The sequence below is a fragment of the Hymenobacter artigasi genome (assembly GCF_012275535.1).
Lineage (GTDB): Bacteria > Bacteroidota > Bacteroidia > Cytophagales > Hymenobacteraceae > Hymenobacter > Hymenobacter artigasi.
Map to the genome: position 1 here is coordinate 122,692 of NZ_JAAVTK010000012.1, position 57,182 is coordinate 179,873.

General features: G+C 61.3%; 41 protein-coding genes and 3 pseudogenes (1 of these 44 running past the window's edge). 27 read left to right on the forward strand and 17 right to left on the reverse strand.

The annotated features are described in order from the left end of the window. The 5 genes from HBN54_RS17645 to HBN54_RS17665 all read left to right on the forward strand — a co-directional run. Positions 1 to 604: the 3' portion of a site-specific integrase gene (locus tag HBN54_RS17645; protein ID WP_168674549.1), read on the forward strand. Its footprint begins 359 nt before the window's first position; the window shows 604 of its 963 coding nt (coding positions 360–963); its start codon lies off the left edge, out of view; it ends in the stop codon at positions 602 to 604. A 400-nt stretch (positions 605 to 1,004) separates the two neighbouring features. Beyond that, positions 1,005 to 1,463, forward strand: coding sequence for a hypothetical protein (locus HBN54_RS17650; protein WP_168674550.1), 459 nt, complete (start codon positions 1,005 to 1,007; stop codon positions 1,461 to 1,463). Positions 1,464 to 2,076: 613 nt separating this feature from the next. After that, on the forward strand, positions 2,077 to 5,256 hold the full coding sequence (locus HBN54_RS17655) for a SusC/RagA family TonB-linked outer membrane protein (RefSeq protein ID WP_168674551.1): 3,180 nt from the start codon (positions 2,077 to 2,079) through the stop codon (positions 5,254 to 5,256). A gap of 19 nt (positions 5,257 to 5,275) precedes the next feature. Further along, positions 5,276 to 6,769: a SusD/RagB family nutrient-binding outer membrane lipoprotein gene (locus HBN54_RS17660; protein ID WP_168674552.1), complete on the forward strand. Its 1,494-nt coding sequence runs from the start codon at positions 5,276 to 5,278 to the stop codon at positions 6,767 to 6,769. Between the two features lie 25 nt (positions 6,770 to 6,794). Continuing rightward, on the forward strand, positions 6,795 to 7,448 hold the full coding sequence (locus HBN54_RS17665; RefSeq protein ID WP_168674553.1) for an immunoglobulin-like domain-containing protein: 654 nt from the start codon (positions 6,795 to 6,797) through the stop codon (positions 7,446 to 7,448). 691 nt (positions 7,449 to 8,139) lie between these two features. On the opposite strand, the gene HBN54_RS17670 is transcribed toward HBN54_RS17665, so the two are convergent. The 12 genes from HBN54_RS17670 to HBN54_RS17725 all read right to left on the reverse strand — a co-directional run bounded on the left by HBN54_RS17670 (position 8,140) and on the right by HBN54_RS17725 (position 29,803). Then, a complete protein-coding gene (locus HBN54_RS17670; protein ID WP_168674554.1) occupies positions 8,140 to 9,861 on the reverse strand; it encodes a T9SS type A sorting domain-containing protein in 1,722 nt (573 codons plus the stop codon). A gap of 38 nt (positions 9,862 to 9,899) precedes the next feature. After that, positions 9,900 to 13,367 carry a class I SAM-dependent DNA methyltransferase gene (locus HBN54_RS17675; RefSeq protein ID WP_168674555.1) on the reverse strand — a complete coding sequence of 1,156 codons (3,468 nt, stop codon included), beginning with the start codon at positions 13,365 to 13,367 and terminating at the stop codon, positions 9,900 to 9,902. Between the two features lie 363 nt (positions 13,368 to 13,730). Further along, on the reverse strand, positions 13,731 to 14,756 hold the full coding sequence (locus tag HBN54_RS17680) for a right-handed parallel beta-helix repeat-containing protein (RefSeq protein ID WP_168674556.1): 1,026 nt from the start codon (positions 14,754 to 14,756) through the stop codon (positions 13,731 to 13,733). Positions 14,757 to 14,886: 130 nt separating this feature from the next. Continuing rightward, a complete protein-coding gene (locus HBN54_RS17685; protein WP_168674557.1) occupies positions 14,887 to 15,990 on the reverse strand; it encodes a T9SS type A sorting domain-containing protein in 1,104 nt (367 codons plus the stop codon). 160 nt (positions 15,991 to 16,150) lie between these two features. Beyond that, the gene (locus HBN54_RS17690) at positions 16,151 to 17,035 is read right to left on the reverse strand and encodes an alpha/beta hydrolase (RefSeq protein WP_168674558.1); all 885 of its coding nucleotides are present in this window, start codon (positions 17,033 to 17,035) and stop codon (positions 16,151 to 16,153) included. 267 nt (positions 17,036 to 17,302) lie between these two features. Next, positions 17,303 to 18,937, reverse strand: a complete 1,635-nt coding sequence (locus HBN54_RS17695) for a RagB/SusD family nutrient uptake outer membrane protein (protein ID WP_168674559.1) — start codon at positions 18,935 to 18,937, stop codon at positions 17,303 to 17,305. A 233-nt stretch (positions 18,938 to 19,170) separates the two neighbouring features. Continuing rightward, positions 19,171 to 22,374, reverse strand: a complete 3,204-nt coding sequence (locus HBN54_RS17700; protein ID WP_168674560.1) for a SusC/RagA family TonB-linked outer membrane protein — start codon at positions 22,372 to 22,374, stop codon at positions 19,171 to 19,173. A 39-nt stretch (positions 22,375 to 22,413) separates the two neighbouring features. Next, a complete protein-coding gene (locus HBN54_RS17705; protein WP_168674561.1) occupies positions 22,414 to 23,727 on the reverse strand; it encodes an MFS transporter in 1,314 nt (437 codons plus the stop codon). Between the two features lie 67 nt (positions 23,728 to 23,794). Beyond that, positions 23,795 to 24,172 (reverse strand): cupin domain-containing protein, encoded by a 378-nt coding sequence (locus tag HBN54_RS17710; protein WP_168674562.1) that lies wholly within the window; start codon positions 24,170 to 24,172, stop codon positions 23,795 to 23,797. A gap of 120 nt (positions 24,173 to 24,292) precedes the next feature. Continuing rightward, a complete protein-coding gene (locus HBN54_RS17715) occupies positions 24,293 to 26,425 on the reverse strand; it encodes a heparinase II/III domain-containing protein (RefSeq protein WP_168674563.1) in 2,133 nt (710 codons plus the stop codon). A 97-nt stretch (positions 26,426 to 26,522) separates the two neighbouring features. After that, complete coding sequence (locus tag HBN54_RS17720) at positions 26,523 to 27,281, reverse strand: SDR family NAD(P)-dependent oxidoreductase (RefSeq protein ID WP_168674564.1); 759 nt, start codon at positions 27,279 to 27,281, stop codon at positions 26,523 to 26,525. A 200-nt stretch (positions 27,282 to 27,481) separates the two neighbouring features. After that, positions 27,482 to 29,803, reverse strand: a complete 2,322-nt coding sequence (locus HBN54_RS17725) for a polysaccharide lyase 6 family protein (protein WP_168674565.1) — start codon at positions 29,801 to 29,803, stop codon at positions 27,482 to 27,484. Positions 29,804 to 30,276: 473 nt separating this feature from the next. On the opposite strand from HBN54_RS17725, the gene HBN54_RS17730 reads away from it, so the two are divergent. From HBN54_RS17730 to HBN54_RS17835, 22 genes and pseudogenes are all read left to right on the forward strand, one after another. Next, on the forward strand, positions 30,277 to 31,317 hold the full coding sequence (locus HBN54_RS17730; RefSeq protein ID WP_168674566.1) for a LacI family DNA-binding transcriptional regulator: 1,041 nt from the start codon (positions 30,277 to 30,279) through the stop codon (positions 31,315 to 31,317). A 689-nt stretch (positions 31,318 to 32,006) separates the two neighbouring features. Continuing rightward, the gene (locus tag HBN54_RS17735; RefSeq protein ID WP_168674567.1) at positions 32,007 to 35,072 is read left to right on the forward strand and encodes a SusC/RagA family TonB-linked outer membrane protein; all 3,066 of its coding nucleotides are present in this window, start codon (positions 32,007 to 32,009) and stop codon (positions 35,070 to 35,072) included. Between the two features lie 228 nt (positions 35,073 to 35,300). Then, positions 35,301 to 36,686: a RagB/SusD family nutrient uptake outer membrane protein gene (locus HBN54_RS17740; RefSeq protein WP_168674568.1), complete on the forward strand. Its 1,386-nt coding sequence runs from the start codon at positions 35,301 to 35,303 to the stop codon at positions 36,684 to 36,686. 113 nt (positions 36,687 to 36,799) lie between these two features. Continuing rightward, positions 36,800 to 37,828 carry a sugar kinase gene (locus HBN54_RS17745; protein ID WP_235955584.1) on the forward strand — a complete coding sequence of 343 codons (1,029 nt, stop codon included), beginning with the start codon at positions 36,800 to 36,802 and terminating at the stop codon, positions 37,826 to 37,828. Positions 37,829 to 37,982: 154 nt separating this feature from the next. Beyond that, entirely contained in the window at positions 37,983 to 38,630 is a 648-nt protein-coding gene (locus HBN54_RS17750) for a beta/alpha barrel domain-containing protein (protein WP_168674570.1), read from the forward strand. Positions 38,631 to 38,683: 53 nt separating this feature from the next. After that, positions 38,684 to 39,499 carry a polysaccharide lyase family 7 protein gene (locus tag HBN54_RS17755; protein ID WP_168674571.1) on the forward strand — a complete coding sequence of 272 codons (816 nt, stop codon included), beginning with the start codon at positions 38,684 to 38,686 and terminating at the stop codon, positions 39,497 to 39,499. 40 nt (positions 39,500 to 39,539) lie between these two features. Next, on the forward strand, positions 39,540 to 40,559 hold the full coding sequence (gene fbp / locus HBN54_RS17760) for a class 1 fructose-bisphosphatase (protein WP_168674572.1): 1,020 nt from the start codon (positions 39,540 to 39,542) through the stop codon (positions 40,557 to 40,559). A gap of 140 nt (positions 40,560 to 40,699) precedes the next feature. Further along, entirely contained in the window at positions 40,700 to 41,299 is a 600-nt protein-coding gene (locus HBN54_RS17765; RefSeq protein WP_168674573.1) for an RNA polymerase sigma factor, read from the forward strand. Between the two features lie 43 nt (positions 41,300 to 41,342). Beyond that, positions 41,343 to 41,645, forward strand: coding sequence for a hypothetical protein (locus HBN54_RS17770; RefSeq protein WP_168674574.1), 303 nt, complete (start codon positions 41,343 to 41,345; stop codon positions 41,643 to 41,645). Between the two features lie 193 nt (positions 41,646 to 41,838). Continuing rightward, positions 41,839 to 42,606 (forward strand): YHYH protein, encoded by a 768-nt coding sequence (locus HBN54_RS17775; protein WP_210428102.1) that lies wholly within the window; start codon positions 41,839 to 41,841, stop codon positions 42,604 to 42,606. Continuing rightward, positions 42,578 to 43,207 (forward strand): toxin-antitoxin system YwqK family antitoxin, encoded by a 630-nt coding sequence (locus HBN54_RS17780; protein WP_168674575.1) that lies wholly within the window; start codon positions 42,578 to 42,580, stop codon positions 43,205 to 43,207. The genes HBN54_RS17775 and HBN54_RS17780 overlap by 29 nt, the downstream gene beginning before the upstream one ends. Then, positions 43,204 to 43,872: an SCO family protein gene (locus HBN54_RS17785; RefSeq protein ID WP_168674576.1), complete on the forward strand. Its 669-nt coding sequence runs from the start codon at positions 43,204 to 43,206 to the stop codon at positions 43,870 to 43,872. The genes HBN54_RS17780 and HBN54_RS17785 overlap by 4 nt, the downstream gene beginning before the upstream one ends. A 50-nt stretch (positions 43,873 to 43,922) precedes the next feature. Beyond that, the gene (locus HBN54_RS17790; protein ID WP_168674577.1) at positions 43,923 to 44,480 is read left to right on the forward strand and encodes a periplasmic heavy metal sensor; all 558 of its coding nucleotides are present in this window, start codon (positions 43,923 to 43,925) and stop codon (positions 44,478 to 44,480) included. A gap of 377 nt (positions 44,481 to 44,857) precedes the next feature. Continuing rightward, the gene (locus HBN54_RS17795) at positions 44,858 to 46,489 is read left to right on the forward strand and encodes an aryl-sulfate sulfotransferase (protein WP_168674578.1); all 1,632 of its coding nucleotides are present in this window, start codon (positions 44,858 to 44,860) and stop codon (positions 46,487 to 46,489) included. Positions 46,490 to 46,864: 375 nt separating this feature from the next. Further along, entirely contained in the window at positions 46,865 to 47,830 is a 966-nt protein-coding gene (locus tag HBN54_RS17800; protein ID WP_168674579.1) for a YHYH protein, read from the forward strand. Positions 47,831 to 47,855: 25 nt separating this feature from the next. Further along, complete coding sequence (locus HBN54_RS17805) at positions 47,856 to 48,476, forward strand: DUF6702 family protein (protein WP_168674580.1); 621 nt, start codon at positions 47,856 to 47,858, stop codon at positions 48,474 to 48,476. A 245-nt stretch (positions 48,477 to 48,721) separates the two neighbouring features. After that, entirely contained in the window at positions 48,722 to 49,564 is an 843-nt protein-coding gene (locus HBN54_RS17810; RefSeq protein ID WP_168674581.1) for a YHYH protein, read from the forward strand. After that, entirely contained in the window at positions 49,564 to 50,136 is a 573-nt protein-coding gene (locus HBN54_RS17815) for a toxin-antitoxin system YwqK family antitoxin (RefSeq protein ID WP_168674582.1), read from the forward strand. Before HBN54_RS17810 ends, HBN54_RS17815 begins: the two co-directional genes overlap by 1 nt. Continuing rightward, positions 50,090 to 50,821 carry an SCO family protein gene (locus tag HBN54_RS17820; protein WP_168674583.1) on the forward strand — a complete coding sequence of 244 codons (732 nt, stop codon included), beginning with the start codon at positions 50,090 to 50,092 and terminating at the stop codon, positions 50,819 to 50,821. Before HBN54_RS17815 ends, HBN54_RS17820 begins: the two co-directional genes overlap by 47 nt. Positions 50,822 to 50,891: 70 nt before the next feature. Further along, positions 50,892 to 51,629, forward strand: a complete 738-nt coding sequence (locus HBN54_RS17825) for a potassium channel family protein (protein WP_168674584.1) — start codon at positions 50,892 to 50,894, stop codon at positions 51,627 to 51,629. 139 nt (positions 51,630 to 51,768) lie between these two features. Beyond that, a pseudogene (locus tag HBN54_RS23640) lies at positions 51,769 to 52,493 on the forward strand (IS5 family transposase); the annotation flags it as partial. Between the two features lie 47 nt (positions 52,494 to 52,540). Further along, a complete protein-coding gene (locus tag HBN54_RS17835; RefSeq protein WP_168674585.1) occupies positions 52,541 to 52,870 on the forward strand; it encodes an MbnP family protein in 330 nt (109 codons plus the stop codon). A 114-nt stretch (positions 52,871 to 52,984) separates the two neighbouring features. Here the strand turns inward: HBN54_RS17835 and HBN54_RS17840 are convergent, their stop codons facing one another. From HBN54_RS17840 to HBN54_RS17855, 5 genes and pseudogenes are all read right to left on the reverse strand, one after another. Then, complete coding sequence (locus tag HBN54_RS17840; RefSeq protein WP_168674586.1) at positions 52,985 to 53,848, reverse strand: sigma-70 family RNA polymerase sigma factor; 864 nt, start codon at positions 53,846 to 53,848, stop codon at positions 52,985 to 52,987. A 314-nt stretch (positions 53,849 to 54,162) separates the two neighbouring features. Continuing rightward, on the reverse strand, positions 54,163 to 55,488 hold the full coding sequence (locus HBN54_RS17845) for a Zn-dependent hydrolase (protein WP_168674587.1): 1,326 nt from the start codon (positions 55,486 to 55,488) through the stop codon (positions 54,163 to 54,165). Between the two features lie 631 nt (positions 55,489 to 56,119). After that, positions 56,120 to 56,341, reverse strand: a complete 222-nt coding sequence (locus tag HBN54_RS23645) for a hypothetical protein (RefSeq protein WP_235955585.1) — start codon at positions 56,339 to 56,341, stop codon at positions 56,120 to 56,122. Between the two features lie 98 nt (positions 56,342 to 56,439). Next, positions 56,440 to 56,532, reverse strand: a pseudogene (locus tag HBN54_RS24050) (hypothetical protein); the annotation flags it as partial. Between the two features lie 230 nt (positions 56,533 to 56,762). Continuing rightward, positions 56,763 to 57,032 (reverse strand): annotated as a pseudogene (locus tag HBN54_RS17855) (beta-xylosidase family glycoside hydrolase); the annotation flags it as partial. Between the last annotated feature and the right edge of the window lie 150 nt (positions 57,033 to 57,182).

Consider the following 57,182-nt stretch of genomic DNA (forward strand, 5'->3'; position numbering starts at 1 on the left):
CAAAGGGGGGCGCCAGAAACAGGCACCAGCTTTTACGCTGGTCAACTTCAAGCGCACGGTGAAAAGCATCGATGGCAAAACGTTGGCCGGATTGCGCGACCGGGTGATTTTGCTGCTGGGCTTCACCGGAGCCTTTCGCCGCTCGGAACTGGCCGCGCTCAACATTGAGGACTTATCCTTTTCCGAAGAAGGATTGATTGTGAACCTGGCCAGGAGCAAAACCAACCAGCTGGGGGCGGCTGAGGAAAAGGCCATTTTCTATTCGCCGGATTTTAAGCTGTGCCCCATTCGCACCCTGCAGGCCTGGGTGCAGCGGCTCGACCGGACCACTGGGCCCGTGTTTGTCTCCTTTCGCAAGGGCGAACGACTCACGGAGCGGCGGCTGACGGATAAGCACCTGAACTTAATTGTGCAGCGCTATCTGGGCCCGAAGTATTCGGCCCACTCCCTACGGGCATCCTTCGTAACCGTGGCGAAGCTAGCGGGGGCTGATGATTCGGAAGTCATGAACCAGACCAAGCACAAGACCAGCGAGATGATTCGCCGCTACACCCGCCTTGATAATGTGCGCCAGCATAATGCCGCCCAAAAACTGGGCCTATAGACTTTGGTTGAGCTCTTTTTGCCAGGTGCAGGCCGTTGCGATTTTAGCCGTTTGCAAACGGTATCGCTCGTACTTTCTATTTATTTTCTCCGGCCTTAAAAACTATTTTTAACGAGCAGTTTGCTCGGTAGCGGTAAATGCAGGCAACACGATATTAACGGATGAGGTGTGGGCTGAATTACCATCGCCGCTGCCCGATTTTGTGGGCATTTTCATTTTGCAACGCCCGATATACAAAGGGTTTTGCACTGTATTTAACGTACTATTTATATATTTTATTCACGTATTTCATGCTGGCTAAATTAGCGCACCGATATAATTTTCAAGCGTTAATTCAGTTACCTTAGCGTCGACATTGCTGTCGAATTAAAATCATTTTTCTCATTCACCCCTCCTTTCTATGAGCAAACTTCCTCTTTCAGTCCTGGCTGTAAGTTTACTAACGCTGGGCGCTGCATTTTCTAGCTGCAAAAAAGACAATACTGATATAAGTATTCTCTCGCCCGTTGCTGGCAACTTCGTAGGAACCGAAAAGTGCCCAACTACTCCTGGGGACCCTTACACCGTATCTATTTACAACCAGGCAAATACTGCAAATGGTAAAGTTTTTATCACCAACCTGTATGGCATTGGTGAGACGTACGAAGCTACGGTAGATGGCAAAAATATTACGATACCAAAGACGCCTTATCAGTACACGTATCTTGGGGTTACTTACCGTGGCACTATAACGGCTACCGGTAATGTTGAGGGCACTATCCTGACCCTTAACTACACCCTCGATGGGGATGACCCCGAGCAGTGCGCCTTCGTAGGCGACCGTGAGTTTCGTGGGCCAACGCATCAGGGACCCAACTAATTTGACTTTCCGGGGGATTGAGGAAGCTACGGAGTCAGCTCCTTTGCACTTATGCAACGTGCCTGGGAGCGGCTGTTTTTAATGGCCCGGCTGTCGCTGAAGTTGGCTGATTTATCCTTTATAAGTCGGGTTTATGCCCGTCGACAGGCAGCGAATGAGCGCCATTGCTATTTCTTAATTCAACCCGTTACTGCCCTTCATGCTACCGAATTCGGCACCACTTGATTGCGGTGACACCACGGGCATTAGCCTGTTGCTGCTGAAATTCTACGGTTCTGCTTCTCGCTATTTAACTAGGTGCTATTTGACCCTTTAAGGGTCTTACCGTAGCCGCTTAATTGGCGTTTCCCTAGCCATTGTGTAGCAAAATACAGTGCTAATTACGTGGTTTTATTTAACGGGATATTGTGAATGAACTATGTAGGCTTCAAGCTGCATATTTATTGCAATAATTAATACACAAACACCTGTTTTCTTGGAAATATTGATTCCGATTTCGGTTTTTTCTGGCAACGTGCCTGGAATTTAACTTAAATCGTGTCAAGCGCATTTCTACTTTTCTTTTACCCTTTCACATCGTGTTACCTCTTTTCCAAACCAACTAACTTCTTCAATGAAAAACAAACTATTTTGGATGGTGCTACTGCTGCTACTCGGCTCCTTTGGAGCAGCCTGGGCTCAGGAACGTACTGTATCGGGCAAGGTGATAGACCGCGCCACGAATGAAGGCTTACCCGGCGTGACGGTGCTGGTATCAGGTACTACCGTTGGCGTTGCGACAAATGCTGATGGCTCTTTCTCCCTGTCTGTTCCCAACGGGGCCACCGAGCTTCGCTTTAGCTCGGTAGGATATGTTGGCCAGCAACAATCAATTACCAACGGCAATGGCCCTTACACCATTGGCCTGGCTACCGACTCCAAGCAGCTGAACGAGGTAGTGGTGACGGCTTTGGGTATCGAAAAAGATAAGAAGACCCTTGGCTACGCAACCCAGACCATTGAGGCGGGCCAGCTCACGCAGGGCCGCGACCGCAGCGTGCTGAACTCGCTGCAAGGCAAGGTGGCCGGTGTGCAAATCAACAACGCTTCGGGCGGCGTAGGCAGCTCGACCCGCGTGGTGATTCGGGGCAACAAGTCCTTCTCGGGCAACAACCAGCCGCTGTACGTGGTGGATGGTATTCCGATTGACAACAGCTCGGTTGGAACTGGCGACAACCTCAACAACGGGGTGGATGCCGGTAACCGGGCCAACGACATTAACCCGGAAGACGTGGAATCGGTGACGATTCTGAAAGGGCCGGCCGCGACGGCTTTGTACGGTTCGCGTGCTGCTACCGGTGCCATCATCATCACCACCAAATCGGGCCGGGGCGCGGCCAAAGCTGGCAAGAAAGCCGAGGTAACCTTCACGTCGTCCTATGTAATCGACGACATTCTCATGCTGCCCAAAATGCAGAATGAGTTCGGCCAGGGCTATCCGCAGGATGGCTTTACCCGCATTGCCGATACGCGGGAGAACACCAGCTGGGGCCCCCGTTTCGATGGGGTGGACCGCGTTTGGGGCAACATCATTGGCAACCAGCAGCGTTCGAAGCCTTACGTGGGCTTGCCGAACAACATTCGTGACTTCTTCGACCTGGGCAAAACCTGGAACAACACCGTGTCGCTCGGTGGCGGCGATGTGAAGACGAACTACATCGTGTCGGCTTCCAATGTGCAGCAGTCGGGCATCACGCCGGGCACCAAGTATGAGCGGAGCTCGGTGAAAGTAGGCGGCGAAACCCACCTCACCAATAAGCTGACCAGCAGCGTAAGCGCTACCTATACCAACACGAACAGCGACCAGGCAGTAACCGGCCAGGGCAACAACTCCATCTATGACCAGCTGATTCAGACGCCCCGCGACATCAGCCTGCTGGAGCTGCGTGATATCAACAACAAGTTCAACGACATCAACGGGTTCTACAGCCCCTACACGGTGAACCCCTGGCAGATTCTCCACGACAACAAGTACCACAACGACGTGAACCGCCTCGTGGGCAATGCGCAGATTGGCTACCAGCTGAACGACCACATCAAGGCGAACTACCGCCTCGGCATGGACACGTACAGCGACCAGCGTACCCAGTTCACGGCCCGCCGCGACCCCACGACGGCCGGCTACCCCACCAGCACCGGCTACTACGCGGAGGACCAGATTAACTACCGCGAGATTAGCTCGGACATCATTGTTACCTACAACGGCAACATCACCAAAGATTTGACCATCAATGCACTGGTTGGTCAGAACTTCAACCAGCGCCGTTACGACCAAACCGGCATCGGCACCAACAACCTGGTGAGCAACTCCATCGGGCCCACGCTGAACAACAACAAGAACAACGGCTACCTGAACACCTCGCTTTCGCACACGCTGCGCCGCCTGGTAGGCGTGTACTCGACAGTTGACTTTGGCTACCGCGACTTCCTGTTCCTGGGCCTGACGGCTCGGAACGACTGGTCTTCGACGCTGCCGAGCAACAACCGCAGCTTCTTCTACCCGGCTATCAACGCTGGTTTTGTGTTCACCGACCTGCTGGGGCTCAAGGAAAACCGCTTCTTCAACTACGGCAAGCTGCGGGCCAACGTGGCCCAAGTGGGTAACGACGCCAGCCCATACCTGACGCGCTCCGTGTTCACCGTGACCAACGTGACGAATGGCTACACCGGTGGCGACTTGCAGTACCCCCTGGGTAATGTGGTGGGCTACAGCCAGGGCAACGTGATTGGCAGCACTACCCTCCAGCCCGAGATTACGAAATCGGTGGAAGTGGGCGCCGAGCTGCGCTTCTTCGGCAATCGCCTCACTACCGACGTTTCGCTGTACGACACCCGCAGCACCAAGCAAATCCTCACCATTCCGCTGCCTCCGGGCTCCGGCTTCACGGGTTTGGTGGGCAACGTGGGCGAAATCCAGAACAAAGGCATCGAGGTGTTGCTCAGCGGCACGGCGGTGAAAGTGGGTGGCTTCACCTGGGATATGTCGCTCAACTATTCGAAGAACGTGAGCAAGGTGCTCGCCACCACTCCTGATGGCAGCGACATTGCCATTGGTGGTTTGGGCGGCGTTACGCTCACGGCTCGCGTGGGCGAACCTTACGGCGTGTTCCGTACCAACGATATTCTGACCAACGACTTGGGTCAGGTAGTGGTATCGGCGGCTACCGGCACCCCCTTGAGCAGCCAGATAAAGACCGTGGGCAGCATCACGCCGCGCTACACGGCCGGTTTGAGCAGCACGTTTGCCTACAATGGCCTGTCGCTGACGGTGGTGGTTGACACCAAGCAGGGTGGCTCGATGTACTCGCGCACCCGTGCCACCCAGCGCTTTGCCGGTACGGCTCCCGAAACGCTGATTAACGACCGCCAGCCCTTCATCGTGGCCAACAGCGTGGTGCAGAATGCCGATGGCACGTACTCGCCGAACACCACGCCGACCGACGCTTATAACTATTTCGGTGCCCTGGAAGGCGCCAGCGGCCCGGCCGGCACCAACATCATCGACGCTTCCTACACCAAGCTGCGCGAAGTAGCCCTCTCGTATAGCCTGCCCAGCAAGTGGCTGACCAAAACGCCCTTCGGCAATCTGTCGGTGGGAATTACCGGCCGCAACCTGCTGTTGTGGACGGCCAAGGAGAACACCTACGTAGACCCGGAAATTTCCAACTTCGGCAACGGCAACACGCAGGGCTTCGACTTCACTGGGTCTCCCAGCCTGCGTAGCTACGGCGCCAATATCCGCGTCAGCTTCTAATCCTTACTTTCCTGACGATATGAATAACACACACAAAAGCTTGCTTTTTCTAGCCCTGCTGGGTACCGGTGGGTTAGCCAGCTGCGAAAAACAGCTCGACATCAATACCGACCCGACCCGGCCCGCTACTGCTAGTCCCGACCTGGTGCTGCCCGCCGGCACCGGCAACGTGGCCTACACAATGGGTGCGCCATTGAATATTATTGGTAACTTCTTTGCCCAGCACTGGACCGAAAGCCTCACGGCCAACCAATACAAGGACTACGACCGGTATCGCATTGGCCAAACGACCAACGACCGCGACTACCAGGCGCTGTTCACCGGCGGCCTCAAGAACTTTCGTTACGTGATTGACCGCGCCAAGGGCGACAGCTCGAACTACGCGGCTGTTGCGGGCCTGCAGTCGGCCTACACTTACCAGGTGCTGACGGATGGCTTCGACAAGATTCCCTTCACGGAATCGTTGCGCGGAGCGGCTAATACACAACCCAAGTTCGATGAGGGCACGGTGGTGTACGATGGGTTGATTACCATGATTGATGATGCAATCGGAAAAATCAACAGCGGTTCCAGTGCGATTAATGTTGGTGGCCAGGACCTGATTTTTGGGGGCGACATGGGGAAATGGCGTCGGTTTGGCAACACGCTGAAACTGAAAATTTACCTGCGCCAGGTATATGCGCGGCCAGCCGTGGCCGAAGCGGGCATTAAGGCTTTGTACGCCAGCGGAGCTCAGTTTCTGAGCGCTACCGAAGATGCGCAGGTAAAAGGATTTTCCTCTGCCAACCAGAACGGCAACCCGTTTTACCTCGCCGACGTGTACAGCGGCTCCGGTATTCGCAACAACGTGATTGCCAGCCAGACCAGCATTGGCTACCTCACCACTACCAACGACCCCCGCATCGACGACTTCTTTAGCCGGCCCGGTAGCTCCATCGACGTAGCCGCAACCACGCCGCACCAGGGCACGCCCCAGGGCGATGCCATCCGGGGGGCGTCGGGCGACATCAGCACGCGGTCGCGGCCCAACCTGCAAAAGATTGCCGGTCCTGCTTCGCCAGTTGTGCTGATGAGCGGTGCCGAAAGCCTGTTTCTGCAAGCCGAGGCGGCCTTGCGCGGCTACACCACCGCCAGCGCCCAGTCGCTGTACGAGGCGGGTATCCGGGCTTCGTTCACCCATTTTGGCCGCACGTTGCCCGCTACGTTCCTGGCCAGCACCGGCATCGCCTACGATGGTGGGGCCGGCACAGGAGCCGGTGGCTTCAGCGAGCGCCGCCTGGAGCAGATTATCACCCAGAAATGGGTGGCGCTCAATGGCACCGAAGGCTTTGAGGCCTGGACGGAGCTGCGCCGCACCAAGTACCCGTCCTTTATTACGGGCACTGCCTACAGCGACTTGCCGGGTAAAACCTATGCCAAGCGCCTGATTTATCCCTTCTCCGAAATCTCACGCAACGCCAATGCCCCCGCCATCGAGCTGGCGCAGGTGCCCGTGTGGTGGGACAAGAAGTAGTATTCACTCTTAACTTATTGAAGACATGCGTAAGCTAGCTCTTTCCCTTTTTAGCCTGGCGGCGGTAGCTTCGTCACTAGCGCTTGGTGGTTGCAAAAAGGATGAAACCGATAACCTTTCCCGGATTAAGAACTACGCCGGCATCACGCTGGCGGGTAACGAATACTACGTTATCAATGTGGGCGAAACCTTCACCGAGCCCGGCGTAACGGCCGACCTCGGTGGTCAGCCCCTTACTCCCATCATCAACAATCCGGTGAATACCACGCGGCCGGGCCTCTACGTCGTTAAGTACAAAGGTGCCAACACGGAGGGCGACACGATTACGGCTACCCGTACGGTTATCGTGACTGACCCGGCCGTGAATACCCTGGACCAAAGCGGCGTATTTACCCGGGCTGGTTTTGACCCTTCGCCCGTTACTAAAGTTGGTAACAAGGGCTTGTACAAAATCGAGAACTTCGGCTTCTCTACCGGGGCGGCAAACCTGTTCCCCGCGTATTTTGTGCAGATTGATGCTACTCACATCGTGGTGCCGGCTCAAACCATTCCGGGGCTTGGCTACACCACGTTCACATCCGTAGCCGGGGTTTTCACTGCCGGGCGGCTAACCCGGATTACCTATGCCATTCATGCACCGGCCATATTTGGCACCTCTGCACGGTCGGCAGTCCGGTAAGTAGTTTCTCTGCTGATAGGCATAAAAAAAGGCTGCAATCGTGCAGCCTTTTTTTATGCCTACTTGTAGAAAGTTGAATAACCAGGACTTGCGAAAATTCCTGTTCACGAAGAAGCTGCTGTTTGGGTCAGCGAAGAATACCGCTGGAACGGTGTAGAGACGCATCTTTGCGTCTTGTCGTTGAACAAAATCGCCCAACGACAAGACGCAAAGATGCGTCTCTACACCGTTCAAAACCAGAAGCATTAACTCAAACCACTTCTAAGCCCCCGCAGGGTTACCGGCGGGCCGGCGCGCCCCGCGCACGTCCACCGAAGGCACGAAGGTGCCGCGCTCATGAAACCCGGGCGTCCGAAGAAAACTGCGGCGTAAATGAAACCGACGGTAATCACCAAAAAGCCCTCCCCTTTTCACAAAGCGGAGGGCTTTTTGGTGATTACTGTTAGTTATACTCGTCTCGAAGTAGGGTGCGGGGCCTGCCCCCGCCCGTCGTTGAACGGTATCGTTGAAACAGTGCGAACGACGGGCGGGGGCAGGCCCCGCACCCTACTTCGCTTTTCGCAAGCTACTTCGTGACGAGTATAACCAACGTTTAGAACGGGCAAAGCATTATTCCCCATTCTTCAACGGCTCGTTTGCAAGGTCGTCATTGGCTTGTGTACCCAATGGGGGCTGTGGGGTGCGGCAGCGGTTATTCCACTGCTACGCGGGCCGTGTAGGACTGGCCGCGCTTATCCGTGGTGCGGAGCGTGTACAGGCCCGGCGCCAGGCCCCGCACCGATACTGCCGCCTCGGCCGACATGGTGGTGGTACGCGCCACGCGGCCCGTCGCATCGATTAGCTGCACCAGGGTGCCTGATGCAAGACCGGGCAGATACACCCCGTCGGAGGCCGGGTTGGGATACAGGCCCTGCGGCAATGGCGAGGCCGTGGCCGCAGCTAAAGCAGTGCCGGAAGCGCCTAGCTGGGCGACAAAGCCGGAGTAGGACGACACGCCCGACGGGGTGATTGAGCCAAAGGTGGCGCCGTAGTTGGCAAAGCCATACACTTGCAGGCTGCCTTGGGGAAGCAAGCCGAGGCCGAGGCCGCGGTCTTGCCCGGGGCCACCGGCCTGCTGCACCCAGCGCAGCTGGCCCTGCGGGGAATATGAAGCCACCAGGATGTCGCTACCCCCCGCCGAGGCGAGCGTGAAGGCGCCTATCCGGGCCTGGTTGCCGAAGCTACCCGCAACGTAGGCGTTGCCGCCGCCATCCACGCACACGCCACTCAGATAATCGGAGCTTGCGCTGACCAGGGATTGCGCCCACTGCTCGGTGCCCTGTGCCGAGAACCGGACGAGGAAAGCATCTTCGTTGCTGGCGGTGGCAGTGGAACCGGTGAGGGTGCTGCCGCCGAATTGCAACGATTGCCGGAAGGTGCCCGTGAGGTACAGGTTGCCGGTGGCATCGGCGGCGGCCCCGGTGAGGTCGTCAAAATCGGGCCCGCCGAACGTGCGCGCCCATTCCAGGTTGCCGGCTGCGTTGTACTTGGCCGCCATCAGGTTGACGCTGGTGGGCGATGGGAACGCCAGGCCCGTGGGAAACGACACCCCCATGAGAAAATCGGTAACCAGGTAGAACCCGCCGCCCGGCGCGTTCACCAGCCGCAACGGGTAAACAACCCCGGCCCCGGTGCTGCGGTCGGAGTAGAACAGGTTTTTGAGGCTTTGAACATCCCCCGTAGCAGCCGAAAAGCGGGCCAGGTAGGTGGTATAAGGGGCCGCGACCCTGGCGGAGGACGCCAGCAGCTGGCCGCCGAAGCTGATGCCGCTGCAGTAAACGTGGCCGCCGCTCACGAGCACATTGCCCGCGCCATCAATGGTTACGCCTGTTGCCGTGGCTTGCGGGGTGCAAATCGGAAAAGCCGGGTCGCGCGATACATCGTCGCTCTGTTTGGCCCAGGCAAGATTCCCCTGGGCATCGTAGCGGGCCACAAACGCCTTGGTGCCAACGTAGTTGCCCGCGCTCAGGGTTTGGCCGTGGCCCATGTCGATGGTTCCCTGAAAATTGCCCACTACGTACACGTTGCCTGCGGCATCCAACGCTACGTCGTCGGTCCCGTCGGAGCCGGTCGAGCCCAGCTGCTGTACCCAGGCCACGGCGCCCAGCGGCGTGTATTTGGCCAGGTACCCGTCGTGAGAGCCGCGGCTGGTCAGCACGGTTTGCCCTACCCCGGTCCGTACACTGAAGGTGCCCACTTCGTACATATTGCCCTGGGCATCCGTTACCCGGCGCGTGTAGGGCGACAGGTAGGACCCGGTGCCCCGGGCACTGTCCCAGGCGGGCGTGGTTTGGGCGGCGGCGCGGGGGCCAAAAGCCAGGCTGCTCAGCACCACGGCGGCTAGCTGGGCAAAACGAACGGTAGGGGTTTTCATAAGTACGGGGAAATGGTGGTGGAAAGACCAGAGAAACACTAGAGTACATACGCGCCCTCGGGCGTTTGGCGGAGCAGGGAAAGGGCCGCAAGGGTTTGAAGCAGCGGTTCTAATTTGTCGGATTTCACGCGCCGGAAGCGGGTGGCTACCTCAGCGGCCGTCAGGGGCTGGGCGGCTTGCTGGAGGGCGTCGCGCAGGGCCTGCATCTGCAGGGCCAGCTCGGTGGGCCAGGGCTGGGGGGCGATTCCCTCCGCTGATGGAGTTGACCGGCCGGCGGCCGAAAAGGTTGCTGTGGTGGGCAAAGAAAGTTTCGCCTGCTCGGTTTCGGGGGCCTGGTAGGCGGGGCGCAGGTAGCGGATGTGGCCGCCCTGCTCCTCGCGGGCGCGCTCGTGGTTGAGGCGCACGAGGCGGGTGAGCAGCTCGGCCTCGGGCAGGGCGGCGGGCCAAGCGTAGGCGTCGGCCACGGCGGCGTCGAGCTGCTGGTGCAGGCTGAGCACCACGGAGGCCAGGCCCTGCTGGTTCACGGTCAGGTCCTTGGCCGACAGGGGCTGGCTGGCGCGCAGCTTCTCCACCACGTTGTAGAGGTCGGTGAGGGTGAGACTGGGGTGCAGGGCCTGCTGGCGCTTGCGGTGGGCGTCGAGCTGTTCGGCCAGCTCGCGGATGCGCGCCTGCTGCGCGGGCGTGGCATCGGGGAAAGGGAATGGGTCGAAGCAGCGGGATTTATTGTAGCGCGGTGTTCCTCCTACGCCAAGGATTCCGCCTGCTGCAAGTGCCCAACTTATATGAATACGACTTGAAAGAATTCCTAAGTAATAGGCGTCATCCAGCCCAAATGCAATGTTAGTACCCTCTGCCAGATAATCCCCCGCAACGAATTGAAAGAATCGATGCTTTGCTGTTTCAGTCGTGACAATGTAGCGACTTAAGCTTCTGACGGACTTTCGCATTGATTGCTGATTCACCCCAAACAGCCACCACCTTTCTCGCTTCTCTTTACTTGGATTATGGTCACGTTCTGGCTTCACATACAGTAGTAGGCGCTGCAAAACATCAGGGTATTTCGCTGTTAATTCTTCAAGCGACAAACCATCGGTATCAATTACGAATAAACCTCTTGGCTTTTGAGTTAAATCCTGCCCACTGATATACCGTCTTACAATTGCAGTGCTTGATGTGCTTTTTAGTAACGCTGCATCTTCTGGACCTAAGATGAAACCAGAGCCGTACAGCTTGACGCCCAAATAAGCCAGTTTATCATTAGCGAGCAACGGTGACACCCCGGTAACGTCTGCTCCTGAAGTTAAGTCGGCATTTATTATTCCGGGAGTTTCCTCAAAGTCAACTTCTATTGCATCTTCCTCTTTTCCGGTTTGTTCACGGGTAACCAAGGCCAAAACACCAGGCCGTTTACCTGGCTCAACGACAGTTGCAGCAATGCGTACAGCTGCACCATCCACTCCATTAACCCAAGGATGGTCAGGAATAGCGAATGTTATCGAAAGCGGATTTTTCTCGTCTTCAAGGTAAGGTTCTATCACCCGCCGATTGAAAATTTGAGTTATCGAGTTGGTAGTTATAAAACCGAACCGTTCGACATCTCCTTTCCTAACTAATTCGGCCGCTTTATACCACCAGTACATGACGAGGTCAGCTGAATCGGGGACTTTCTTTGCATAAGCTTTACGTAATGCCTCCGTGTAGCCATCGCCAAGAATCAACCTCATTCGTTTCATCCCTACAAATGGTGGATTGCCAATAATGAAGTCTGCTTCGGGCCAATCAGCAGGCTTTGCTTTGGGGTAATCCAGCATTATAATTTGTGCTGATTCATCAGGCACTTGTTCTCCAGTCGTCGGATTAACTTTCATTGTAAATCCGTCCCAACGCGTAATCTTCCGTCCTGACTCATCCAGTCTTGGTACTGTCAAACCATAATCAAGCACTGCATCCTGCTGGCGAATGTTCTGGTACTCATCGAGCAGCGGCTCGGCCAGCTGCGTAATGCCGTGGGTGCGCAGGTGCCACTGCAGGTAGCCGATGCGCAGCACCACGTCGGCAATGGCGGCCGCGCGCGGGTTCAGCTCCAGGCCCAGCAGCTGGCGCGGGCTCACGGTGGTGCCCCCGCCCAGGTCGAGCAGGCCCGTCTGGCCGAAGCTGTTGATGGCGGCCAGCACCTCCCCTTCCAGGCGCTTGAGGTGCTCCAGCGTCACGTACAGGAAGTTGCCCGAGCCGCAGGCCGGGTCCAGAATGCGCAGCGAGGTGAGGCGCGTGAGGAAGCGCACCAGTTCCTGGCGGGCCTCTTTGGGCTGGTTTTCGTCGAGGCGGCGGGCGCTGGCGGCCTGGGCGGCCGTCCATTCGCGGCGCAGGGGCTCCAGTACGGTAGGCAGCACCAGGCGCTCCACGTAGCGGCGCGGGGTGTAGTGCGCGCCCAGGCTGTGGCGCTCTTTGGGGTCGAGGGCGCGTTCGAGCAGGGTGCCGAAAATGGCGGGCTCCACCTCGGTCCAATCGGCTTCGGCGGCTTTGAGCAGCAGGGCCATCTGGTCGGGCGTGAGGGGCAGGGCGGTGGCATCGTGGAAGAGCTTGCCGTTGAAGCGCCGCACGCGGGCCTTCAGGTCGGGCGAGAAGCCGCCGGTGTCCATCGTGGCCCAGAGGCCGCGCAGGGCATCGGGCAGAAACTCGCGCAGCTCGGGCGTGGAGTAGGTGCGCAGCATGCCCGTGAAGCTGGCCTTGGGAATGAGCCCCACGTCCTCCGAAAACATCGTGAACAGGCAGCGCATCAGGAACTGGGCCACCGTTTCGGCCGGGTGCCCGGCCCGCTCCAGCTGGGCACTCACGCCGGCCAGGTAGCCGGCCAGCTCCCGCGTGACGCGGGCGGCGCGGCGGCTGGGGTCCAAGGCGCGGGGCTCCAGCCACACCTGGCGCAGCAGCAGGCGGGTGGCTTCATCGGCCAGGGCGGCGAGGGGCAGCCGGAAGCGGCTCTGGTCGGGAAAGGGCACGAAGGAGTCGCCCACCTGGGCGAAGTTCGAGTACACGTCGATGCAGTAGCCCACGTCCACGACCAGCACAAACAGGGGCCGGGGCTCGTCGGGCGGCAGGGCGCGCACGTAGCCCAGGGCCTGCTGGCGGGCCGCCTGCATCATCTGCTCCCACTTCACGGAACCGCGCAGGGCGTGACCCTTGCGGCGTTTTTCGGCGGGCAGGCCCAGCTCGGCGCGGTCGGCTTTTTCGGCGCGCTGCTGGGTGTCGGGGGTGTCGGTGCCCTGCTTGGTTTCGAGGATGAAGCAGCCACGCTTGTAGAGGTCGATGCGGCCGGTGCTCTTTTTGGGGCCGTCCTGGAAGGTAACGGCGCGCTCCAGCACGTACTGGTCCTGGGTGGGGTTGTCGGTGGTGGGGTCGGGTTTCGGCACGCCCAGCAGGTCGCAGAGGTCCTGCAGGAAGAGGCCGTAGTTGGCGCGCTCGGCACCGCCGGAGTTGCGCCAGCGGGCGGCGAAGTCGGGGTAAGTCAAGGTAGAAACGACTGAAGTGGAAAACGGGGCCGGAAGATACGGGCGGGGGTGGTGTTTGGCGGTTTTACCCCATCCCCTAGCCCCTCGCCGCTTCATGCGCGGAATCCTCCGGGGGAAGGGGGACTAATTCTAGTTTAGGGCATTTAGAGCAGTTTTCAGGTTCGTGTACACGTAGCGCGAACTTTGTAGTTCGCGTCCCCGCGCCATTAGAACGGCTCTAATGGCGCGGGGACGCGAACTACAAAGTTCGCGCTACTGCCTGTTTGCCTGGTTTGCTACAAACCTGCCGCCGATAGGGGGCTACTCCGCAATTTGGACTACTTATGCGGGACGCTTAAAAAGCTGGCTGATATTCCCAGTCCGTCAAGGCGTTACCGTGATGTTGGTCGTGCCGGCGGCGGCTCCGGCTACGCGGTTGCTGGCGTACACTTTGTTGCCGAGGGCCGAGCCGCTTTTGGTTTGGATATTGAAGCCGTAGCCGGCTGCCTGCACCGCGCAGGTATTGCTGGCAAAAGTGTTGTTTTCGCCCCAGCCGGCCACGGCTACGTGGGTCTGGAAACCGTCGACCAGCACGGGGCCGCCGTTGGTGCCCGTGTTGCCGCTGATGGTGTAGCCGTTGCCCTTCACGTCGAGCCAGCTGTCGGCGTAGTTGGCGCCGTTCAGGCCCTTGCCGTTCAGGGTATTGCCGCTGATGGTGCCGCCGGTAGTGCCTTCTTTGATGTCGATATTCTCGGCCTTGATGTTGTCGCCGAACACGGTATTCTGCACCGTGTTGTAGTCGCATTTGTCGGGGTCGCCGTTGGTGTAGGTGGGCCAGTTGCTCACGGCTGAGCCGATGTAGCAGCCCTCGCCGTAGCCGGGCTCCACCAGGCCGGTGCTCTGGATGGAGGAGTTTTGCAGCACGTTGTAGGTGCTGAAGCGGCGGAAATGAATGCCTTCTTCCCCGATGGTGTGAATACTCAGGTTATCGAACAGGTTGTGGCTGCTGTAATCCACCATGATGCCCTTTTTGGAATTGGTGACCGTGAAGCCGCGAAACGCCCAGTAGCTGTTGCCGAGCAGGAAAAGCGCCGCGTTGCCGCTGGTGCGGATGTTGGTTTGCAGGATGGCACTGCGGCTGCCCTGCAGCATAACGGGGCTGGCGGCGGTGCCGTTTTTGCCGGCGGGCACGGTAAACTGGCCGGTATAGGTGCCATCGGCCAGGGTGATGACGTCGCCGGGCTGGGCATAGGTCAGGGCCGCCTGGAGCTGGCTGGCAGTGGCCACCGCCACGCTGCGGACGGGGGCCGGCGTGGGCTGCACGGCCGTAGATGCCGTGGGACCCGTGCCGTTTTTGGCACAGGCCCCGCCCAGCAGCGCGGTGGTGATAAGTACGATGGAAATACGCATTGGGAGCATGGGTAAACCGGATGGATAGAAAAGTAGGTTACAAAACTTGCCCCCGCCCGTCGTTGAACAACCCACAGCGGAATCGTTCAACGGCGGGCGGGGGCAAGTTCCGCAGCCTACTGTGGTCGTGCTATTGCTTCACCACCTTGGCCGTGATGCGCTGCTGCGCATCGGCGTACTCTACCATGTAGATACCGGCGGGCAGCGCATTCATTTCCAGATTGGTACGTGCGGCACCGGCTGATACGGCCGTGGTAGCCACCTGCTGGCCGATGAGCGAATACACCGTGACGCGGGCGCCCTGCGGCGCGGCCGGGTGGGCAATTTCGAGGCGGTTCTGCACCGGGTTGGGGTAGGCCGTGAGCGGCGTGGCCGAGCGGGCGGGCGTGGTAGCCAGGCCCCCGGCGCGGCCTTTCAGCTCCACGTCTTTCAGGAAGGCGTAGCGCCCAGGCGTGGAGGTATTGACGGCAAAATACAGGCGCATCGTCAGGACGTTTCCAGCGGCTAACACCAAGCCGGAGGCCCCGTTGAAAGCAAAGCGAAACTTGCCGTTGTTGACCCGCAGGGCAGTGGAATATTGCGGCAGCACCGCCCCGTAGGTGGGGCTCAGCGTCCCGGCGGTGAACGAGCCGTCGAGACCGGCCGGCAATACGCCGCCATTAGAGGCGGGCAGCGTAGTAGAGCCTGAAGTGAAGGCCGCGTAGGCCGGGCCGATGCCACCCGTGAACAGCGCCGAGTCGGCCACGAAGTTGCTGCGCGAGTATTGCAGCGACACCCGCCCGCCCACCGAGCTGGCGGCCACGGCGTTAAACAGCAGCGAATCGATGCGAGTGGACGCCGAAGCGGTTACGGTAAACTGCACGTAATACGTGCGTTGCGGACTGGTGCCGGGGCCGCCCAGCGCAGTAGTCCAGTTGCCTCCGAAGCTGGCCGGCGCGAAGGCCATCCCAAACCCCGACGAATACGGGGGGGCCGTGGTGCCGCTGCTGGGCGCGTTGCCATCCGACACCACCAAGCGGCGCAGCGCGACGGGCGACCCGACGAGGCCAGCGGAGCGGGCAGCCACGCTGTCCTGGCCATTGACGCGCAATGACCACACGGCACGGCCGGCGGTTTGGGCGGTGGCGGGGCCGGCCAGCGCCAGGCCCAGCAGGGCCGCGGCCAGCGCCGTTTTGCCCAGGGTAGCGATACGCGGCACACGGGCCGAAAAGGGCGGTAGTAAGAGGTTTTTCATGGTAATGTGGGAAGGTTGGAAATGAGAAAAAATCAGGAATGAATGAAGGAAAACAAGGTTTTGAGGTGGCAAATGGGTCAGCTACAGCAAGGGCCACCCTACCCGGCGCCAATGGCCTGGGCAAAAAAGGGAATGCCGAAAAGAGAGGCGGCCGGGCGGCCTACAGGCCCTGGGCCTTCAGAAAGCGGATAATGGCTTCGTTCACGCGCTTGTTATCATCTTTTGAAAACTTGCCGTGCTGGCCGCCGGCAATGGTGATAAACTCGGTGGGCACGCCGGCCGCCACGTAGGCTTTGTGCAGGGCCACCGACTGCTCGTAGGGCACGGTGGGGTCGGCGTCGCCGTGCACGATGAAGGTGGGCGGGCTGGTTTTCTTCACCATGTAGAGCGGCGAAACCGAGCGCACAAACGCCGCGTCCGAGGCGTGCGAGCCCAGCCACTGGGTGGCCGATTTGCTATTCCACTGCGGTACGTCCGCGATGCCGTACTTGTCGATGATGGCGCGCAACTTCACCGTTTCCTTGGTGGGGCACTGGGTGTCGAACACATGGTCGTTTTCGAGCAGGCCGCCCACCAGGGCCAGGTGCCCGCCCGACGAGCTACCCATAATCACAATCCGACTGGGGTCGATATTGAGCTTTTTGGCGTTGGTTATCAAATAGATGATGGCGCAGCGCACGTCTTCCACGGCGGCCGGGGCCGGCGCGTAGGTGCTGAGACGGTACTCCACGTTGGCCACGCTCCAACCCTGCTTGAAGAAGCCATTGAAGCCCGACTGCGACTCCTTGGTGCCTTTGTTCCAGCCCCCGCCGTGCAGGTTGATGATGACCGGCACGGGCTTGCGGCTGTCGGTGTTCAGGTATAAATCCACGCGGCCGTCCCAGGGGCCTACTTTGCTGTACACCGTGTTCAGCTGGGTGGTGTAGCCGGCCGGGGTGTCAATCACCTTCACCGTCGAATCGGTGGGGATGGGCGGCACCTGCTGGGCGTGGGCGCGGGGCGCAAGGGCCAGCAGGGCGGCGGCCAGAAGGTATAGGTGTTTCATAAAGGGGGGTAAGGGGTGCTTGGCTTCGTTCTGGCGTTCACCTCACGGGACCCCTTTGGGGCATGACCCCCTCTCCCGTGGAGAGGGGGCACCGGTTCGTGAAGTCGATTCTTGTAGCACATGCTTTAGCTTGTGCGGCGTTGCACGATGTTGCGCGAACGGGCACAAGCTAAAGCAAGTGCTACAAGTCGTCGTTGAGGCATTTCCGGTGCCCCCTCTCCGCGGGAGAGGGGGCATGCCCCAAAGGGGTCCCGTGAGGTGATGCCCCTACCAGCCCGGGTTCTGGGTCATGGCGCTGTTCAGCGACAGCTCGTTGGAGGGGATGGGGAAATATTCGTCGCGGGCGCTCACGTTCTGGTAGGGCACCAGCGAGGAAGTGCGGCCATTGTAGCCCAGGGCGTTGTTGCTGCTGGAAGGGGCCTGCGTGCTGATAATCGGAATCATGGCCTTCATGGTGGTCAGGAAGATGCCCCAGCGCAGCAAGTCGAGCTTGCGGAAACCTTCGAAGGCCAGCTCGCGGGCGCGCTCATCTTTAATGCGGTTGAAGAAATCGGTCTTGCTGAGGCTGGCGGGCACGTCTACGGTGGCCGAGGGGGTGGCGATGGGCAGGCCATAGGCGCGGCGGCGCACCTGGTTGATGGCGGCCACGCCGGCGGCGGTGGGGGCACCATTCACTTCATTATCGGCCTCGGCAAACATCAGCAACACGTCGGCATAGCGGAGCAGGGGCCAGTTGGTGGGGCCCAGGTTTTTGGCGTAGGGACGGTAGGTTTCGTTCTCGCGGCGCCACTTGTTGATGTAGCGGCCCCAGGTGTAGGTGCTGGCGTAGGCGGTGGGGCCTTTGGTGGCGTCGTAGCTGGGGTAGTAATAGGTGGCGATGTTCCAGTCGCGGCGCAGGTCGCCGGTGCCGTAGAGGGCGTACTGCACGCCGGTGGCCACGTAGGTGCCCTGCATGAAGCCCTTGTCGGCAATATCGTTGCGCACGCCCAGCGTGGAGCCGAAGCGGCCGGCCTCGTTGTAGATGCTGCCCACGCCGGTGCCGTTGAACTCGACTTCCCACATGGCCTCGCGCAGCTCGTACACGTCGGCCAGCTCGTTCTTGAAAATCTGCGAATAATCCGGGTTCAGCCCGTGCTGGCCCGAGTTCATCACCTTCAGGGCCCAGGTGCGGGCGTCGGCGTACTTGCTGGCGTCTTTGAGGCGGCCGGCGGCGTACATATTCACGCGGCAGAGGATGCCCTCGGCGGCCGTTTTTGAGATGCGGCCGCTGTTGCCCCAGTCGGCGCCGTTTTTCAGCAGGCCCTCGGCCGTGGTCATGTCCTTGATAACCTGGGTGTAGACCTGCGCGGCGGGCGTGCGGGCAATGTTCACGTCGGTAGCGGCCTGGGTCGAAGTGAGCTTCAGGGGCACGTCGCCCCAGTAGCTCACCAGCACGAAGTGGTAGTAGGCGCGCAAAAACAGCGCCTCGCCCCGAATCTGGTCCTTCACGGCGGCGGTGGCGGTGGAGCGGTCCAGGCTTTCGAGCAGCACGTTGGCCCGGTTGATGGCTTCGTAGAGGTTGCCCCAGCAGTTCACCAGGTTGCCATATGAAGCGTCGTAACCGTACTGGCTCACGGCGGGCGTGGTGTTGCTGCGGGCCAGCATCTCGTCGGTAGCCGATGGGGCTTCGAGCGACAAAAAGCGCGAGTACGTGGATTCCTCGGTGCTGCCGGTGTAGGTTACTTCCTGGCCCAGCTTGGTGTACACCCCCATGAGGGCGGCGGTGAGCTGGGCTTCGGTTTTATAAAAATCCTGCGGTGCCACGAAGTCTTCGGGCTTGGTATCGAGGTAGTCTTTGCAGGAGCTAAGGCCCGCCATGCCCACGGCCAGGCCGAGCGACGCGAGAAGAACTGATTTTTTCATGACGAAGGGAAGCGGGGTGGGATTTTTTCCTTTGAGTATTTGGTGGCCAGCATTTCGTGCTGAGCGTGGTTGGGGCTTGTCGCGTGGGCGTCGCCAGACGGGGTCACCTCACCCCCTGACCCCCTCTCCTTGGGGAGAGGGGGCACCGGAAATGCGTGGTTTGAAGTCGTCTGGCTCCCCTCTCCCCAAGGAGAGGGGCCGGGGGTGAGGTGACCCGTCCGGCCGAAGCCGGTTTACAGCGACAAATTCAACCCCAGTGTGATGGTGCGGGCGCGGGGGTAGGCCGAGAAGTCGAAGCCGGGCGTGAGGGGCGAGCTGTAGATGGATACCTCCGGGTCGTTGCCCGAGTATTTGGTCCAGGTGAGCAGGTTTTGGGCCGAGGCGTACACGCGCAGGGTTTTCAGGTGGGCGTACTTGGTGAGCGTGGCCGGCAGGGTGTAGCCCAGGTTCACGGTTTTGAGGCGCAGGTAGGAGCCGTCCTCGATGAGGCGGGTGGAGTAAACGCGCGGGCCCTGACCGTTGGTGCGGTACAGGTCGTTGGTGGGGTTTTCGGGCGACCAACGGTTCTGGTACGACTCGAACTGGTTGAGGCCGTTTTTCAGGGCCCCGCCCTCAAACAGAATCCTGTTGGCGTTCAATAGGTCGCCGCCGTAGGAGAACTGCAGGAACACGTTCAGGTCGAAGCCTTTGAAGGTGAAGTTGTTGCCGAAGCCGCCGATGAACTTGGGGTTAGGGTTGCCGATAACGGTGCGGTCGTTGTTGTCCACCACGCCGTCGCCGTTCCGGTCGGCGTATTTGATGTCGCCGGGCTTGATGCTGGTGCGGGCGTTGCCGTTGTTGGGCACGCTGGTTTTCAGCACGTAGTTGCCGTTCACCACGTCGAAGTCAGCGAACTGGTAGTTGCCCACCCACTGGAAGCCGTAGAACTGTGCTACCGGGCTGCCCAGCTCGGCCAGGTAGGCCGGTACGTTGCCGTAGCCCGAGGACGACGACCAGCGCACCGTGGACTGAATGTAGGTCTGGTTGCGCGTCAGTTCCAGCACCTTGGTGCGGTTGAAGGCCATGTTGAAGCTGCTTGACCAGACGAACGACTTGTTCGACACGTTCACGGTGTTCAGCGTCAGCTCCAGGCCCTGGTTCTGCACCGCGCCGATGTTCTGAAATACGCTGTTGTAGCCGCTGGTGGCGGGCAGTTGGGCGTTCAGCAGCAGGTCGGTGGTTTTCTTGCGGTAGGCATCTACCGAGAGGGTCACGCGCTGCTCCAGGAAGCCCAAATCGAGGCCCAAATCAGCTTCCTGGGTGGTTTCCCACTTCAGGCTGCCGTTGCCCAGGGTGAGGGGCACCACGCCCCGGATGAAGATGCCGCCCGGCGAGTACGACTCGGCTACCGGCAGGCCCAGCGAGGGCAGGTAGGCGAAGTCATCGACGCGGTTGTTGCCGATGAGGCCGTAGCTGGCCCGCAGCTTGGCGTCCGAAATCGACTTGATTCCTTTCAGAAACGGCTCATTGCTCAAGTGCCAGGCAACGGCAGCCGAGGGGAAGTAGCTCCACTTGTTGCCGGGCGCGAACTTCGACGAGCCATCGGCCCGGGCCGACACCGTGAACAGGTACCGGTCCTTGTAGGTATAGTTCACCCGGCTCAGGGCCGAGGCCAGCGTGTTCGACGACTTAGCGGCCGTTACCGTGTACGGAATACCTTCATCCAGGCCGCTGATGCCCAACTGCTCGTTCGGAATCAGAATAGCCCCGTTGCCCGACTGCGAATACTGTGCGCCCTGCAGCGTGAAGCCCACGAGCGCATTGAGGCGGTGGTCTTTTTTGAAGGTCTTGTTGAACGTGAGCGTGTTTTCGTTCACGTAGTTGTTGCGGTCGGTGTAGGTCACTGAGCCGTTCACGCCGTTCTGGCCCTGGGTGCTGGTGAGGCTGCCGGAACGCGTCTGGGAGTTGTTGAACACGTCGTAGCGCAGCGAGCGGCGGTCAACGCCACCGGTCACGCGCAGCTTCAGCGAGCGCCCGAAGGCGTACTCGGCGTAGGCGTTGGCCGTGAGCTGGTTGGTGGTGTTATTGCGCAGCTCGTTCTGCACCGTAAACAGGGGGTTCCACTGGTAGTTGGTGCTCGACGACACGTCGCCGTCCTCAGCATTGTCGAGCAGCGCGCTCAGGTTGCCGTTGCCGATGATGGGCCGGTAGCCGTAGAGGCTGGTGAGCAGGGCAAAGTCGGAGTTGGACGAGCCGCTGACGGACGTGCCGTAGGCGAAAATGTTGCTGAAGTTGGCGTTCATGCCCACCCGCAGGTTCTGGCGCACGTCCTGGTCGAGGGTGATGCGGGCCTGGTAGCGCTGGAAACCTGAGTTGAGGATGGTGCCGTCCTGGTTCAGCGCCGAGCCCGAGAGGGAGTAGCGCGTGCCCTTGCTGCCACCGCGCACCGCCAGGCTGTGGCTGTACATGGGCGCCAGGCGCAGAATCTTGTCCTGCCAGTCGATGCCGGCTTCGTTGCGGTAGCTCTCCAGGTTGCGGCCGCCGCTGAAGTACAGGTTTTTGGCCTGCACCGAGTCGAACTCAAACTGCAGCTTCACAAACTCGTACGGCTTCATCAGCTTGGCCCGCGAGAGGCTTTGCTGAATGCCATAGTACGTGTCGTAGGTAATGGTAGGCGCCGCGTCGGAGCCGCGCTTGGTGGTGATGAGCACCACGCCGTTGGCCCCCCGCGAGCCGTAGATTGCCGTGGAAGAGGCGTCCTTCAGAATCTGAATCGACTCGATATCGGAAGGGTTGATGGCGTTGTTGTTGTAGTTCTCAATGGGGAAGCCGTCGACCACGTACAGCGGCGAGTTGTCCTGCGTGATGGAGTTGCCCCCGCGAATCACGATGTTGGGCGACGCGCCGGGCTGCCCATCGGGCGAGCTCACCTGCACGCCGGCCACGCGCCCGGCCAGGGCATCGTCGAAGGATTTCACGGGCGCCTTGTTCAGGTCCTCCACGTTCACCGAGCCCACCGAGCCGGTGAGGTCGCCGCGCTTCACTTCGCCGTAGCCCACCACCACCACTTCCTCCAGGCTCTGGGGGTTGGCTTTGAGGGTGGCATTGAGCAGCGTATTGCCTTTGATGGCACGCTCTACGGGCAGGTAGCCCACGTAGGAGAACACCAGGGTGCCCTGCGCATCGGGTACTTTCAGGCTATACATGCCTTCGTTGTTGGTGGTGGTGCCCAGGGTAGTACCCTTGGCCAGCACCGTCACGCCAATCAGGGTTTCGCCGGTAGCGTCCACCACCGTGCCTGTCACGGTAATGGCTTTGGAGGATTTGTTGTCCTGCGCCCGCATTGTGCCGGCACTGCCCAGCAGCAGGAGTAGCAGCAGCATGGTCTGCGACAGCCAGGCCACAAGCCCACCCGCCGGTCGGCTTGTGTGCCGCAACATGGTAATTTTCAGATTCATATCAAAAGGGAATTTTACGGTTTGACGAAGGAAAGGGCGCTACGCGGCGGGCGTATCCAGCCGCCGGATGGTGCCGCTCAGGCTCAGCAGCGCAACGGCCCCCAGGGGTACCAGCAGCGCGGCCATGATGAAGAAGGGCGTGTAGCTGGTGCGGGTGAGCACGGGCACCAGCCAGGTGGTCATGAGCAGGGTGCCGGCCACGGCGGCCGTGCCGCTCAGCCCGGAGAGCGTGCCCACCGATTTGCCCGAGAAAAAGTCGCTCGGCAGCGTCTGGATGTTGCCGATGGCCACCTGGAAGCCCATGAGGGCGAAGAAGATGCAGAGCATGGCCGATTCCGGCGTAGTGGCCTGGGCGCTCAGCAACAAGGCCGGTAGCATGATGGCGCAGCCCAGGATAATGCAGGTTTTGCGGGCCCGGTTCACGGTGCCGGTGCGCATGAGGCGGCCCGAAAGCCAGCCGCCGCCCAGGCTGCCAATGGCCGCCCCCACGTAGGGAAACCAGGCAAACGCGCCAATCTGCTTGATGTCGAATTGAAACCGCTCGTGCAGGTAAATCGGCAGCCAGCTCACAAACAGCCACCAGATGGGGTCGAGCAGGAAGCGCGAGGCCAGCACCGCCCACGACTGCCGGTAGCCCAGCAGCTGGCGCACGGTGAGGGCCACCTCGGGCACGGCGGCATCGGCCGGCGTCTGGCCGTCGAGAATGTGGGTGCGCTCCTCTTCAGTGAGCCAGGGGTGGTTTTTTGGGGCGGCTTTGTTGATAATCAGCCACGGAATAACCCACAGCAACCCCAGCGCGCCAATGATAACGAAGGTGGACTGCCAGCCAATCTCCTGGTAGAGCCAGGCCACCAGCGGAGCCGAAATGACCGCGCCCAGCGCTGCGCCGGCCCCAAACAGGCCCTGCGCAAATGCCCGCTCGCGCCCCGGAAACCACTCGGCATTCGACTTGGCCGCCCCCGGCCAGTTGCCGGCCTCGCCCACGCCCAGTATCACCCGGAACGCGCCAAACGAGAGCAACCCGCGCGAGAGTGCGTGCAGGGCCGCCCCAATGCTCCACACGGTAATGGAGAGCGCAAAGCCCAGCCGCGTCCCAATCTTGTCGAATATGCGCCCCGACACGCTCTGCCCAACGCCATAGGCCACCATGAAAAAGCCCACGACCGTAGCATACTGCTCTTTATCAAGCTGCAAATCCTTCGCAATGCCGGGCCACATCACGGCCAGCGCGTTGCGGTCGATGTAGTTGATGACCGTGGCCAGCGCGATGAGGGTGATAATCCACCAGCGCAGGCCGCGCACTTTGCGGGTGGCGGGCGGCGAGGTTTTGGGCGAGAGCGTAGTCGGTTGCATGGGTGGGATGGGTGGCGCGAGCCAGCGGGCTCGCAGTGGCGCAACAGGAGAATAAAAAAGCCGGCTATCAGCTGGCCGCAGCAGCTGCGGGCAGCAGCCCGGCCGCGGCCATAAAGTCTTCGCGGATGGGGCTGAAGATGTCGAGCAGCATGCCGTTGGTGAGGGCAATGGCCCCGTGCAGGATGTTGGGCTGCACGTAAAATACTTCGCCAGTGCGCAAAATGGTGGTTTCGTCGCCGATGGTAACTTCGAACTCGCCGGCCACCACGTAGCTCGTCTGGCTATGGAAATGCTGGTGCGCCGCGCCCACTGCCCCCGCTTCAAACTCGACTTTCACGAGCATGAGGTGGTCGTCGTAAGACATGATTTTGCGCTTTATACCGGGCGCTACTTTTTCCCAGGCAAGGTCCTGGTCGGTGATGAAGGTGTTGCTGCTGTACCGCATCGCAGTAGTAGTAAGAGGTGGGGGTGGGATTTTTGGTTGTCGTTGATTATCAGGAAATCAGCACGTCATAATCATCTGGCGTCCGCTGGTCGAAGCATGACGTGCTGAATTGGCTAAAAGCTAAAAATGGCGAAACACATAGGGCCCCTGCCAGCGCAGCGGCTGCCCGGCCACGCGCACTTCGTGCGAGGCACCGGGGGCAGCATCCTGGTTGGCAATGGCCAGGCGGTAGGTGCCGCCGCGCGCCAGCTGCACTTCCACCACGGTGGCATCGGCGCCGTCGTAGAGCACCGCCACGCTGCGCACGTTGCTGTGCGAGCCGGCGGCCGTTTCGGCCGTGGGGTTGAACTCGCCGTGGGCTTCGATTACGGAAGCAAACACCTGGTTTTTGGCTTTCTCACGCACCAGGAGCACGGGCTCGGGGCGCAGGTTGAACTTGGGGTCGTTGGCGCCGATGCGGGCCATAACTAAATGCGTGGCCGTGTCGGTGGCCGTGGTCATGGAATAGAATTGCGGGCCGCTGAGCCAGGTGAGCGTGGCCACGCCGGGCGTGCGCACCGGCTTGCCCACGGCCTCGCGCCAGAGGTGCTGGTAGCCGTTTTTCGGCCCCAAAGGCTGCTGGTTGGCGGGCCGGTCGTAGGCGAAGCTGGTTGAAATCAGCTGGCCCTGGTAGTAGAACGGCAGGTCGTACTGGTGTTCGGTGGCCGACTGCGCCCGCAGCACGTCCAGCACCAAAGGCTTCTGGCTCAGGCTGTCGGTGAACAGCGCCACCGTGCGCTGCATGGCCACGCCGGGGTAGGCGTCATCGGCTTTGGCGCTGGCCACCTGCACGCGGGCATTGGCAATGCTGGCAAACCAGGCTTTGCCGGAGTGTTCTTCGGCCTCTTTCTCGCGGCCGCCAAAGTTCGAGGCCTCGTCCACCACCAGGGTGTTGTGGGCCACGGTCTGGCTGGCGAAGGAATGGGTTTCGGGCAGGTAGCGGCCGCCTTCCTTGGCTTCCACGTTCAGGAAGCGCACGGCGCCATAGTCCTGCAGCACCTCCCGGCCTTTGTCGTAGAGCACGATGCCGAGCTTGTCGTAGTGCCCGTGCGAGAGGCCGTGCGCCGTGTACTTAAACAACAGCGAGGTCTGGTCGGTCTGGGGGCCGGTGCGCAGCACGGCCAAGCCGCCTTCCGCGCCGGTAGCTCCGTCGCGGTACACCTGGCTCACCCGCTGAAACTCCGGCAGGTTCTTGCCGGCGGCTTGCAGGGCTTTCGCCACTTCCAGCCCGCCGGCACTCACCAACACCTTCTTTTGCAGCTGCACCACGCCCAGCATGGTCGGGTCGACCCCATAGTGCTCGGCCGCGATGCTGATGGCCCCCACCAGCTCCTGGGTGGTCCAGTCCTTCTCCTTCAGCGCATCGTTCAGGGGGTAGTACCGCCCGTCGTTGTTAGTGAGCTGAAGGGACGAATTGAGGGCTTTTTGCAGAATCTTATCGCGGTATTGAAAGATTTTCAGCGCCGGCTGGTTGTTGTCAATGGCCTGGGCAAACATGAAAAACGGCGACAGCGCATAGCGCGAGTAGTACGGCCCCTCGGTGTAGTAGCCTTCGGGCGAAAACAGGCCGTTGAGCTGGGCCAAGAAGCCGCTTTTATCCGTGCCGGCCGAGCCGTGCAGCGCCAAGTTAATCAGCTTGTCGTCGTGCAGGGCGTAGCCGGTCATGCCCACGGCGGCGGCGGCCCACACGCCGTGGTTGTGCACCAGGTCGAACCAGGGCTTGAGGTCCTGGGTGAAGAAGTTGCACAGCGGCCGGAACGCGCCGTTTTCAATCTTGGTACGCTCGGCCGGTGTCAGGGTCTCATACACCGCATCGTAGCCCTGAATGCTGTACACCACCCAGTTGCAATCGTTCAGGGCCTGGTGAAACAGGCGGCCCGGCGAGGAGCTTTTGGCTTCGGGGTGGTTTTTCAGGGTTGGAATCAGCTTGCTGTATTCCAGCAGCATATCGCGCACGAAGCGGGCGTATTTCACGTCCCGCGTCATCTGGTAGGATATGCCCGCCGCCTGCATCGCGTAGTAGTTGCGGGTGTGCTGCTCGTGGGTGTAGCCGCCGGCGGGGTCCTTGGGCACGGGCACCACAATGGGGCTGGCCAGGGCCTTGTCGGCGGTTTTACGCAGGGCCGCGTAGCTTTTTTCGAGCAGCGGGTAGCGGGTCAGGCCCTGGCGCAGGGCGGGTACATCGGCCGCCGCAATGAGCAGCGCCGGATGCACCGGCGGGGTTGCAGCCCACGCCGGTGCACTCGCCAGCAATCCGCAGACTGCCAGCACCGTACCCCACCTTTTACTTATTCCGAACCCGCGCATTGCCTTAAACGAAATAGGTGCCACCATTAATCTCCATCGACGTGCCCGTGATGAACGACGAGGCATCAGATGCCAGGTAGGTCACCAAATCGGCCACTTCTTTGGCTTCGCCCTCGCGGCGCAGCGGCGTCATGCCGGCTACTTTCTCGCGCACCTCGGGCTTCGTAAACGTGTCGTGGAAGGCCGTGGCAATCATGCCGGGCGACACCGCGTTCACGCGGATGCCCTTTGGACCCAATTCTTTGGCCAGGCCGCGCGTCATGGTCAGCACGCCGCCTTTGCCGGTGGCGTAGGCCAGGGCTCCCGGGCCGCCGCCATCGCGGGCCGCCTGCGAGGCGAAGTTCACGATGGAACCGCCCTTGCCCATGTAGGGCAGCACCGCCTTGGTCAGCAGGAACACCGGCTTCAGGTTCACACCCACCACAAAGTCCCAGAACGCCTCGTCCATTTCTTCCATGGTCTTGCGGCCCACCAGGCCGCCCACCACGTTCACCAGAATGTCGATTTTATCGCCGAACGCCTCGGTGCACACCTTCACCACCTCGGCCACGTCGGCCGCCTTGGTCATGTCGCCCTGCGCCGAAACCGTGCGGCCCGCGCCGAGCTGGTCGGCCAGCGCCTGGGTGGCGGTAGCGTCCTCGGGCGAGTCGAAATAGTTGAAGCACACGTTGGCACCGGCCGCGGCCAGGGCCAGCGTTACTTGGCGGCCGATGTCGCGGCTACCGCCGCTTACGAGTGCTACTTTTCCAGTTAGATTTTGCATGATGAAGGGGGAAGTGGCGAATGAAAATTCGCTAGGGTAAGAAATTGATATTGTGTTGATGAGTCTGGCAGGCGGGGACCCCACCCCCTAGCCCCCTCCCCGATGGGGAGGGGGAACTAGTATTTAGTGTTGAATAGCTAGAAGGCTAGAAACTAGTGCTAGTACCCCCTCCCCACCGGGGAGGGGGCTAGGGGGTGGGGTTACTGCTTCACAAACCCGACCGGCCGGCCATCGGTCGCTACTGGTAGCTGCGGGGTTGGGGTTTTCAGGCGGTAGTCGAACTTCTGCGGGGCGGCAAAAGCCGTGGTCACGTAGGTGAGCTTTTCGGTGCGGGGCGGGTACGAGGCCACCACCTTGCCCGACTGCGAGAAGTTGGTGTTTGAAAGCCGGTTTTTTGATTTGCCCAGCTCCTGGTACTTGATGGCGGCGCTGGCCACCCCGCTCTTGTTGAACAGCGAGTTGCGAATATCCGTCCACTGCACGCCGGTGAGCATGAGGGCCGGGCTTTTTGCGCCGCCCACGTTGTCGAACGTGCAGTGGTCCACGGTCAGGAACGGCCCGAGGGTGCTTTCGTCGTTGCCGCCCCGGTAGAGCTCGAGGGCACTGCCCTGCACGTTGCGAAACAGGCAGTTGCGCAGAATCACGTACTCGGCGTTGTAGGTGCCTTTGTCCTTGGTTTCGGTGGCCAGGCTGAGGGCCGAGCCAGCCAGGTTGTAGAACAGGCAGTTGGCAAACTGCACGGTATCGGCGAAGGTGGCGGTGGTGGCCTGAAATACGTGGCCGGTGCCATCCGTGAGGCCATAGAAGGCGCAGTTGTTGGCCCACAGGCTGTAATGCTCCAGCGCCGGCTGCGTGCCCGACTGAATGAGGCCGGCCGCACCGACGCCCTTGCCGTCGAAGGCCACGCCGGCCAGCCGCAGCTTGCCGCCATTCTCGATGGTGAACACCGACTGCCCCGCATTGCTGCCCAGCAGTACCGGCCGGCTGGCCACGCCCGCTTTGGCCCGCAGAGTGAGCGGCACAGTTACCCCAATCGTTTGCGGAACCGGGTAAATACCGGGCTGGGTCAGCTCGATAATGTCGTTGGCCTTCGCCGTCTGGAAGGCCTTGAGCAGGTCGGCGGGGGTGGCAACGGGCAACACGCGCCCGGTGCGGGTATCGGCCGATGCGGCGGCGGGCCGGAACCAGCGCGGGCCGGCCTCAGCCGCTGTCACGGGGCGGCGAATGTCCGTTTTTGGCGCGCCCTTGGCCACGGGCACCAGCAGGCCATCGGCCGATTTTTGCACGGTGAACGTGGCCGCTTCCAGCCCGGCAATGTTGGGGCCGCTGCCGCTGGCCTGCAACAGGTTGTGGGTGAATTTCAGCCCGCTCATGTCTTCAAATACGTGGAAGGGCTGCGGCATTTGGGGGCCGTAAAACACGTTGTTGGTCAGCGTCACATTGGCCGGGGCCTGGGTGCGCTCGGCGTCTTTGCCCGCGCCCAGCTCGATGTTGCTGCAGTTCACGAACGTGTTGTTTTCCACCGCCACATCATGCACCGGCGAGTAGCGGTTGAGCGGCGAGTTGGGCACGCCGTGCATAATCACCAGCGCGCCGCGAAACTCGGTGCCGCGCAGGTCGGCGAAGTAGTTGTTGAGGATTTTGTGGCCCGCATTGATGATGCGCACGCCGCCGGTCTGGGTCTTTCCGTTGCCCAGAAAGTAATTGCCCTCGATGAGGTTGTTGTTGCCGTGGCGCAGCACTACCGAGCCCTCGCATTCTTCGAATACGTTGCGGCGCACCACATTTTCACCCGACTTAACGGAGACAATTTCCACTTCGCCGTTGCAGTGGTAGAAGTAGTTCTCTTCCACCACCGTGCGCGACGAGGTGAGCGAGGTCTCACTCAGGCCGATGCGGATGGTTTCGCCGGCGTTAGAGCCCAGGCGCGGGCGCGGGCCGAAGAAGTTGTGGTCGATGCGGTGGTGGTTTTCGCGGCTTTCCGGCGTGGGCAGCTCCACGACCATCGTCACGCCCACGGTTTTTTTGCCGGCCACGTAGTTGTGGTCGAAGCGGTTGTACTGCCCGTAGAAATGCACCCACTTGTCGTCGCTGCCGCCGATGGGCCGGTTGTAATTATCAATCACACATTCGGTTACGCGGCAGTGATTGGCCAGCCCCTTTTTATCATCCCGAAACTCAATCACGCCGCCATTAGGCGCGTAGCCTTCCCGAAAATCCAGTCCCGATACCACCAGGTAGCTGCCCACCAGACGCAGGCTTGACAGGCCCATGAGCCTGGTGGCGCCGGGCCGCTCGGCCCGCAGCACGATGGGCTGCTGCTCGGTCCCCGTGCCCTTAAAAACCAGCTGGGCATCGCGCCAGGAGCCGGCGGCCAGCACCAGCGTATCGCCGGGGTGCAGGTTGGGCACGGCGGCGTTGAAGGCCGCCACGTCGGCCACCTTAATGGCCGACGCGTGGGTGGTGAGGTGCCCGCTCCATCCGAGCAGGGTAGTAATGAGCAGGGTGGGAAGGTGCCGCATTATTAGTTAGATACAATTAGTGGGCAAGAGCAATTGGTAATTCTCGTTGCGGTATTGTTTTTCAAATGTAAAGTTTTAAAAATCGTTTAAACAATCACTAAAAGGGCTATTGCAGTCAATCAAAGGGCTTTGCCAGGCCTAAAAAACGTTACCGGTAACGTTACCGGCATCGATTGCGTACAAAATTATGGCATTGAAAAAATTAAATTAAAACCGTTGTGGCTGAGGCTATCGGAGGTGATTGATGCCTCACTAAGGGCGGATGCAAGGCCGGAGAAACGGGTGACCACACGCCGGAACATGCACCGTATTGCCACATTGTTACCGACTTTAGCGCTTCCTAAGCGGGTAGGTAACTTGTAGCGATGCTATAATTGGCTGCCTAATTAATACACTGCCCGCCCCCGTCATTGCTGTCCGAAGCGGAGCACACCTACCCGCCCGCACCCTCACCGAATTCCCGCCTTCCCACCATGACTGCTCCGCGCCGCGCCCGCCCTTCCAAACCCGCTACCATCAAGGATGTGGCCAGGGCGCTGGGCATTTCCATCTCCACGGTTTCGCGGGCCATGCGGGGTTTCCCGGAGGTGAACAACGAAACCCGGCAGGCCGTGCTGCGCACCGCCGAGGAGCTGGACTACCAGCCCAACCAGGTGGCCCTGAGCCTGGTAACCAAGCACACCCACAGCATCGGGGTCATCGTGCCGAACCTCGATTACTTCTTTGCCACGGCTGTGCGCGGCATCGACGAGCTGGCCATCGAGGCCGGCTACACGGTGCTCACCTGCCAGTCGAACGAGTCGTACGGCCGCGAAATCACCAATACCCAGCGCCTGGTGAATAGCCGCGTCGATGGCCTCATCGTGTCCATATCGAGTGCCACAAGCAGCCTCGACCACTTCCGGCGACTGTTGCAGCGCGAGGTGCCCATGGTGTTTTTCGACCGCGTGAATGCCGACCTGGAGGCCAACAAGGTGATGCTGCATAATTACGACGGCGCGGTGCAGGCCGTGAGCCACCTCATTGAGCAGGGCTGCCGGCGCATTGCCTACCTGGCCGGCCCGGCCAGCCTGAGCATCAGCAACCAGCGCAAGGAGGGCTACTTGGGGACCCTGCGCCAACACGGCCTGCCGGTGTCCGACGACTTCATCGTGCACTGCGAGTTCGACCGCGAGCACGCCTACCGCGCCACCCTGCGCCTGCTCGACGGGGCCGAGCGGCCCGACGCCATTTTCACGGTCAGCGACCGCATTGCGATAGGCGCGCTGCTGGCCCTGCGCGAGCGCGGCGTGCGCGTGCCGGATGATATCGCGCTGGTCGGCTTCAACGACGAGCCGGTGGCCAGCCTGCTTACGCCCTCGCTTTCCAGCGTAGCCCAGCCGGCCTTTGAGATGGGCCGCATCGCCGCGCAGCTGTTTGTAGAACAGATGAATAGCGACGAAATCCGGCCCTACCAGACGGTGGTATTGAAGCCCACGCTGATGGTGCGCGAGTCGTCGCTGCGGCGGCGGTAAAAAATCAAGTAGGGTGCGGGGCTGGCCCCCGCCCGTCGTTGAACGACCCGTTTGAGTTTCATTCAACGACGGGCGGGGGCCAGCCCGCACCCTGCTTAGGACAGAACGCAGGAACTCCCCCACGCTAAACACGAGGTAACGCGGACAGATTGGGCCAACTAAATGCAGGCAACTATATAGCCCGCACCGCATCTCGTTCCTGAATTAAAATTTATTTATACTTTAACAAGAGCCCTGATTTTTTCAAGAAAACGTTACCGGTAACGTTTTCTTGAAAAAATCAGGGCTTTAATGTGCATTTTTGATGAAATAAGGTTGCTATTGGGTAATGATTCAACTAGCTTGCAGTAGGCAATGGCCGCAAACCATTGCGCATTTCGCGTAATTATTATTGAACAATACCAATAATACTCATTTCCGACAACCTAGCTGCTTGGAGATGCTGCTGCTGCCGGAATACCCCAATCAGTTCGTCAATAAGCACTGAGCCGGGCACCTGCGAACCCTTCGTCTGAGCTGGTCAATTAAGCCAGTAAAAAACGTTTCGGTATTACCGGCTTCGGTGCACCGAATACCTCCCGAGCGCCTGCTACCGGCCTCGCCCCACACTCTCCTCTGCCCGCATTCGATTGCGGCCGCTTCTGCGGAACTAAGAGCCACTTCAAATTCCCACTAAACCCTTAGTTATCATGAAAAACGCGTATAAATTGCTGTGCCTGTTGTGCCTGATACTGGCGCAGCTCACGGCGCTGCCGGCACTGGCCCAGACCCGTGCCGTGAGCGGCAAAGTCACGGGGCCCGATGGCGCGGGCATTCCCGGCGTGACGGTGGTGGTGAAGGGCACCACGCAAGGCACCGGCACCGACCCCAACGGGGATTTTCGCCTCGAAAACGTGCCCGAGCAGGCCACGCTGGTCATCAGCTCGGTAGGATTTAAGGCCGAGGAAATGGCCCTCAATGGCCGCAGTACCTTGAATGTGAAGCTGGCCGAGGAAACCCAGCAGCTCGGCGACGTGGTGGTGGTGGGCTACGGCACCCAGCAGAAATCGCACCTGACCGGGGCCGTGGGCAAGGTAACCAACGAAAACCTGAGCCAGATTCCGGTGGCGCGCCCCGACCAGGCCCTGATTGGCAAGCTGGCCGGCGTGCAGATTCTGACCACCAACGCCCAGGCCGGCGCGGCGCCCACCATTCAGGTGCGCAGCTCGGCCTCCATCACGGCGGGCAGCTCGCCGCTGATTGTGGTGGACGGCTACCCGGTGCCCACGGACTTGTCGGCCATCGACATGAACGACGTGGAAAGCATTGAGGTGCTGAAGGATGCGGCCTCGGCGGCCATCTACGGCTCGCGGGGTGCCAACGGCGTGATTCTGGTGACAACCAAGAGCGGCAAATCGGGCAAAACCAAGGTGAGCTTCAACACCTACGCCGGCGTGCAGAACACGGTGAAACGCCTGCCCCTCTACAACCTCGACGAGTGGGCCGCCTACGTGCGCAGCCAGAACAACGACGTGCTTTCGCCCCAGATTCTGACCGCCCAGCGCTTCAATGCCAACACCGATGCGCAGGATATCGTTTTCCGGACCGGCAACATGCAGAGCTACCAGCTGAACGTGCAGGGCGGCAGCGACGCGGCCAAGTTCTTCGTATCGGGCAGCTATTTGAAGAACAAAGGCGTGGTGCTGAACAACGACTACACCAAGTACAACGTCCGGGCCAATGTAGACTTCAAGCTCAGCAAGAACTTCGATGCCGGCATCAGCATCAACCCCTCGTATGCCGACCAGAACGAGCTGGCCGTGTCTTTGCACGATGCCATTCGCAGCATTCCGAACTGGATACCGGTGTACACTGATGCGGCTACGGCGGCCGTAACGGGCAAGCCGGTGGGCTCCTACCTGCACCAGCGCGATTTCGACATCACCCGCAACCCCTTTTACGCCACCACCGGGCTGCCCACCATCTCGACCAGCGGCGACAACAACGGCCTGGCCCAAATCAACGGGCAGCCGGCGCGCAACACTGAGCTGCGCACCATCTCGAATGGCTACGTGAAATGGAACATCACGCCCGGCTTGTCGTTTCGCTCGTCGCTGGGCTTTTTCACCCGCAACTACGAGCGCACCTACTTCCAGTCGTCGTATGCCAAAACCGATGCCTACACCCAGGGCGACGCCGTAGCCCGCGCCGCCACCCGCGCCACGCTCAGCACCAACAGCGTGCTGGACGTGCTGAACGAAAATATTGCCAGCTACAAGCGCGACATTGGCCTGCACAGCTTCGACGCCATTGCCGGCTACACGGTGCAGGGCACGCAGTATAAATCGGCCAACGAGGAAGCCACCAACTTCGCCACCGATAACATTCAGACCCTGAACGCGGGCACAGCTTCGGCGGTGTCGTCGTCGAAGGAGGAGAACCGGCTGCAGTCGTTCCTGTTCCGCGTCAACTACGCTTACAAGGAAACCTACCTGCTGTCGCTGGGCTCGCGTTGGGACGGCTCGACGCGCTTCGGCGCCAACAACCGCTGGGGCTACTTCCCGTCGGCCTCGGTGGGCGTGCGCGTGAGCGAGATGCCGTTTTTGAAGGGCAACCCCACGCTGAGCGAGCTGAAAGTGCGGGCCAGCTTCGGCGCCACCGGCAACAACAACATAGGCAACTACTCGTCGCGGGCCCTGGTGGCCCCGGCCGGAGCCGTGCTGGGCGCCTCGGAAGGCGTGACGCCGGCCTTCAACGTGAGCACCTACGGCAACCCGAATCTGGGTTGGGAGCGCACGCTCTCGCTGAATGCGGGCTTGGACCTGGGCTTTTTCGATAACCGCCTGCGCCTCACGGTGGATGCCTACGAGTCGACCACCGATAAGCTGTTGCTCAACGTGCCTATTTCCAGCGTCACGGGCTTCGATAGCTACCTGGCCAACCAGGGCAAAATCCGCAACCGGGGCCTGGAGCTGGAAGCGACCGGCCGCATCATCCAGAGCACCAACGTGAACTGGACGCTGACCGGCGTGGCTGCCTTCACCCGCAACGAGCTGGTGGATTTGGGCGGTGCGCAGCAGCTCATCAGCACTGGCGACCCCAAGCGCAACAACTTCTTCCTGGCCCAGGTGGGGCAGCCGCTGGTGCAGTTCTACGGCTACCAGACCGACCGGCAGGTACCCATGACGGGCACCAACTACTGGCCCATCGGCGTGGCCGCGGAGCGCGTGATTGTGAAGGACTTGAACGGCGACGGCAAGATTGACGCCAACGACCGCACCGCCCTCGGGAGCCCCTACCCCACCTTCACCTGGGGCCTCACCAACACCCTGCGCGTGGGCCCGGCCGACCTGAGCGTCGTGCTGCAAGGCTCGCACGGGGCCAAGATTTTCAACATCGACCCGCACTACTACGAAGGCCAGTTCACGGCCACCGGCTCGACGGCCTACCTCAACCTCTCGCCGGCTGACCAGGCGTTCACCCGCATCAAATCGGAAACCGACTACGAAGTACAGGACGCCTCCTACGTGGCCCTGCGCAGTCTCAACCTGGGCTACGCCGTGCCCAAGTCCTTCGGCCAGAAAGCCGGCCTGAGCAACCTGCGGGTGTACGTGACCACGGCCAACCTCTTCTACATCATGGCCAAAGGCTACACCAGCCTCAACCCCGAAGGCATTTCCGCCGACTTCGCCAACGACCCGCTGCGCAAAGGCTGGCAGAAAGGCGCGTACCCCGTGGCCCGCACCATCGCGCTGGGCATCAATGCTGAGTTTTAAGGAGATATTGAGGGAGTCGTTGACCGATAACAGAACGGTCGCAGAACGGTCATGCCGAGCGAAGTCGAGGCATCTCGCGTGCCACCACTACTCACCGACGTTCGCACCGATTGGATTACTGCCACACGCGAGATGCCTCGGCTCCGCTCGGCATGACGGGCAACGATTCCCCTCATCTTCCTTCCCAAAGAAACCTGCCACCTCCCACCCAAGTCGCTCTTATCGAACATGAAAAAGTCCCTATTCCTGCTGGCCTGCGCCGGGCTGTGCCTGGCTGGCTGCAAAGATTACCTCAACATCACCCCGGCCTCGAGCCTGGTGGAAGACAGCTACTTCCGCAACACCTCCGAAGTCGAAACCGGCGTTATCAACATCTACAACGCCCTGCAGCGCGTGGTGCCGTACGAAATCAACCTCACCGAGCTGCGCTCTGACAACATCGTGCCCAACAACCTGGAGGGGGACTATGCCACGATTGAGAACTTCGCCGACACGCCCACGAACGACTTCACCACCAACATGTGGAGCACCTCGTACTACGCCATTGCCCGCGCCAACATCGTGCTCAAGTACCTGGGCAACGTCACGGATGCCGATAAAAAGGCGCGCTTTGAGGGCGAGGCCCGCTTCGCCCGCGCCCTGATGCACTTCAACCTCGTGCGCCTGTACGGCGATGTGCCAATCGCCATCACCACCCTTGCCGCGACCGAAACCGATGCTCTGCGCCGCCGCCCGGTGGCCGAAGTTTACACCCAGATTATCAGCGACCTGCAGGCCGCCGAAAACCTGCTGCCCACCACTTGGGAAACCGTGAATCTGGGCCGCGCCACCAAAGGGGCCGCCCGCGCCCTGCTGGCCAAAGTCTACCTCACCCAGCAGAACTACGCCGCCGCCAAAACCGAAATCGACAACCTGCTGGCCCCGCCCACCACCTACCAGCTGCTGCCGAGCTTCGCGACGGTGTTTTCGCCGGCCAGTGAGATGAATGCCGAAATCATCTTTGCCATTCGCTACAAAACGGCCGCCAACGGCGAAGGCCAGGGCTTTTCCTACGATTTCTCGAAGGATGGCGCCACCCGCGGCCTCAAGCCGCCCACCGATTTCCAGCCCCTGTTCGTGACGGCCGACGCCGTGCGCCGCGCCACTTCCTACACCGGCACCGGGGCCACGGCCTACGTGAATAAATTCCCGGACGCCGCCAACACCGGCGCCCGCCGCGACGCCGGCACCGACTGGATTGTGTTGCGCTACGGGGAGGTGCTGCTCATGCAGGCCGAAATTCTGAACGAGCTGAGCGGCCCCGCCGCCGGCCTGCCGGCCCTCAACGCCATCCGCACCCGGGCCGGGGTGCCCGTGTACACCATCGCCACCCTGCCCACCAAGGCTGCCTTCTTCACCGCCCTCAAAACCGAGCGCCGCCTGGAGCTGGCCTTCGAAAACTACCGCTGGTACGACCTGCTCCGCTGGAACGAAGCCGTGCCGACCATGAATGCCCACTTCATCGCCACCGGCCGCCCCGGCCTCAGCATGCCCACTTTCCGTACGCTCTACCCGGTGCCGCAGCGCGAAATTGACCTGAGCAAGGGCGTGATTACGCAGAATACGGGGTATTAACCTGTAGCACATGCTTTAGCTTGTGCCCGTTGGAGCCGCGCTCAACGGGCACAAGCTAAAGCATGTGCTACATATCCGGTGCCCACCCGAACACAACCAAACCACTCCTCCCGTTGAACACCTCGACCACTCCCCTCCTCCCAGTCGTCACCTTCGGAGAAATCATGATGCGGCTGTCGCCGCCGCAGCACCAGCGTTTCGGCCAGGCCACGGGCCTGGAGATTACCTACGGTGGCGGTGAGGCCAACGTGGCCGCCGCCGTGGCCGGCCTGGGCGTGCCCGCCGCGCACGTCACCTGCTTCCCCGACAACGACCTGGGCCGGGCCGCCGCGACGTTCTTCGGCCGCTATGGCGTGCGCATGGACCACGCCGTGTACCAGGGCGACCGGCTGGGGCTGTACTTCCTCGAAACCGGAGCCGCTATGCGGGCCAGCAAAGTGGTGTACGACCGCGCCCACTCGGCCTTCGCGCAACTCGACCCGGCGGCATTCAACTGGGACGAGATATTGAAAGATGCCGGCTGGCTGCACTGGACGGGCATCACGGCCGCCATTTCGGCCCCGGCCGCTGAGGCCACGCGCCAGGCCATTGCCGCCGCGCGCCGCCTGGGCCTCACCGTGTCGGCCGACGTGAACTACCGCCGCAACCTGTGGCAATACGGCGAGCTGGCCCAGGACGTAATGCCCGAGCTGGTGGCCGGCTGCGACGTCATCGTGTGCTCCGAACACGACGCGGATGACCTGTTCGGCGTCCGCGCCGCGCCGGGGGCCGAGGTCAGCTTTGCCTCGGTAGGTGAGCAGCTGCTGGCCCGCTTCCCGCAGCTGCGTCAGGTCATCTCCACCCGTCGCCAGACCCAAAGCGCCTCGCACGAGCGCATCAAGGGCATGTTCTTCGATGGCACGTACTATGAAACGCCCTACGTCGACATCACGCCCGTGGTCGACCGCATTGGCGGCGGCGACGCCTTTTTGGGGGGCTTCATCTACGGCTCGCTGGCCTATGCCACGCCGCTCGAAGCCCTGCGCTTTGCCGTCACGGCCTCGGCCCTCAAGCACACCATTCCCGGCGACGTGAACCTGGTGACGGTGGCCGAAGTGGAGCACGTGATGCAGGGCAACACCACCGGCCGCCTGGTGCGGTAGCTTTTTTGAGCTGATAGCTACTAGCTGTCAGCCATTAGCTTACAAGTAGTCACGAGCTTTCAAAAAAAGAGCATTGCACCTACTCCCTGCGCAAGCTCTCAGTTCTGAATCAACATCAAAAAGCTAACGGCTAATAGCTAACAGCTAAACAACCATGTCCGCTACCCTCGATACCCTGCTGCGCTACCCGCTGGTGCCCGTTTTCTACCACCCCGATGCGGCCTATGCCGGCCAGGTGCTGCGCGCCTGCTACGCGGCCGGGCTGCGCGTGTTCGAGTTCACCAACCGGGGGCCGGCGGCGGTGGCGGTGTTTGCCACGCTGGTGGAAGTGGTGCGGGCCGAGTGTCCGGATATGCTGCTGGGCATCGGCACCATTTTCACGGCTGCGGAAGCGGAGCAATTCATCGACGCCGGGGCGGCCTTCGTGGTGCAGCCCTGCGCCACGGCCGATGTGGCCGCTGTGTGCCAGGCGCGGGCCGTGGCCTGGCTGCCGGGGGCCCAAACGGTATCGGAAGTGTACCAGGCCACCCGCCTGGGCGCGGCGCTGGTGAAGATATTTCCGGGCAACGTGGTGGGGCCGGGCTTCGTGAAAAGCCTGCGCGGCCCCCTGCCCCACGTGCCCCTGATGGTGACCGGCGGCGTGTCGCCCACGGCCGAGAGTATCGGCGAGTGGCTGGGAGCCGGGGCCAACGCCGTGGGCCTGGGCGCGCAGCTTTTCCCTGCCGGCACCGACCCGGCTACCCTGGTGCCCCAGCTCACCGCCCTGCTGGCCGAGGCCCGGCGTCTGACCGGCCAGGCCTGACAACCGCCTATTATTCAGCCTAGTATTTGTCCTAAAACTTCCTTCCCATTTCCATGCGATTCGCTTTCGTGCCCCACTACCGGCAGGTTGCCGGCTGGCTCCTGCTTCCGGCCCTGCTGGCCTGCTCTACGGCCGCCAGCGTGCCACCGGCCACGCCCGCCACGCCGCCGGCCGCCGCACTCCTCTACCCGGCCCAGGTACTGAACCTGGAGGCCTGGAAGGTGACCCTCCCCGAAAATACTGCCCACGCCGGCGACCCCGTGGATGAGGTGTTCCGACCCGAGCTTGATACCTACGCTCACCCCACCTTCTTCCACCTCAACGACGCGAAAGACGCCGTGGTGTTCCGGGCCTACGTAGATGCGCCCACTACCAAAGGCTCGGGCTACCCGCGCTGCGAGCTGCGCGAAATGACCGCGCCGGCTACTTCCGACAAGCTAAAGGCCGTGTGGGGCTCGGCCACGGGCACGCACACCATGCTGATTGACCAGGCCGTGACGCACCTGCCCGACGTGAAAAAGCACGTCGTGGTGGGCCAGATTCACGATGCGGATGACGACGTAATTGTGTTCCGCCTCGAAGACCGCAAGCTGTTCGTTGACCTCAACGGGACGCAGGGGCCGATTCTGACCAGCAGCTACGTGCTGGGCACGCGCTTTACGGTGCAGTTTTCGGTAGCCAATAACAAGACCGACTGCTATTACAACGGCACCAAAGTGTATACCTACAACAAGGCGTTTGCGGGGGCCTATTTCAAGGCCGGGGTCTACGTGCAGTCGTCGTGCCAGAACAGCAAGAAGGTAGCCGGCGAGCCCTGCACCTCCTACGGCGAAGTACAGATTTACAACCTCCAGGTAACGCATCAGTAAGCCCGCCCGGCCCACCCTTTCATCCCCCCTTCAACCACCCATGAACCCTGCAACCGAAAACACGCTGGCCCAGCCCGTGGGCATCACCCTGGAGCGCTACATCATGCGCAAGCAGGCCGAATTCCCCTACGCCACCGGCGAGCTGAGCCAGTTGCTGCGCGACATTGCCCTGGCCGGCAAAATCGTAAGCCGCGAGGTGAACCGCGCGGGCCTCTCGCGCATCACCGGCGCCATGGGCGAGCAAAACGTGCAGGGCGAGGCCCAGCAGAAGCTCGATGTAGAGGCCAATATCCGCTTCATCCGGGCCCTCACCAACGGCGGCGAGTGCTGCGCCATTCTCTCCGAGGAAAACGAGGACATCATCGAAACCGGCAACCCCAACGGCAAATACGTGGTGGCCATGGACCCGCTTGATGGCTCCTCCAATATCGACGTGAACGTAAGTATCGGCACTATCTTCAGCATCTACCGCCGGGTGTCGCGGGTGGGCGGGCCATCGCGCAAAGAGGACTTTTTGCAGGGCGGCCGGGCCCAGGTGGCCGCCGGCTACATCCTCTACGGCTCCAGCACCATGCTGGTGTACACCACCGGGCACGGCGTGACGGGCTTCACCTACGAAACCTCGCTGGGCGAATTTTTCCTTTCGCACCCCGACATCAAAATCCCGCAGCAGGGCCCGGTGTTCAGCTGCAACGAGGGCCACTGGTTCGACTACCCCGAGTATGTGCGCGAGTTTCTCACGCAGTGCAAGCAGCAGCGCCTGAGCGCCCGCTACGTAGGCTCGCTGGTGGCTGACTACCACCGCAACCTGTTCACGGGCGGCATTTACATGTACCCGCCCACCCCCAAGGCAGCGCTGGGCAAGCTGCGCCTGCTGTATGAGTGCTACCCGCTGGCCATGCTCATCGAGCAGGCGGGCGGCCTGGCCCACACCGGTGCCGAGCCCGTGCTCGACGTGGCCCCCACCAGCTTCCACCAGCGCGCGCCCCTGTTTGTGGGCTCCACCCAGCTGATGACCACGCTGCTGGACTGCGTGAGTAGTGAAGCGCTTGCCAGCTAGGGAATAAGGTGACCCATACAAACGCCTCCCCAAACGCCTCAGCCGCGTTCGGGGGGGCGTTTTTGCATATAATCCCAAAAAAACTGCCCACCCGCGCAGGGTTTTCGCCGCAACGGCATCCAATGTCCTAACTTCCCCTAATGCCGCCTCCCACCCCGCTTTCCGATGAGGACTTGCTGGCCGCTTTGCGTGCCGGGCAGGCGGGCGCGTTCGAGCAGCTGGTGAAGCAGTACGGGGCGCGGGTGCTCAATACCTGCCTGGGCCTGGTGCCCCAGCGGGCCGATGCCGAGGACCTCACGCAGGAGGTTTTCGTGGAAGTGTACACCCAGCTGGCCAGCTTTCGGGGCGAAGCTAAGCTCAGCACCTGGGTCTACCGCATTGCCGTGAACAAGTGCCTGGAGTGGCAGCGCCACCGCAAGCGCCAGAAGCGGTTTGCTTTTATAACCAGCCTGTTTGGGGCCGACAGCAACGAGCCCACCCACGACCCGCCCGACTATGAGCACCCCGGCGTGCTGGCCGAGCGCCGCGAGCAGGCCGCCTTGCTGCTTCAAGCCGTGGCCCGCCTGCCCGAGCGCCAGCAGGCTGCCTTCACGCTGTTTCATCTCGAAGGGCTGCCGCACAGCGAGATAGCCGCCGCCCTGGAGCTGTCGACAGGCGCGGTAGAATCGCTGCTGCACCGGGCCAAGGGCACGCTGCGCCAGCAGCTAGGGGCCTACTACCGCGATTTTGTGGCCGGCTAGCGCAGGGTTTTATCCATGAACGTCATCTAAGCTTCTGAATCCTATGAAAAACGAACCGAACAACGAGCAAGACTGGGTGGAGCAAACCCTCCACAGCCTGGATGGGGCCACCCGGCCCGTGCCTTCTCCCTGGCTCTACCAGCAGGTGCGCCACCGCCTGGAGGCCCGCCAGGCCGCCCAGGCCGACACGCCCGACTGGGGCTGGACCCTAAAGCGGGTGGCCTTCGCCACCGCCCTGCTGGCCGCCAACGTGGTCACCTTCGCCCACCGCGCCGATTTCAGGCAGCCGGCCACCACCCAGGCCACGACCCAGGAATACGCTTACCCCACGCTGGGAGGCTATTGAAAAAGCCGGGCGTTGAATTTGAAGGCCTGGCACGGTAAAACACGGCGCTTTCCCACGGCGGGATACGATGTGAAAGCCAGCTAACGCCGTATCGGGGGCTGTCGACTGAAAAAATATTGCCGGCGTGCGCAGGGTGCGGCCGGAAAGAGCATCTATTCCAAGGCTAACCAATTTTACAAATTAATACCTCCCCATGCTTAAGCTAAAAGTGCCAGCCCTCGCCCTCTCGTGCCTGATGTACACGGCCTGCTCCAAAACGGACTCCGTAACACCCAGCACGACGACCACTACCACCACTACCGGCAGCACCTCCATCACCAGCGTGGTGCAGGCGAAGTACAAAACAACGGTCGCCTTCTCCACCAGCGGCAGCAGCATCACGCTGAAATCGGACGGCACGCCCGACCACCCGACGCCCTATTACGCCACCACCAACCCCCTGTGGGAAGCTCAGAGAACCGGGTACACCCTAAACCCCGGCACCGTGGGAGTGCAGAACTACTCGATGACCATCCCCACCAACCCGGAAGCCGCCGCCACCAAGGAAGCCACGGCGCTCGGCCCCATCGGCATGGCCCTCAACGGGGTAGCCATCTACAACGACCAGGAAGGCGGCAACAAGGCCCTCGACACCGGCGTAATTGGGTCCTTCGACCGCGCCGGGGCCCACCCCGGGCCGGGCAACACCTACCACTACCACGTCACCGGCGACTTCACCACGAAGGACGATGCCAACATCGTCGGCTTCCTGCGCGACGGCTTCCCGATTTATGGCCGCAAGGACAAGGACGGCACCTACCCCGCCAACCTGGATGCCTACGGCGGGCACACGGGCAGCACCACCGAGTTTGCCAGCGGCATCTACCACTACCATTGTTCCAACGTGAACTACTTGAGCACGGGCGTTTACGTCTTGAAATCCGGCAGCTACTATGGCACCAAGGGCACGTTCACATTTTAGCGCGCTGGGGCTGGCGGGCAGCCTGCTGCTGGCGCGCTGCGCCAGCCCCCAGCCCCCCGACGCGGCCCTGGGCCACCCGCCCGGCCCGGTGGACGTGTCGGGAGTGCCCGCCACCACCGTCGCGGCTACCGATACCGCCCTGCACCTGCGCAACGGCGTGTACTACCGGGGCGGCCGGCCCTATTCAGGCTTTGTGCAGGCGCGCTACCCGGGCGGGGCGCTGCAAAGCCGGGCCTCGTTCTACGCCGGCCGGCAGCACGGCCTCACACGCACGTTTTGGGCGGACGGACGGCCGCATGAGGTGCGCAGCTACCGGGCCGGCCTGGCCTACGGCCGGCACACCGGCTTCTGGCCCAACGGCCACCGCAAGTTCGATTTCGTGTACGCCGACGACAAGCGCGAGGGCTCGCACAAGCAGTGGTACGAGAGCGGCAGCATCTACTGCGACCTGAACTTTGCCGACGACCAGGAAGTGGGCCTGCAGCAGGCCTGGCGCGAAAACGGCAAAGTGTACATCAACTACGCCGTGCGCGACGGCGTGCGCTACGGCCTGCAAAAATCAACCTTATGCTACACCCTGCGGGATGGCCAGCTGAAATGAAGAAATACCTGCCGCTCCTGCTGTTGCTCTTCATGGCCTCGTGCCAGGAAAAACCCGTGGAGAAAGCCGTGCGCCTGCCCTACTACGACACGGCCGACTTCACCCCGAAGTGGGAGATGCCGGCGGGCCAGCCGTTTCACCAAATCCGGCCCTTCTCGCTCATCAACCAAAAAAACCAGGTTTTCACCGAAAAGGACCTGGCCGGAAAAATCTGCGTCGCCGACTTTTTCTTCACGTTTTGCCCCGGCATCTGCCCGCGCATGACCAGTAGCATGGGCGACCTGCAAAAGGCGTTTATTGACGACGACAACATTCTGCTCCTGTCGCACTCCGTGATGCCCGACGCCGACAGCGCGGGCGTGCTGCAGCGCTACGCCCAGGAAAAAAAGGTAAATTTCAAGCGCTGGAAACTGCTGACCGGGGATAAAAAGGAAATCTATGATTTGGGCCGGAAATACTACTTCGTGGAGGAAGACGAGGGCATCAAGAAAGGCCCCGAGGTTTTTCTGCACACCGAAAACTTCGTCCTGATTGACAAGCAGCGCCACCTGCGGGGCATATACAACGGCCTCGACCCCAACAGCATCCAGGACCTCATCCGGGACATTAAGATTTTAGAAAAGGAGCCTGTTCTTGCTGTCGGCCAACAGGTTGCCAGTCATTAAATCCAAAGTAAGGGCGGGCCTTGTTCCACCCCTCCCCAGACCTTCAACCCATGACTAAAACCCGAATTCTGTCGCTGCTCGTGCTGGTCATGGGCCTACTCAACGTAGGGCTGCTGGCGCTGCTCTGGTACGGCCGGCCCGACCACCAGGCCGCACGAGGCCAGGCTACCGGGCCCGTAGCCGCCGGCCTGGTGCGCGAGCTGCAGCTGTCGCCCCAGCAGCAGCAGCAGTTCGACGTGCTGCGCGAAGACCACCACACCCGCATGCAGGCCTTGCTCAAGCAGCTTACTGCCCGGCGCGAGGAGCTGTTTGCCGGCTTGGCCCAGCCCGCCACGGCTAGCGCTCCACCCGCCCTGCTGGCCCAAATCGGCGACCTCCAGCGCCAGACCGATTCGCTCACTTACGCCCACTTTGCCGCCGTGGGCCGCCTGCTCACGCCCGCCCAGCTGCCCCGCTGGCAGCAGCTGGCCCCCAACCTGCCGCGCCGCCTGCAACAGCCGCCGCAGCGGGGTGGGCGTGGCGGCCTGCCCGGCGGTCCCGGCGGCAGGGGCCGCCCCGGCGACGGCCCACCGCCTGGCGGGCCGATGGACCGGCAGCCGCCGGAGTAATTTACTGGTGGCGCGAACGGTCGCTTCACCCCCCGGTCAAGTTCTGGCTTGATGCCCTCCGAAAACCTCACCCCCTGACCCCCTCTCCAAAAAAGAGGGGGCACCGGAAATACTCCTGGCGTTCACCTCCCCCCGCAAATGCTTGATGCGCATTACCTGCGGCGAGAGAGGAGCCAACGAATTTTTACGTTTGCTGACGACTGGCTCCCCTCTCCGCAGGAGAGGGGCTGGGGGTGAGGTGACCTGTCCGCGCAAAACCGGTGCCCCCTCTTTTTTGGAGAGGGGGTCAGGGGGTGAGGTTTTCGGTAGGGCGTCAAGCCAGAACTTGAAGACTCCCCCCCCGACACCCGCCGCCACAAAAACCCCCAGTCTCCCGCATGAACAACGCCTTTCGCACGCTACTACTACTGGTGGCCACCTGCATCAGCGCTCAAGCCCAAACCGTGGGCGTGCAGCTGCACGCGGCCGGCGCCACCGACGATGGCTACGTGCTGCTGGCCCCCATTCAGTACACCCGTACCTACCTGATGGACAAGTGCGGCCGTGAGGTGCACCGCTGGACCAGCGCCTACAAGGCCGGGCAGGCAGCCTACCTGCTGGCCGATGGCACGCTGCTGCGGCCGGGCAACGCCACCAACACCACCTTCGTGGCCGGCGGGCAGGGCGGCATCATCGAGAAGATTGACTGGAACGGCAACGTGACCTGGAGCTACCGGCTTTCGAGCGCCGCAGAGTGCCAGCACCACGACGTGCGCATCCTGCCCAACGGCAACATCCTGGCCCTGGTGTGGGAAGCCAAAACCGCCGCCGCCGCCGGCCGCAATGCCGGCCTCATCGGCAGCGCTACCTGGAGCGAGAAAGTGGTGGAGCTGCAGCCCGTGGGCACCAACCAGGCCACCGTGGTGTGGGAATGGCACGCCTGGGACCACCTCGTGCAGGAAGCCGACCCCGCCAAAGCCAACTACGCCCCCGTGGCCCAGCACCCCGAGCTGCTGCACGTGAACTACGCCGCCACCGCCAACAACCCCGACTGGCTGCACCTGAATTCCATCGACTACAACCCGGCCCTCGACCAGATTCTGCTCAGCTCGCACGGGCTGGATGAAGTCTGGGTGCTCGACCACGGCACCACCACGGCGCAGGCGGGCGGCCACAGCGGCGGGGCGCGCGGCAAGGGCGGCGACCTGCTCTACCGCTGGGGCAACCCCGCCGCCTACGGCCAGGGCAGCACGGCCACGCAACGGTTTTTTGGCCAGCACAATGCCTACTGGCTGCCGGCGGGCGTGCCCTACGCGGGCAGCATTCAGGTATTCAACAACGGGCTGGGCCGAACGGGCGGCAACTACTCGTCGGTGGATGTGATTACGCCCCCCGAAACCGCGCCCGGCGTGTACGCGCCCGCCCTGCCCTACGGCCCGGCGGCCCTCACCACCACCTACGCCGACGCCAACCCCACCAGCTTCTACGCCCAGAATATTTCGGGGGCCCAACGCCTGCCCAACGGCAACCTGATGCTCTGCAACGGCCCCGCCGGCCGCCTGTCGGAAGTAACGAGCGCCGGCATCAAAGTCTGGGACTACATTAACCCGGTGGGGGCCAACGGCCCGGTGGCGCAGGGCAGCACCGCCACCCAGAACATCGTTTTTCGCCCACCGTTCTACCCCAACACCTACGCCGCCTTCACCGGCCGCACCCTCACGCCCGGCGCGCCCATCGAGCTGAACCCCACGGCCTCGACGTGCAGCCTGGTGCTGGCCGCCGCGCCAGCGGCGGCGGCCACGGCCGGTCTGGCGCTATTTCCCAACCCGGCCGCCTCGTCACTCACGGTGCAAACGTCGTGGCCCAGCTACGAGGTGCAGGTGCACAACGCCGCCGGCCAGCTGGTGCTGCGCGGCTCCAACCTGCGCCAACTGTCGCTGAGCGGCTGGCCGGCCGGGCTGTACGTGTTGCGTTTGCGCAATGCCGATGGCACGGTGGTGAGCCGGAAATTCAGCGTAGGCGTGCAATAGAGCCGATTTTGAAGGTCGTGCACCCGATGTAGAGACGCAAGGATGCGTCTCTACATCGGGTGCACGACCTCCGAAACCGCACCTGGACCGATTTTAAAGGCCTAACGCGCATCGCGCCGAAAAAAAAACAGCATCCCGCGCAGGGTTTTCGCTGCCACGGCATCTATCCTTTCGAACTGCTACTGCTTTTCACGCAACCGGCCGCACGGCTGCCCCGCAACCTCACGCGGCGCGGCGGGCCCCACACTTCCGGAACCGGATTCGGCCACCCCCGCACGGATGGCGCTGAGCGGGTGTGGCCCTAACGCAGCGGCAGTTCCCGGACCTGCCATCAAAGTTAAATATCCCATTGCTAATTCATTAACCGAGAAATCCATGCGTTTTCAACCCCTTTTGCTGGCTGCGGCCGTTACCTGCTCGCTGATTGCGTGCAAGAAAGATGAGGTGACCACCACGGCCACTACCACGGGCACCGTTATCAAGGTCGATGCCACGAAGTTTCTGACGGGGGGGCTGTCGGAGCCCATCAGCACGGTTTCGCGCACGCTTTCCAACGGCACCACGGCCGACTGCTACAAGATTGTGACCAAGAGCATCCCGCCCGACCACACGATGGGCCCGTGGTGTCCCACCAACATCACCGACGACGCCAGCAAGGGCGGCATCTGGCTGGAAAATGGCAACGTGTACGACGTGGATGGCGCGTTTGTGCGCAACCTGGCCACGTTCTACAAAGACTCGAACTGGCAGATGTACAACGCCACAACCGGCGTCATCACCAAAACCCAGACCCAGGCCGACTGCCAGGCAGCGGCCAACCCCAACGTGGGCGCGGCCTACCGCAACTACTGCGTGGAGTGCCTGCCATCCTACGTCTCCACGCTCACCAAAACCATCTATATCCCGGTTACGCCGGTTAAGCTCACCAGTGCGGTCAGTTTTGCCAACGGGCCGGGCTCTACCGGAGCCACCCTGCGCGGCATCGCCTTCAACGGCGTGGTGTTCGACCCGCCGGCTCCCGTCAGCAACATTCTGGGGGCCTACACGCTGGCCCCGTTCGATGATGCCGGCGGCCACATCAACCTCAACGAAGGCTACCACTACCATGCCGCCACGGGCCTGACCACCAAAATTGCCCAGCCCGACGGCCACGCCGCCATGATTGGCTACGCCCTGGACGGCTTCGGCCTGTTTGAGCGCCTGAGCGTGGCCGGCACCGAATACACCGACCTGGACGCCAGCCGCGGCCACTACGACGACACGCGCGGCTACCACTACCACGTCGACAAAGCCGGCGCCAACAACTTCATCAACAGCCTGGCCGGGGCTTACGCCAATTAGTATGTCTGCGATAATAAAGCCTCTCATGAGCCGGGTTTTCCTGCTTATCTGCCTGTTGCTGAGCAGCGCCGCCCACGCACATCAGTCCGAGCTATCGAACCTGATGATTTATGAGCAGAATGGCAAAACCCTGCTGCTCATAAAAAGCTCGCTCGCGGCTTTTGAGGGCGAGGTGAAATACCATAACAAGGCCAATGCCTACCAGACGCCGAAGGGGTTCAACCAGTTGGTTGTGAAATACTTCCAGCAAAAGTGTCTGCTGACGATGAACGGCGACACCATCCGGTTTGCCAACGTGCAGGTGCAGCTGGGGTACGAAACCACGCTGTTTGCGGAGCTGCTGAACGTGCCCAAAGCCGTGAACCGGCTGGCAGTGCAAAACAACCTGTTCCGCGACATGCCCAACAACCAATGCGAGCTGATTCTGATGCTCCCCGGCCTGCCGCAGAAGCAGTACATCCTTGACAATGCCAACGGCCAGACCGTCGCGCTGAAAGTGGAAAACCAAAGCTGGGTAGTGGAAGAAGTGGCTAAAGCCGCTCCCGTTAAGCTGAAGCCCCTGTTGTGGACGGCCGCCCTGGCCCTGACGGCCTTGCTCGTGGTGAGCCTCGTCAGGAAACGCCAGACGCTGGTGGCCGCGTCGTAGCTGGTTCGCCTCCGAACGTCATGCTGAGCGCAGCCGAAGCATCTCTCCCGCGCCCCTTGTCATCCTGAGCGCAGCGAAGGACCTTATCACGTTTGAGCGACTGGTTCTGCGGTGAGAGGATGCTTCGCAGGCTCAGCATGACAGGCGGCGCGGCGAAATGCTTCGACTACGCAAACACCAGCTCAACACAACGAGGCAGCCTCTTTATCAAGTCAACTCCCCTTCTAAATCCCCTTGCCCACCCGATGAAAAATATCACCCTCCCGGCTTTGCTGCTCGTTTTAGCCGCCTGTAGCTGCAAGAAAAACGACGACGTGACGGCCAGCGCCAGCACCACCACGGCCAACAGCGCCGATGGCACCACCACCAACAACTTCTCGCGGCTTTACAAAAAGCTCTACAACGTGACCAGCGTAGACTCGTCGAGCAGCACCAGCATCAAGATTAAAACCACCGATGTGCCCGACCACAAAAGCCCGTTCTTCCCGGTCGGCAACGCCAAGTACGAAGCCTACAACGGCGACAACCCCAGCTTCAGCACCCAGATAAACCTAATGGGCACCCTCAGCGACCCCGATTTGCTGACCCAAAGCCTCACCTTCACCATTCCGCGCTACCCGCTGCTGGCCAGCACGCACAGCTCTTCCACCGGCGGCCCCATCGGCGTTGCCCGCAACGGGGTGGTGTATTTCAACCAGTACAACGGCGCCGGCGCGGCCCTCGATGCGCTGGAAATAAACAACGCTGACCAGTACCTGGGCCACCCCACGCCCACCATGGCCGGGGCCCAGTACCACTACCACTACGAACCCAAGTTCCTGACGGCCACCTACGGCAGCTCCGCCTTCCTGGGCTTCCTGCTCGATGGCTTCCCGGTGTACGGCCCCTACGAAAACGGCGTAAAAATCACGCAGTCGGCGCTGGACACCTACAACGGCCACGTGAGCGCCACCGTGGACTACCCCAACGACAAGATTTACCACTACCACGTGATTTCGGCCAGCTCCAGCGTGGTCACCGTGCTCAGCGCAGCTGCCCCCTACATCAACGGCGGCAAGTACTACGGCACGAAAGGCACGGTGAACTGATGCGGTGGGCTGCTTGCGGCGTGCTGTTGGGTTTCGCCAGCTGCCAGCAGGACCGGGCTGTGCCGGGGGAATCGACGAAAGTGATTACCCCGGCACGGGTTATCGCCGTCACCGATACGGCCCTGCACAACCGCAACGGCACCTGGTTTTATAAAAACCGGAAGGCTACCGCCGTTATTGTCGAACAAAAAGGCCCGGTGGTAACCGCGCGGCTGCCCGTAATTGATGGCAAGGAAAACGGCCTCGCCACCGGCTGGTACCCCACCAGCGAGAAGCGCTTCGAGCGCCGGTACCAGAACGGCAACCGCGAGGGCCGCCACCAGACCTGGTACAAAAACGGCCGCCTGGCCGGGGAAAACGTCTTCCGCGACGACAAGTACGAGGGGCCGCAGGTGTCCTACTTCGAAAGCGGCCACCGCTGGCAGCGCCTGAACTACGTGAAAGGCTACGAGGAAGGCAAGCAAAAAACCTGGAACGACAACGGACTGGTAATCAACAACTTCACAATAAAAAATGGCAAGCTTTATGGCGTTATCGGCCGATACGACTGCATGTCGGTTATGCAGAAATAGCCGCGGGCTGCTGGGGCTGCTGCTGGCGCTGGCACTGTTTTCGTGCCAGCCGCAGGCGCCCGCCGCGCCCCCGGCGACCCCGGCCGAAACCCTGCCCTTCTACAACACCGCCGACTTCGACGCGGAGTGGATTAGCCCCGCCGACAGCGCCTACGGGCGCATCCACACCATCGCCGACTTTGCGCTGCGCAGCCAGCTGGGCCACACCATCACCCGCGACTCGCTGGCCGGGCACATCTACGTGGCCAATTTCTTCTTCTCGATTTGCCCCGGCATCTGCCCGAAGATGACCAACAACCTGAAAACCCTGCAGGACGTCTTCGCCGCCAACCAGCAGGTGAAGATGGTGTCGTTTTCGGTGATGCCCTGGGTCGATTCCGTCGAAACCCTGAAGGAGTACGGGGCCATCAACAACATCAACCCGGCCCGCTGGTACCTGCTGACCGGCGATAAGGCCCAGATTTACCACTTGGCCCGCACCTCCTTCTTCGCGGAAAAAGGCTTGGGTCTGCAAAAAACCACCAACCAGTTTCTGCACACCGAGTCGATGCTGCTGATTGACAAAAAGGGCCGGATACGAGGCATCTACAACGCCACCCAAAAGCCGGACATTGAACGCGTGACCGACGACATCAACGTGCTGCTGAAAGAGGACAGTGGCGCCCTGGCGCTGAAGCGCCGTTGATAGCCGTCAACAAGGAACGGTCGTGCTTATCCGGATAAGCGCTTACTACCACCACCTAAATGGAACACACATGAAGTATGATGAACAGTTGGCCAGCGACCAATTCGTGGTAACGTCGCTCCCGGAGCACCAGCTGGCGCGGCCGGCCTACCCCCTGCTGGCGCGCCTGGCCCGCTGGCAGGACCAGGTGCGGGAGCCGGCCCTGAGCCTGCTGTTGCTCGGGCAGGTCATCACGCTGTTTGTGGCGGGGCCGCTGAAAAGCGCCCAGCTCCTGTCGTCGGTTGTGATGGGTAGCCTGCACCTAGCCATGCTCGTGATTTCGTACTTCGTGCTCCCGCCGCGCAGCAAATCCCGATTGCTGATACTGGTATGCTTCGGGCCGCTGGCCTGGACCTTGTATGCCGGCAGCAACCTGTACGTGGGCCTGCTGCTGAACTCGATTACCACGCTGGTCATCACCGTGGCCGTTGCCCAGGCCGTGTTTCGGGCCCAGCGGGTCACGCGCCACCAGCTGCTGGGGGCCGTGGTGGTGTACCTGAACCTGGCCCTGCTGTTTGTGAGCGTTTACCAAAGCATCAGCTGGGTACTTCCCGGCGCGTTCGCCGCCTCGTCGAATATCCCCCTGACGATGAGCGACCTGAAGTACTTCAGCCTGACCACCATCACCTCCACCGGCTATGGCGACATCGTGCCCGTGCACCCGCTGGCGCGCAGCCTGGCCAACTTCGAAGCCGTTATCGGACAGCTCTTCGTGGCCATTCTGCTTGCCCGTCTGGTCAGCGAGCAGCGCGACAAGGCCCGGCCCTGAGGGCGCGGCCCACCGGCCTGGTGCTGCGCGTGGAGCCCGGGTTCGGCGGCTCGCCGCTGGTGCTGGACTAGAGCGTGAGGACAATTACCTTTGGGCAAAACCAAGTTAGCTTATGCGTCGTCACGAAATAACGGACCGGCAGTGGACGGTCGTTGCGCCCCTGCTTTCGGGCAAGGCGACCGACTGCGGGGTTACGGCCAAAGATAATCGGCTGTTTTTCAACGCCGTCGTGTGGCTCATGCGCACCGGGGGCCCGTGGGCCGACCTGCCCGAGCGCTTCGGCAAGCCGAATTCGGTCTGCCGCCGCTTCCGCCGACTGGCGCAAAAGGGCGTTTGGGAAGCCTTATTCGAGGCCCTGAAAGCGCCGGAACTCGACTGGGTCATGCTCGATTCCACTATCCTACGGGCCCACCAGCATTCGGCCGGCCAAAAAAAAGCGACTCCAAAACCGAATGCCTGGGCCGCAGCCGGGGCGGGATGAGCACGAAAATCCACGCCTGCACCGACGCGCTGGGCAACGCCGTGCGCCTGCTGGCCACCGAAGGACAGGCGGGAGACTGCCCCCAGACCTTGCCCTTGCTGAAAGACTTGCGGCCGGGAAAAGTCTTGGCGGACACGGCCTATGACAGCGACGAAAACCGCGCTTATTGTGCGGAGCACGGCATCGAGGCGGTGATTCCCAGCCACCCCGGACGGGTGAAGCCGGCGGAAATGGACGAAGAAATCTACCGGGACCGTAACAAAATCGAACGCTTTTTTGGCCGCCTCAAACAGTATCGGCGCTTAGCCACCCGTTACGAAAAAACCGTCGTTTCTTTCTTGGCTTTCTGGCACGTGGCCGCCGCACTCGATTGGTTACGCTGATTGTCCTCACACTCTAGGCCGGCTACCGCACGGGCGGCCTGGACCGGGTGGCCATTACCCGCCTGCGGTTCTACTTCTCGCACCTCGTGCTCACCCACACCGACGGCCGCACCTATACCGAGCCGAGTAGCCACCACCTCGTCAACGCCGACCCCGAAGCCACCGCCACGCTGACTGTGGCCCTGCCCAACGCGCCCGCCGGGCAGCGGCGCAGCCTCACCTTTCGCGTGGGCGTGGACAGTGCCGCCAACGTGGGCCTGCTGGCGATGCTCTGGTTCGGGCGGCCCAGCCACCAGGCCCTGCTGCACCACGGCACCAGCCCCGTGGTCGCCACTTTGATAAGCGAGCTAAAGCTGACGGCCTCGCATCAGCAGTAGCTCAGCACATTGTGCGAGGAACACCAGGCTCAGATGCCGGCGCAACTTGCCTTGAGCCGGCACCAATTAGAATCCCTGACGGGGCCTAATGGAACGGAAAGGGGGACCAAGGGGCTAGCCCAGGTACGATTTCAGCGACTGTGAGCGCGACGTATGCTTCAGGCGCCGAATGGCCTTCTCCTTTATCTGCCGCACCCGCTCGCGGGTCAAGCCAAACTGCTCGCCTACTTCCTCGAGCGTGCGCGCGGCCTGGCCATTTAGCCCGAAATGGAGCGTGATGACGTCGGCCTCCCGCCTGGTCAGGGTCGAGAGCGCGCGCTGCACCTCCCTGCGCAGCGAGTCCCGCAGCAAGCCGGCATCCGGCGTATCTGCTTCCTCGTCCCCCATCACATCGAGCAAGCCGTTTTCCTCGCCCTGCACGAAGGGCGCATCCATGGAAACGTGGCGGCCGGAGATTTTGAGCGTGTCCACCACCTCGGCGGTGCTCAACTCCAGCAGCTCGGCAATCTCATCGGGCGAGGGCTCGCGCTCGAACTTTTGCTCCAGCTCCGCAAACGAGCGGCTGATTTTGTTGAGCGAGCCCACCCGGTTCAGGGGCAGGCGCACGATGCGGCTCTGCTCGGCCAGGGCTTGCAGGATGCTCTGGCGAATCCACCACACGGCGTAGGAGATGAACTTGAAGCCTTTGGTTTCATCAAAACGCTTGGCCGCCTTAATCAAGCCCAGGTTGCCCTCGTTGATAAGGTCGCCCAGGGTCAGGCCCTGGTTCTGGTACTGCTTGGAAACCGAGACCACGAAGCGCAGGTTGGCTTTGGTCAGCTTTTCGAGGGCCATCTGGTCGCCCTCGCGGATGCGCTGGGCCAGCTCGACTTCCTCGTCGATGGATACCAGGCTCACTTTGCCAATCTCCTGGAGGTACTTGTCCAGCGACTGGCTTTCGCGGTTGGTAATCTGCTTGCTGATTTTGAGCTGTCTCATGTGGGAACGGTGCTGCTTAATAGGGAATAGCCCCCCATAACTCCCAGTGCGGCGGCTTGGTTCGACGGTCCTGCCGACGATGCTCCGCCGGAGGGAGTATATTTGGGGCAAAAGCCTGACTATCTGGGATAGTTCAGGATAAATGAGCTGCGCGAAGAAGGTATACTATTTAGTGATACCCACGTAATATTGGCGGAGCCACGTACAATAAATGCTGTCTAACCCAGCCTGGGCCGCTCTGGCAAGCAACACCCCATGCTGGAACGTTTGGGTGGTATAAGGGGCGTGTTGCGGCTAGTCCAACCACCCTTTTGCTACCCGTGGTCGATGGCCAGTATTGTTTGTAAAAGCACATTGGCCCCATTGCTCATGTCGCCGGGTTTGGTCAATTCCTGGTACGAATGACTGATGCCCCCCACACTGGGAACAAATATCATGGCTACTGGGGCAATCGCGGCGATTTCCTGGGAATCATGACCCGCCCCGCTCTGCATCACTTTGGTGCTCAGCCCCAAGGATTTTGCTGCGGCCGCGATGGTTTGCTGCAAGGCCTTATCCGTTAGGGCGGGTTTGGAGGCATTGGCCTGCCGCTCAAATCGGATGGTTGTGTTGCTCTCGGTGGCGATTCCTGCGGCTTTTTTTTCTATTTCACGAAAGAGCATCTCAATTTTATCCGCGGATAAATCGCGGATTTCCAACCCCATCACCACTTTACCGGGGATGACATTGTAGGCATTGGGGGTGATGGCCATTTTACCAACCGTGCCCACCTGGTTGCCTTTGACCGAGTTGATGACTTCGTTGACGGCGATGACAAAGCGGGACGAAGCCAGCAAGGCATCTTGGCGCAGCGCCATGGGGGTGGTGCCCGCGTGGTTGGCAAATCCGGCTACGGTCACTTCCCAGTGCACAATGCCGACAATGCCTTCTACCACCCCAATCTGAACGTTTTCCCGCGCCAAAATGCCCCCTTGTTCGATATGCAATTCCACCCAGGCGTGGAGGTCGCCTTTCTTTCGGATGCAGGATTGCAGGTTATCGGGGTTGCCCCCAATCGCCTTGATTCCTTCCGCCATTGTTACCCCGCTTTGGCTTTTTTGTTGCAGCCCCGCCGGGGTTAAGCCGCCCGCCATGGCCATGCTGCCAATCGTGCCGCCTTCTTCGTTGGCAAAAATGATAACCTCCAGCGGATGCTCCGTGAGCACCTTCTGCTCGTTGAGCACCTCAATTACCTCTAAAGCGCTGATGGCTCCCAACGGGCCATCATAATTTCCGCCATCCGGCACCATGTCAATGTGCGAGCCGAAGGCAATGGGTTTAAGGGCAGGGCTTTTCCCTTTTCGTTTGCCGATGATGTTTCCGGCGGCATCAATCGTGGGGTCAAGCCCCGCCCGTTTCATCTGCTCGATAAACCAAGTCCTTCCCTCCAGGTCTCCCTTGGTGTAGGCAACCCGGTAGCCGTGCCCCTGCTCGTTCTGCCCAAATTTGGCGAGCTGGGCAATGCGGTCTACGAGGCGCTGCTCGTTCACTCTAAACTTGTTGCCCAAAGCCGCCGGTTTACTGGTGGCGTCCAGCAGGCCAAAGGCACTTACGCTCAAAGCGGTTAGTGAGGCGTTTTTAAGGAAGGTTCTTCTTTCCATGCTTCCAGCGTAAAGCCCGCTGCAGCGAAATATTGTTTTATGGAGCTGGTGCCCACCGCTGAACACGTAGGTTGGCTGCGCCACGCGCGGGAGCCGACCAGCGCGCTATTTAGGCAAGGTAACCCCCTTTGCCTAAATAGCGCGCTTTTAAGCCCCGACCGTTTGAATAGTACAGTCTGAATGAAGAGCTTATGCACCAATTCAATTTATTCCGGCGCAGGCCAAGTAAGGTGTGCCTTTCGAAGCCTAACCTATGTCCTGACTCTATCCATATTTAGCTGGCTGCTTCAGCCTTCTCACTGTCCATTTTAGAGCAGTTTTCGGGTTTGGGTACAGCTTATGAGGCCAGCAGGCAGTAGCGCGAACTTTGTAGTTCGCGTCCCCGCGCCGTTAGAACTACTCTGACGGCGCGGGGACGCGAACTACAAAGTTCGCGCTACGTGTACACGAACCTGAAAACTGCTCTAGTTAGACCACCTCAGCGCTTGACCGTCCCAGCGCAACATATCCAGAATATCGGTGACCAGCGGGTTGCCCGTTTGCTGGGGGTTGAAAACACCCACCCGCAGTTAGCCGGCCGGCACGCCGCTGGTATCGGCCACCAAGCCGGCAGTGGGCCTGCCGGCGGTGTTCAGGCGCACGGCGAAGAAGCGCCCTTGGGGTTGCGGTAGTTGCCGGCGATGCCAGAATGGTTTTTTAGCATCATGCTTTCCCAGCCGTTCACCGCGTAGCCGTCGGCCACATTGCTGAGGCGCACGTTTTCGAAGCGAAGCACCCGCTGGCCTTGCAGCGCGGCCGGCACCGCCAGCTTGGCGGCGGTGAAGTGGCCGGGCGGGTTGAGCAGGTGGTCCAACTGCGGGTTTCGCCAATGGCCGCGAAGGCCTGCTCACCGTAAGGTACGGCCTGGCTGTCGCACCAAATGATGGCGTCGCGCAGCACGTGCTGGTGCTCGTCGACCACCACCAAAGCGTGCATCTGGTAGGCAATGCCGATGGCACCAATATCCTGCGGGTCATAGCGTTGGGTGGCATTATCCCTCTGAATGGCCTGCCGTACGTCGAGCCACTACTGGCGCGGGTCCTGCTCAGCTCAGCCGGGCTGGCGGGCGGTGATTTAGCGCTCCGTATCGGGGTAGCTCACCGAAGCCAGGCACTGGCGCGTGGCGGAATCCACCACCGATACTTTGACGGAGGAAGTTCCCAGGTCGATTCCGATTAGCAGCATGAGGAAAAGGCTAAGATGGAGGCGTAAAAATCGATATCAGGTGGTTCGACTCATCGGTTTGGCTCGATGCGAAACCAATCGATGTCCGCGTTGCCGGCATCGTTGAACTTGGCCGTGCGCGAGGAGAACAAGCCTACTTTGGCGCCAATCCACTTGCCTTCCCGGGCCTGAAACTCACTGCCCAACGACTGAAACACTTGGTTGTCGAAGCTGTAGCTGAACTGGCACTTGGCTCCCGCTTTCACCGCCACGCGCAGGTAGATGGGCTGCCGGGCCTGGGCGGCGGGCACTTCCACCGGAGCGGAGGTGGTTTCGGCCGTTAGCTTGTCGGCGTCCTTGCAAACGCTCTGGCTAAGAGGGTGTTAGGGAATTAGGCGGGAGCTAATCGATTGAGACACATGGTCAAGTTGGCAATAAGCAGCCAAGCTTCATGGGAGCGGGGGGTAAATTCGTAGTCGATAGCCAATCGG

Excerpts from the sequence above, each read along its gene's own strand:
- HBN54_RS17650 (WP_168674550.1), top strand. The coding sequence starts at position 1,005 with ATGAGCAAACTTCCTCTTTCAGTCCTGGCTGTAAGTTTACTAACGCTG.
- HBN54_RS17655 (WP_168674551.1), top strand. The coding sequence starts at position 2,077 with ATGAAAAACAAACTATTTTGGATGGTGCTACTGCTGCTACTCGGCTCC.
- HBN54_RS17660 (WP_168674552.1), top strand. The coding sequence starts at position 5,276 with ATGAATAACACACACAAAAGCTTGCTTTTTCTAGCCCTGCTGGGTACC.
- HBN54_RS17665 (WP_168674553.1), top strand. The coding sequence starts at position 6,795 with ATGCGTAAGCTAGCTCTTTCCCTTTTTAGCCTGGCGGCGGTAGCTTCG.
- HBN54_RS17670 (WP_168674554.1), bottom strand. The coding sequence starts at position 9,861 with ATGAAAACCCCTACCGTTCGTTTTGCCCAGCTAGCCGCCGTGGTGCTG.
- HBN54_RS17680 (WP_168674556.1), bottom strand. The coding sequence starts at position 14,756 with ATGCGTATTTCCATCGTACTTATCACCACCGCGCTGCTGGGCGGGGCC.
- HBN54_RS17685 (WP_168674557.1), bottom strand. The coding sequence starts at position 15,990 with ATGAAAAACCTCTTACTACCGCCCTTTTCGGCCCGTGTGCCGCGTATC.
- HBN54_RS17690 (WP_168674558.1), bottom strand. The coding sequence starts at position 17,035 with ATGAAACACCTATACCTTCTGGCCGCCGCCCTGCTGGCCCTTGCGCCC.
- HBN54_RS17695 (WP_168674559.1), bottom strand. The coding sequence starts at position 18,937 with ATGAAAAAATCAGTTCTTCTCGCGTCGCTCGGCCTGGCCGTGGGCATG.
- HBN54_RS17700 (WP_168674560.1), bottom strand. The coding sequence starts at position 22,374 with ATGAATCTGAAAATTACCATGTTGCGGCACACAAGCCGACCGGCGGGT.
- HBN54_RS17705 (WP_168674561.1), bottom strand. The coding sequence starts at position 23,727 with ATGCAACCGACTACGCTCTCGCCCAAAACCTCGCCGCCCGCCACCCGC.
- HBN54_RS17710 (WP_168674562.1), bottom strand. The coding sequence starts at position 24,172 with ATGCGGTACAGCAGCAACACCTTCATCACCGACCAGGACCTTGCCTGG.
- HBN54_RS17720 (WP_168674564.1), bottom strand. The coding sequence starts at position 27,281 with ATGCAAAATCTAACTGGAAAAGTAGCACTCGTAAGCGGCGGTAGCCGC.
- HBN54_RS17725 (WP_168674565.1), bottom strand. The coding sequence starts at position 29,803 with ATGCGGCACCTTCCCACCCTGCTCATTACTACCCTGCTCGGATGGAGC.
- HBN54_RS17730 (WP_168674566.1), top strand. The coding sequence starts at position 30,277 with ATGACTGCTCCGCGCCGCGCCCGCCCTTCCAAACCCGCTACCATCAAG.
- HBN54_RS17735 (WP_168674567.1), top strand. The coding sequence starts at position 32,007 with ATGAAAAACGCGTATAAATTGCTGTGCCTGTTGTGCCTGATACTGGCG.
- HBN54_RS17740 (WP_168674568.1), top strand. The coding sequence starts at position 35,301 with ATGAAAAAGTCCCTATTCCTGCTGGCCTGCGCCGGGCTGTGCCTGGCT.
- HBN54_RS17750 (WP_168674570.1), top strand. The coding sequence starts at position 37,983 with ATGTCCGCTACCCTCGATACCCTGCTGCGCTACCCGCTGGTGCCCGTT.
- HBN54_RS17755 (WP_168674571.1), top strand. The coding sequence starts at position 38,684 with ATGCGATTCGCTTTCGTGCCCCACTACCGGCAGGTTGCCGGCTGGCTC.
- fbp (WP_168674572.1), top strand. The coding sequence starts at position 39,540 with ATGAACCCTGCAACCGAAAACACGCTGGCCCAGCCCGTGGGCATCACC.
- HBN54_RS17765 (WP_168674573.1), top strand. The coding sequence starts at position 40,700 with ATGCCGCCTCCCACCCCGCTTTCCGATGAGGACTTGCTGGCCGCTTTG.
- HBN54_RS17770 (WP_168674574.1), top strand. The coding sequence starts at position 41,343 with ATGAAAAACGAACCGAACAACGAGCAAGACTGGGTGGAGCAAACCCTC.
- HBN54_RS17775 (WP_210428102.1), top strand. The coding sequence starts at position 41,839 with ATGCTTAAGCTAAAAGTGCCAGCCCTCGCCCTCTCGTGCCTGATGTAC.
- HBN54_RS17780 (WP_168674575.1), top strand. The coding sequence starts at position 42,578 with ATGGCACCAAGGGCACGTTCACATTTTAGCGCGCTGGGGCTGGCGGGC.
- HBN54_RS17785 (WP_168674576.1), top strand. The coding sequence starts at position 43,204 with ATGAAGAAATACCTGCCGCTCCTGCTGTTGCTCTTCATGGCCTCGTGC.
- HBN54_RS17790 (WP_168674577.1), top strand. The coding sequence starts at position 43,923 with ATGACTAAAACCCGAATTCTGTCGCTGCTCGTGCTGGTCATGGGCCTA.
- HBN54_RS17795 (WP_168674578.1), top strand. The coding sequence starts at position 44,858 with ATGAACAACGCCTTTCGCACGCTACTACTACTGGTGGCCACCTGCATC.
- HBN54_RS17800 (WP_168674579.1), top strand. The coding sequence starts at position 46,865 with ATGCGTTTTCAACCCCTTTTGCTGGCTGCGGCCGTTACCTGCTCGCTG.
- HBN54_RS17805 (WP_168674580.1), top strand. The coding sequence starts at position 47,856 with ATGAGCCGGGTTTTCCTGCTTATCTGCCTGTTGCTGAGCAGCGCCGCC.
- HBN54_RS17810 (WP_168674581.1), top strand. The coding sequence starts at position 48,722 with ATGAAAAATATCACCCTCCCGGCTTTGCTGCTCGTTTTAGCCGCCTGT.
- HBN54_RS17815 (WP_168674582.1), top strand. The coding sequence starts at position 49,564 with ATGCGGTGGGCTGCTTGCGGCGTGCTGTTGGGTTTCGCCAGCTGCCAG.
- HBN54_RS17820 (WP_168674583.1), top strand. The coding sequence starts at position 50,090 with ATGGCGTTATCGGCCGATACGACTGCATGTCGGTTATGCAGAAATAGC.
- HBN54_RS17825 (WP_168674584.1), top strand. The coding sequence starts at position 50,892 with ATGAAGTATGATGAACAGTTGGCCAGCGACCAATTCGTGGTAACGTCG.
- HBN54_RS17840 (WP_168674586.1), bottom strand. The coding sequence starts at position 53,848 with ATGAGACAGCTCAAAATCAGCAAGCAGATTACCAACCGCGAAAGCCAG.
- HBN54_RS17845 (WP_168674587.1), bottom strand. The coding sequence starts at position 55,488 with ATGGAAAGAAGAACCTTCCTTAAAAACGCCTCACTAACCGCTTTGAGC.